The following is a 55,296-nucleotide window of genomic DNA, read 5'->3' as shown; positions in this document are numbered from 1 at the left end:
TACGCGCGAAACCCGGCCGTCGCGGCCACGACCAGCGGCAGCTACACCGACGTGAACGTCGTAAAGGTGGACGACCACACGGTGCGGGTGGAGTTCCAGAAGCCCACGCCGTTCTGGGCCGACGCCTTCGTTGCGAACACCGGCATGATCGTCCCGAAGCACCTGTTCAAGGACTACGCCGGGGGCAATGCGCGCGACGCGCCGACCAACCTGCGCCCCATCGGCACAAGTGCCTACAAGTTCGCGAGCTTCTCGCCGGGCGACCTGGTGCGCGCCGAGATCAACCCGAACTACCACCTGCCGAACCACCCCCATTTCGATACCATCGAGGTGAAGGGCGGTGGTGACGCCGTCTCCGCCGCGCGGGCGGTGCTGCAGACCGGCGACTACGACTATGCCTGGAACCTGCAGGTGGAGGACGAGATCCTGAAGCGGCTGGAAGCCGCCGGCAAGGGCCGCGTGGACATCGTCGAGGGCAGCGATATCGAGCAGATCCAGCTCAACGTCACCGATCCGAACCGCGAGGTGGATGGCGAGCGCTCTCACATCAGCACGCAGCATCCCGCCTTCCGCGACCCCGCGGTGCGCGAAGCGATGTCGCTGCTGCTGGACCGCAAGTCCATCGAGCAGTTCATCTACGGCCGCGGAGGGCCGGCGACGAGCAACTTCCTCAACAACCCGCCGCGCTTCCGCTCGCCCAACACGAGCTTCGAGTTCAACATCCAGAAGGCGAACGAGATCCTGGACCGTGCCGGTTGGGCACGCGGGCGCGACGGCATCCGCGCCAAGGACGGCGTGCGGCTGCGCTTCGTCTACCAGACCTCGGTCAACACGCCGCGCCAGCGCAGCCAGGCGGTCTACAAGCAGGCGGCGCAGCGCGCCGGCATCGAGCTCGAGCTGAAGTCGGTGACGGCCTCGGTGTTCTTTTCGTCCGACGTGGCCAATCCGGACACCTACACGAAGTTCTACGCCGACATGCAGATGTACACGACGACGATGCCGCAGGCGGATCCGCAGCGCTTCATGAACCAGTTCACCTCCTGGGAGGTCGCCACCAAGGCGAACAGCTGGCAGGGGCGCAATATCACACGTTGGCAGAACGAGGAATATGACCGCGCCTTCCGCGCCGCCGAAGGCGAACTGGATCCGGTGAAGCGCGCAGCGCTGTTCATCCGCATGAACGACCTGATCGTGGGCAGCAACCACATCATCCCCCTGGTAGGCCGGCCGCGGGTGCGCGCCAGCGTGAACAACCTGCGCCCTGTGCTGACCGCCTGGGACAACGACTTCTGGATGCTCAGCCACTGGTATCGCGAGAGCTGACTCCCGCAGCCCACGCCGCGTGACCCAGTATCTCATCCGTCGCCTGATCATCGCGATCCCGAGCCTGCTCGGGATCAGCGTGGTCCTCTTCACCGTTCTCGCGCTCGCCCCCGGCGACCCGTTCGAGGAACTGGCGACCAACCCGGCGATCCCGCCCGAGGTGCGCGCGAATCTCCGCGCCAGCCTCGGGATGGATGACCCGATCCACGAGCGCTACGTTGCCTGGCTGACCTCGATGCTGCGTGGCGAATGGGGGTTTTCCTTCGTCAGCCGCAGTCCCGTGGCGGACCTCATCCTGCAGCGCCTGCCGACCACGATCGCGGTGATCGGCGCCTCGCAGATCCTGGCGCTGGCCATCGCGCTGCCGGTCGGGATCTATGCCGCGACGCGGCCCTATTCGATCTTCGACCAGATCGCCAACACGCTGGCCTTCGTCGGCTTCTCGCTGCCCACCTTCTTCACCGGCCTGCTCTTCATCCTGCTGTTCTCGATCTACCTGGACTGGCTGCCCTTCGTGTACCGCACCGAGATCGAGGCGAGCGGCTGGCGATGGTGGTGGGAGCAGCTCCGCCAGTCCATCATGCCGGTGATGGTGCTGGGCCTGTTCCAGGGCGCGGCCTGGACACGCTTCGTCCGCTCCGCGGTGCTGGACGTGATCCGGCTCGACCACGTCACCACCGCCCGCGCCAAGGGCATCCGCGAAAGCGCGGTCACCATGCGCCATGTCGTGCGCAACGCGATGATCCCGGTGGTCACGCTGGTCGCACTGCAGATGCCGGTGGTGTTCGGCGGCGCGATCGTGACCGAGCAGATCTTCCGCGTCCCCGGCATCGGCTCGCTGCTGATCAGCGCGGTGCTGGCCAACGACACGCCGGTGATCATGGCGGTGACCTTCGTCTTCGCCTGCCTCGTCGTCTTCTTCAACCTCCTGGCTGATGTGCTGTATGGCTGGCTCGACCCTCGCATCAGCTACCGCTAGGCCGGCGCCCCTCGCCGCGCGCCCGCGTGTCGGGCCATGGAAGGAGGCCTGGCGGCGCTTCCGCAAGCATCGGCTTGCGGTGGCGAGCGCGGTCATCCTGGCCTTCCTGGTCATCGCCGTGCTGTTCGGGCCGCTCGTCTGGGGTCTGCCGATCGACGAGATCGACTTCATGGCGCGGCTCGAGGGGCCATCGCTGGCGCATCCGCTCGGCACCGACGATCTCGGCCAGGACCTGCTGGCGCGCATCCTCTATGGCGGACGCATCTCGCTGGCCGTCGGCTTCGCGGCGATGGCGGTGGCGGTCACCTTCGGCGTGCTGGTCGGCGCCGTGGCGGGGATGAGCGGGGGCAAGCTCGATGCCGCGCTGATGTGGGTGACGGACCTGTTCCTCTCCCTGCCGCAGCTGCCGCTGCTGCTGCTGATCATCTACCTGTTCCGCGACGCGCTGACCGGCGTGGTCGGCCCGGAGCTCGGCGTGTTCATCCTCATCGTCGCCGTGATCGGCGGCTTCAACTGGATGCAGGTGGCGCGGCTGGTGCGGGCACAGTTCTTCTCCCTGCGGGAGAAGGAATTCGTGGAGGCGGCGCGCGCGCTCGGCGCCTCCCGCGCGCGGCTCGTGCTGCGCCACATCCTGCCGAACGCGCTCGGCCCGGTGATCGTCGCGGCGACCATCGATGTGGCGGCGGCGATCATCGCGGAGAGCACGCTCTCCTTCCTCGGCCTCGGCTTCCCGCCGGACATCCCGACCTGGGGGCGGCTGCTGTTCGACGCGAAGGACAACCTCGATTTCGCGCCGCACTGGGCGATCTTCCCGGGGCTCGCGATCTTCCTGACGGTGCTGAGCATCAACTTCGTCGGCGACGGCCTGCGGGATGCGCTCGACCCGCGGCGGGTCAAGTGATGGAGCCCCGCATCCTCGACATCCAGGGGCTGAAGGTCCACTTCGCCACCGACGACGGCATGGTCCGCGCGGTGGATGGCGTGGACATCGGCGTGGAGCGCGGCGAGACGGTCTCCATTGTCGGCGAATCCGGCTGCGGCAAGACCGTCACCGCGATGACGATCCTGAAGCTGATCGCCATGCCGCCGGGCCGCATCATGGCCGGGCGGATCCTCTGGCAGGGTCGCGATCTCGTCCCCCTCGGTTCCGACCAGATGCGCGCCATCCGCGCGAAGGAGATCGGCTTCGTCTTCCAGGAACCGATGACCTCGCTCAACCCGGTCTACACCGTCGGCCAGCAGATCGCGGAGGCGGTGCGCGAGCATGAGGGCTTGTCGAAGCGTGCCGCGCTCGACCGCGCGGCGGAGATGCTGCGGCTGGTGAACATCCCGAACCCGCAGGGCCGCGTGCACGACTACCCGCACCAGTTCTCCGGCGGCATGCGCCAGCGCGTGATGATCGCCATGGCGCTCTCCTGCAACCCGAAGCTGCTGATCGCGGACGAGCCGACCACCGCGCTCGACGTGACGATCCAGGCGCAGATCCTCGACCTGCTGAACGAGATGAAGGAGCGGCTCGGCATGGCCGTGCTGCTCATCACCCACGCCATGGGCGTGGTGGCGGAGACGGCGCAGCGCGTGGTCGTGATGTATGCCGGCAAGGTGGTGGAGGAAGCGCCGGTGGAAGCGCTGTTCGAGGCGCCGCGGCACCCCTACACGCAGGGCCTCATCCGCTCGATTCCAAGACTCGACCTCGCCGCCACGCAGCATCGCCGGCTGGAGGCGATTCCCGGCACCGTGCCGAGCCTGCTGCACCCGCCGGCCGGCTGTCGCTTCGCCGCGCGCTGCCGTTTTGCAACCGGCGCCTGCGAGGCGGAGGAGCCGGCGCTGCGCGAGATCACGCCCGGCCACAAGGTCGCCTGCATCCGCGCGGAGGAGATCGCGTGACGCAGCCGCTTCTGCAAGTTGACAACCTGGTCAAGCGCTTCGCGGTGAAGGGCGGCATCCTGCGCCGCACGGTGAGCGAGGTGCATGCCGTCTCCGGCGTCTCCTTCGACCTGGCACCGGGCGAGACGTTGGGCCTCGTCGGCGAATCCGGCTGCGGCAAGTCCACCACAGGGCGGCTGATCCTGCGACTGATCGAGCCGACCTCGGGCCAGGTCTGGTTCGAGGGGCAGGACGTCACCGCGCTCGACGAGCAGCAGATGATCGCGCTCAGGCGCGACATGCAGATCATCTTCCAGGACCCCTTCGCCTCGCTGAACCCGCGCATGACCGTCGGCGCCATCATCGGCGAGGCGCTGATCATCCACGGGCTGGCGAAGACCGCGCGCGAGCGCGAGGCGCGTGTGGCGGAGCTGCTGGAGACGGTCGGCCTGAACGCCGACCAGATGCGGCGCTTCCCGCACGAGTTCAGCGGCGGCCAACGCCAGCGCATCGGCATTGCGCGCGCGCTGGCGGTCTCGCCCAAGCTGATCATCTGCGACGAGCCGGTCAGCGCGCTGGACGTCTCCATCCAGGCCCAGGTCGTGAACCTGCTGGAGGACCTGCAGGAGAAGTTCGGCCTCACCTATCTCTTCATCGCGCACGATCTCTCGGTGGTGGAGCACATCAGTGACCGGGTTGCGGTGATGTATCTCGGCCGCATCGTGGAGATCGCCTCGGCGCGCGAGCTCTACACCACCCCGCTGCATCCCTACACAGAGGCGCTGCTTTCTGCCGTGCCGATCCCGGATCCCAAGGTGAAGCGCCAGCGCATCCGGCTGGAGGGCGACGTGCCCAATCCGCTCAACCCGCCGAGCGGCTGCCATTTCCACACGCGCTGCCCGATCGCGGATACGGGACGCTGCCGGACCGAGGTGCCGGAACTGCGCGAGGCGCGGCCCGGCCATCGTGTGGCGTGCCACCACCGGGGCTGACCGCCGATCAGGCCACCCTGCGCGGCCCGCCCCCCGCCTTGCTCGGGAGGGAGCGGGTCGCTCAGTCCGCGAATTGCCCCGCCGCCTGGATCAGCGGCCGCCACTTCGCGATGTCGTCCTGCCAGAACTGACGATGGATCTCCGGCGTCGCGCGTGCCACCGGCACCGGCGCGGTGCCGAGATCGGCGAAGCGGCGCGCCACATTCTGATCCTGCAGCGCCGCGACCAGGGCGCGGTTCAGCTGCGCAACGATTGGCTGCGGCGTGCCCTTCGGCGCATAGAGGCCGTGCCAGACGCTGACCTCGAAGTTCGGCAGCCCGGCCTCGGCCGCGGTCGGCACCTCAGGCAGGGAGGCGACGCGCTCCCGCGTCGTGACCGCATAGGCCTTCACGGTGCCGGCGCGGATCTGCTCGGTGGTGTTGGTGGTCTGGTCGCACAGCACATCCACGGTCCCGGCCAGCAGGTCGTTCATCGCCGGCGCCGTGCCGCGGTAGGGCACCGTCGTCATTGCCGTGTCCATGGACTTCATGAACAGCAGGCCGCAGAGATGACTCGCCGCGCCGATGCCGGCATTGGCGTAGTTCAGCTTCGTCCCCTCGCGGCGGATCACCTGCACCATCTCCTCCAGGTTGGCGGCCGGGAAGTCGCGGCGTGCGATCAGCGTCATCGGCACCTCGGTCACCAGGCCGAGCGGCTCGAAGCCGTTGATGGGGTCGTAGGCCAGGCGGCGGTAGAGCGTTGGGATCGTCGCCATGCCGATATGATGCAGCAGGATGGTGTAGCCGTCCGGACGGGCACGGGCGACGCGCTGCGCCCCAAGCGTGCCGCCGGCACCGGCGACATTCTCCACCACAATGGTCTGGCCGAGCTCGGCGCCCATCGCCTGCGCCACCAGGCGCGCGACGGTGTCGGTGGGACCGCCGGCGGCAAAGGGAACGACCATGGTAACCGGCCGCGTGGGGTAGCTGCGCTGGGCGCGGGCGGGGGCGGCAAGGACCGCCGCCGCGGCGCCGAGCAGGGCGCGCTTGCCTATGGGGACCATGGGGTGGGACTCCTTGGATGCGTGTGATTCCGGCCGCGGTTCTGTTGCCGCTGAACCCGGCATCTAGGTAGGCGCTGCCCGTCGCGCCAGTTCCCTCAGCGCTTCGTCCCCGCGGTCGAGTCGGCCGGGCTGCCGAGCGGCACCTGCAGGCGGCAGACCAGGCCCTCCGGTGCCCAGTCCAGCATCACGCGACCCCCTGCTTGGCGCAGCACGCCCTCGAGCACTCGGGAGCCGAAGCCGCGGCGCTGCGGCGGCGTGACTGGCGGCCCGCCGGCCTCGGCCCAGCGCAGCGCGAGCACGGGCTGGTCCGAGTCAGCCTGCTCGAGCGCCCAGGTGACCGTCACACTGCCTTCGGCGCTGGAGAGCGCACCATGCTTCACCGCATTGGTCGCCAGCTCATGCGCCGCCATGGCCAGAGGCTGGGCGGTTCGGGCCGGCAACATCACCGGCGGACCGGCCAGCTCCACCCGCTGGGTGGCGAGGAAGGCCGACAACTCCCCGGTCAGCAGCGCCCCCAGCTCCGAGCCCTGCCAGCGCGCATCGGCGAGCATCGCGTGCGCGCGGGCGAGGGCGGCGATGCGGCCCTCCACGGCGCGGGCATATTGCTCGGCATCCCCCCGCGGCGTCAGCCGGAGCGCCGATTGCACCACGGCCAGCACGTTGCGCGCGCGGTGGTCCACCTCCAGCATCAGCAGCGCCTGGCGCTCCTCCGCGGCCTTCCGCTCGGTGATGTCGAGGCCGATTCCACGCAGGCGCACCGCCATGCCGGTCGCCGCGTCGCGGACCACCCGCCCGCGCCCCACCAGCCAGCGGGTCGCGCCGTCATCGAAGCGCGTGAAGCGGAACTCGGTGTCCCAGGTGTCGAGCCTGCCCTCGATCGCTTCCCGGATCGCCGCCGCCATCGCGCCACGGTCGAGGGGGTGGATGCCCGACATCCAGGCCTCCTGGCTCGGCGGAACCGACGGATCGGTGCCGTGCAGGGCGTGGCAGCTATCCGACCAGTGCAGCACGCCTGTCTCGACATCCCATTCCCAGGAGCAGATTCCACCTGCTTCCTGTGCGAGCCTGAGGCGCGCCTCGCTCTCCCGCAGCGCAGCCTCGGCGGGCCCACCGGCAGCTTCGAGCGCCCGTGCCAGGCGGGCATTCTCGGCCTCGAGTTCCGCCAGGCGCCGGCGCAGCGCGTCGGCCGCCGGCAATCCGCCGCCGTCTGGCAGGTCGTCGCGACTCTCGGGCATCACGGCGAATGTCAGACCACGGGCGGGCCTTCGGTTCAACCGTAGGATGCCGGGAGGATCCGATCAGGCGTCCATCTTCAGCGCGGCGATGAAGGCGCTCTGCGGGATCTCGACCTTGCCGAACTGGCGCATGCGCTTCTTGCCCTCCTTCTGCTTCTCGAGGAGCTTGCGCTTGCGGGTGATGTCGCCGCCGTAGCACTTGGCGGTGACGTCCTTCGACATGGCGGAGATGGTCTCGCGCGCGATCACCCGGCCGCCGATCGCGGCCTGGATCGGGATCTTGAACAGCTGGCGGGGGATCAGCTCCTTCAGCTTCTCGCAGATCTGCCGGCCGCGCCGGTCCGCCTGGCTGCGGTGCGCCATGAAGGACAGCGCATCCACCGGCTCGCTGTTCACCAGGATCGAGATCTTCACCAGATCGCCGGCCTGGTAGCCATCCACCACGTAGTCGAAGCTGGCATAGCCGCGGCTGATCGACTTCAGCCGGTCGTAGAAGTCGAACACCACCTCGTTCAGTGGCAGGCGGTACACCGCCATGGCGCGATTGCCGACATAGGTGAGCTCCACCTGCTGGCCGCGCCGCTCGTTGCACAGCGTCAGCACCGGGCCGAGGTAGTCGTCCGGCACCATGATGGTGGCCTTGATCCAAGGCTCCTCGATCTCCGCGATCACCGAGGGATCGGGCATGTCGGCCGGGTTGTGCAACTCCATGGTTTCGCCGTTGGTCTTGCGGATCTTGTAGACCACGGAAGGCGCCGTCGCGATCAGGTCGAGGTCGAACTCGCGGGAGAGGCGCTCCTGCACGATCTCCAGGTGCAGCAGCCCAAGGAAGCCGCAACGATAGCCGAGGCCCAGCGCCGCGCTGTTCTCCGCCTCGTAGTGGAAGCTGCTGTCGTTCAGCCGCAGCTTGCCCACGGATTCGCGCAGCTTCTCGAAATCGTCCGCATCGACCGGATAGAGGCCACACCAGACGACCGGCACGGACGGCTTGAAGCCCGGCAGCGCCTCGCTGGCGGGGTTGCGGTCCTCGGTCAGGGTGTCGCCGACATTGGTGTCGGCCACCGTTTTGATCGCGGCGGTGACGAAGCCCATCTCGCCGGGCGAGAGGTAGTCCACCGGCACCATCTTCGGCGTGAAGACGCCGACCTGCTCGACCGTGTGGGTGGAACCGTTCGACATCATGCGGATCTTCTGGCCCTTCCGCAGCGTGCCGTCCTTCACCCGCACCAGCACCACCACGCCGAGGTAGCTGTCGTACCAGCTGTCCACCAGCAGCGCCTTGAGCGGGGCGTCGGCCTTGCCGGTCGGCGGCGGCAGGCGGGTGACGATCGCCTCCAGCACGCCTTCGATGTTCAGCCCGGTCTTGGCGCTGATCATCACCGCATCGGACGCATCGAGCCCGATCACGTCCTCGATCTGCTGCTTCACCCGGTCCGGCTCGGCGGCCGGCAGGTCGATCTTGTTGAGGACGGGCACGATCTCGTGATTGGCGTCGAGCGCCTGGTAGACGTTCGCCAGCGTCTGCGCCTCGACCCCCTGCGAGGCGTCCACCACCAGCAGGCTGCCCTCGCAGGCGGCCAGCGACCGGGAGACCTCATAGGCGAAGTCCACATGGCCGGGCGTGTCCATGAGGTTCAGCGTGTAGGTCTTGCCGTCCTTCGCCGGGTAGGTCAGCCGGACGGTCTGCGCCTTGATGGTGATGCCGCGCTCGCGCTCCAGCTCCATGTTGTCGAGGAGCTGTTCCTTCATCTCGCGCGCCGCCACGGCGCCGGTGGTCTGGATCAACCGGTCGGCAAGCGTGGACTTGCCGTGGTCGATATGCGCGATGATCGAGAAGTTGCGGATGCGGTCGAGGGGAACGTCGGTCATTGCGGGGATCTGGGGACCCTGGGGGTTCCCGCCCCACATAGGGGCTGTGCGGCGCGGTGGAAAGCTTTGGCTGTCAGCCTGCCCGCGGCAGCAGCGGCCGCAGCCGCCACATCGCCCAGGCGCCAAGGAAGGGGCCGGGTGCCAGCACCGCGAAGGCCCAGTCCCAGCCGAGCCAGCCCACCGCCATCGGCACCACCCCGATTGTCACCGCGGTGAGCAGGAAGCCGAGGCTCGTCTGCACCGTCAGCATGGTGCCCACGTAGTCGGGCGGCGAGAGGCTGACGATGCAGGCCGAGAACTGCGCCGAATCGGCCACCACCGTGAAGCCCCAGAGCAGCGCGATGGCCAGCACCACCAGGGGCCCGAGCGCCGCCGCCGGCCCGATCAGCACCGCGCAGGCCCCCGAGGCCAGCATGCACAGCGAAGCCACCGCCGCACGATCCCAGCGGTCGGCCAGCACGCCGGCCAGCACGCAGCCAACCGCACCGGCACCCAGCACCGCGAACACCCAAGGCCCGGCCTGGCCCGGCGCCCCGCCGAGCACACCCGCCAGGAACAGCCCGATCCAGGCCCACATGGCGTAGAGCTCCCACATGTGGCCGAGATAGCCGAGGTTGGCGAGCCTCAGCCCCTTGTTCCGCCATGCTTCCAGCGCCTGGGAAGGCCTGAATGGCGGCCGCGCGCCGAGCAGCGGTCCCGGCCGGAACGCCAGGATCGCGACACCTCCCGCCGCCGCCAGCACCCCTGCACCGAGATAGGCCGCCTGCCACCCGATCCCCCCCAGCAGGGTCGGGGCCAGATGCGGCAGGGCGGAGCCGAGCGTGACCGCCCCCACCAGCAGTCCGATCAGCAGGCCGAGGTCGCCCTCCGCCCAGCTCGCGGCGAGCTTCATCCCCACCGGATAGACCCCCGCCATCGCCGCCCCCGCCACGAAACGCAGCAGCAGCGCCGCCACGCCGGAGGGAGCCACCAGCGTCTGGGCCAGTGTCGCCGCCGAGGCCAGCAGCCCGCAGGCGAGGAAGAGAAGCCGCGGATCCCGCCGGTCCGCGAGCGACAGCACCGCCGACACCAGTGTGCCGACGACGAAGCCGAGCTGCACCGCCATCGTCAGCCAGCCCGCGCGGCCCGATGTCACCAGCCCCTCGGCCAGCAGGTCCGGAACGGCCGCGGTGCCGGCGAACCATACCGACAGGCTCAGCACCACGGCGAGGCAGAGCACCGCCAGATGCCGCGCCTTGCCGCCTTCCCGTACCGTGCCCATGCCGCCGACCGACTCCTGCCCCGAGACAGCCTGCCGCAGTTCCGCGCCGCGGTCAGGGTGGCGCCGCGATCCGAAGCATCGGCCACGACACCGCGAGCCGGCCAACCCGACCCACGATCCGATTGATGAGAACGCCGGCCTGTGTCTAAACTTAACCCATGGGTTTACCGTCCACTCGCAAGGAGCGCCCTCATGCAGATCGAGCCCTACCTGTTCTTCGATGGCCGTTGCGAGGAGGCGCTGGCCTTCTACCGCAAGGCGCTCGGCGCCGAGGTGGGCGAGGTGATGCGCTTCCGCGACAACCCCGACGGCATGCACGGACCCCCGGGCAGCGAGGACAAGGTGATGCACGCGGTGATGCGGGTCGGCGGCGCCAGCATCATGGCCTCGGACGGGCATTGCGCCGGCCAGCCCAGCTTCCAGGGCTTCGGCCTGGCGCTGAGCGTGCCGGATGAAGCGACCGCCGACCGCTTCTTCGCCGCGCTGGAGGATGGCGGGCAGATCCGCATGCCGCTCGGCAAGACCTTCTTCTCGCCGCGGTTCGGCATGGTGCAGGATCGCTTCGGCGTGCTCTGGATGATCATCGTGCAATGATCGCCGAGCACACGCAGGGGGTGATGCGTTGAAAGTCGTATCGCGCGCGGCGCGAAACATCTAGCCTTGCGCGCGCGCGGCCGGCACCGCGCCAGGGCAGGATGGAGACAGACACGATGGCCGTTCTCACCGTCACGTCGGCGCAACTCGACAGGATCGGGTTCTACAAGGTGATGCGGAACTTCATCATGTTCCCGCGCAAGGGCTGGCATATCAGGCTGGACCAGAAGCCGCATGGGCGGAACGGCCCCCTGTCGCTGGCGATCCTGGACGGCAAGAACGCGCCGACCGGCGACTACAGCTACCTGATCAGCAGTTTCCACGTGAAGCGCGACGAGAACCACTCCTTCAACAGCACCACAGAGGGGCCGCTGCTCGGCGCCAAGATCGTGCAGGAGGAGTCGGACTACGTTTATTTCAAATATGTGGATGGCGGCGTCTGGCAGCCGATCTGGGGCTACAACAAGCTCGAACAGAAGCACAAGGGCCAGAGCATCTGGAAGCGCGACAGCGCCGACGTGGACCGTGACGACTGGGGCTTCGCCTGCGAGAACGCACGCTGGTTCCTCAAGCAGCTCTCGAAGGCGGTGGGCAGCGACCAGGGGCTGGCCATGGGCCCGATCCAGGGCGCCGAGGCGCACCTGTTCGGCCAACTCTGACGCGGTGGCGCCGCGGCCGACCGGATCGCCCGATCCGGTCGGCTGCGGCATTCAGCCGCGCAGCACCGCGCCGGTGGCCTTCGTCACGGCGGCAACCACCTTCTGCCCGGCGGCCTCGATCTCGGCATCCGTGAGCGTCCGCTCGCGCGGCTGCAGCGTGACCTGGATGGCGAGCGAGACCTTGCCCTCCGGCAGCTTGTCCCCGGCATAGCGGTCGAACAGCGTCACGTCGGCGACCAGCGCCTTGTCCGCCCCGCGGGCGGCGCGCAGCAGCGCCTCGGCAGGCACGGTCGCGTCCACCAGGAAGGCGAAGTCGCGACGCAGCGGCTGGAAGGCGGGCAGGTCGGGCACGCCCTTCCTGCGCTTCTTCGGCTCGGCGATGGCGTCCAGGAACACCTCGAAGGCCACCGCGGCGCCCGGGATGTCGAGCGTGCCGCGCACCTTCGGGTGCAACTCGCCGAAGGTCGCCAGCACCACCTTGGGCCCCTGGCGCAGCACGCCGGACCGGCCGGGGTGGTAGAAGCCCGGCGCATCGGCCGTCACCTGCACCGCCGCCATGGGCACGCCGAGTGCCATCAGCACCGCCAGCGCATCGCCCTTCGCGTCGAGCCAGTCCACCGCGCGCGCCGGTGCCGCCCAGCTCGGCGCGGTCATGCCCGCCCGCAGGCCGGCCGCGACCGCGAGCTGGCTCGTCGGGCCGGAGGGATCGCGATAGGCGCCGCCGATCTCGGCCAGCGCGACATCGCCGAAGCCGCGCGCCGAGTTGCGCGCCGCCGCCATCGCCAGCGAGGCCACCGGCGTCGGGCGCATCTGGTCGAGGTCCGACGCGATCGGGTTCTCCAGCCGCAGGCTGTCAGGCGTGTCCCCGAACAGCGCCGCCGTCTCGCGCGCGAGGAAGCCGTAGGTCACGCAATCCTGCATCCCGCGCGACGCCAGCACACGCCGGGCCAGCGCCGCGCGCGCCTGCTTCGGCGTCAGCGCCGGCCGCGGCACCGGCGAGGCGACCGGCAGCGAGACGGGCGGCACCGCATCCAGCCCGCCGAGACGCAGCACCTCCTCCACCAGGTCGCATTCCGCCTCGATCGCCGCGCAGCCTTCCGCCGCGACGCGGGCGCGATCGGCAGGCAGCGAGGGATCCTGCGAAAGCGCGCCATGCGCGGCGATGTCGTTGCGCCAGGGCGGCACGGCGACGGTGATGCGCTCCGCATCGCGGCTCACGGTGCAGAGGCCGAGCCGCGTCAGCCGCTGCTCCGCCTCCTGCGCCGCCAGGTCCAGTCCGCCGAGGTCGCGAACGCGGTCGAAGCGCAAGGTGGCCTCGCGCGCCCAGGCCGGTTCCGCGCCGGCTTCCGAGACCTCGGAGGCTTCGCCGCCGCAGAGCTCGATGATCATCCGCGTCGCCGCCTCGAGCGCCTTGGGCAGCAGCGCGGGATCGATGCCGCGCTCGAAGCGCGAGCGCGCATCGGTGCGCACATCGTGCCGGCGACCCGACTGCGCGATACGCACGGGGTCGAACAGCGCGCATTCGATGAAGCATTCTGTGGTGGTCTCGTCGCAGCCGGAATGCTCGCCGCCGATCACGCCGCCCAATGCTTCGACGCGCTCGGCGTCCGCGATGACGCCGTCCTCCTCGGTGAGCGTATAGGTCTTGCCGTTCAGTGCCGGCAATTCCTCGCCGGGACGGGCCATGCGCATCGCCAGCGTGTCGCCCGCGACCTTCGCCACGTCGAAGACATGCAGCGGGCGGCCGAAGGCGAAGGTGAAGAAGTTGGTCACGTCCACCAGCGCGTTGATCGGCCGCAGCCCGATGGCAGTGAGACGGTCCTGCAGCCACTTGGGCGAGGGTCCGTTCGTCACGCCCCGCACCGCGCGGCCCAGCACCCAGGTGCAGGCACGCCGGTCCTCGATGGTCCAGCGCAGCGGCGTCGGATAGGCAGGCGCGACCGGCTGAACCTCCCACGGCTTCAGCGTGCCGAGCCCGGCGGCGGCGAGATCACGCGCGATGCCGCGCACGCTGAGTGCGTCGCCGCGGTTCGGCGTGACCTTGATCTCGACCACCGGATCGTCGAGGCCGGCGTAATCCACGTAGCGTGCGCCGAGCGGCGCGTCCTCCGGCAGGTCCACGATGCCGGAATGGTCGTCGCCGAGGCCCATCTCGCGGGCGGACAGCATCATTGCTTCCGACTTCACGCCGCGGATCTCGCCCTGCTTCAGCGTGATTCCGGTGCCGGGGATGAAGGCGCCGGGCAGCGCGAGCACGCCCTTCATGCCGGTGCGCGCGTTGGGCGCACCGCAGACGACCGAGTATTCCCGGCCGTCGCCGGCATCGACGCGCAGCGCGCGCAGGCGATCGGCGTTGGGGTGCTGCGCCGCCTCGATCACGCGGGCGATCCGAAACTGCCCGAGTTCCGCGGCGGGATTGTGAACCCCTTCGACCTCGATGCCGATGGCCGAGAGCGTCGTGGTGATGCGGTCGAGCGTCGCGTCGGTGTCGAGATGCTCGCGCAGCCAGGAGAGGGTGAACTTCATCGCGTCACACTCCCTCGTGCAGCGAAGCCGGCGCGAGAGGATCGCTCGCGTAGTGCCGCAGCCAGCGCAGGTCGCATTCGTAGAAGGGGCGCAGATCGGGCATGCCGTGCTTCAGCATGGTGATGCGCTCGATCCCCATGCCGAAGGCGAAGCCCTGCCATTCGCGCGGGTCGATGCCGCAATTCGCCAGCACCTTCGGATGCACCATCCCGCTTCCCAGGATCTCCAGCCAGTCGCCGCCGCCGCCGAGTTCACCCGTCTTCCGGTTCCAGCCGATGTCCACCTCCATCGAGGGCTCGGTGAAGGGGAAGTACGAGGACCTGAACCGCACGGGAAGATCACTGATGCCGAAGAAAGCCCGGAGAAAGTCTATCAGGCAGCCCTTGAGGTGGCCGAGCGTGATGCCGCGGTCGATCACCAGCCCCTCGACCTGGTGGAACATCGGCGAATGCGTCGCGTCGTGGTCGGCGCGATAGGTGCGGCCGGGCGCGATGATGCGGATCGGCGGCGGCTCGGCCAGCATGGTGCGGATCTGCAGCGGGCTGGTCTGCGTGCGCAACACGGTGCGGTGGCCGTTCGGCATGGTGCCGGGCAGGTAGAAGGTGTCGTGGTCCTGCCGCGCCGGATGGTGGTCCGGGATGTTGAGCGCGCCGAAATTGTGCCAGTCGCTCTCGATGTCCGGGCCGTCCACCACGCGGAAGCCCATGGCGCCGAAGATCGCCGTCAGCTCCTCGATGGTCCGGCTGATCGGGTGGATGCCGCCATCGGCCGCGGTGCCCGGTGCGAAGGGGCGGGGGGGCAGGGAGACATCCACGCGCTCCGTCCGCAGCCGTGCCTCCAGCGCCTCCGCCTCCAGCGCGGTGCGGCGGGCTTCGAGCAGCGCCTCGACCTCAGCCTTGAGGCGGTTCAGCGCGGCGCCGCGCTCCTTGCGCTGCTCGGCCGGCACCGCGCCCAGCCCCTTGAGCAGGGCCGAGAGGCTGCCGGACTTGCCCATCACGCCGACGCGCACCGCGTCCAGCGCACGGAGGTCGGCAGCGGCGGCCAGGGCCGCTTCGGTCTCGGCGCGGAGCGCCTGAAGATCGTCGCTCATGGTCTGTCCCGGATATGCAAAGGGCCGCCCCCAATCCGGGGACGGCCCTCAAGCTGTTCGATGAAGCCGATCCCGGAAAGGGATCAGGCCTGCGCGGGGAGGGCGCCCTTCGCCTTCTCGACGATGGCGGCAAAGCCCGCCGGCTCGTCATAGGCGAGGGCCGCCAGCACCTTGCGGTCCATCTCCACGCCCGCGGCCTTCAGGCCGGCGATGAAGCGGGAATAGGTCAGCCCGTGCTCGCGCACCGCTGCGTTGATGCGCTGGATCCACAGCCCGCGGAAGTCGCGCTTCTTGTTGCGGCGGTCGCGATAGGCGTATTGCAGCGCCTTCTCGACCCGCTCCAGCGCGGGGCGGTAGGCGGTGGAGGACCGGCCGACATAGCCCTTGGCGAGCTTGAGGACCTTCTTGTGACGGGCGTGCTTGGTGACGCCCCGCTTGACGCGTGCCATCTCTCAGACCCTCCCGCTCAGCGATCCAGCCCGTAGGGCAGCCACTGCTTCACCGTGTCGCCGTCCTGCTTGTCCAGCACGAACATGCCGCGGTTCTGGCGCTTCATGGTGGTGGTCTTTGCGGTCAGCATATGGCGCTTGTTGCCGGCACCGGCCTTGACCTTGCCGGTCGCGGTGAGTCGGAAGCGCTTCTTCACGCTCGACTTGGTCTTCATCTTGGACATTTGGCCCTCCTTGGGGTCGTGGCCCCCCACCTTGCACCCCGGCGGAGACCGGGGGCCGCACCATGCGGCGGGGGGGCTGGGCCGGCCGGGCATGTCCAGAGGCCACGGCGCGGGCAGGGCGGCGTATAGTCCGGGCCCGCCGCCGGCGCAAGCGCGCTACACCCCCAGCAGCATCCGGAGCGCGAAGCCCGCCGCGGCGGTCACCGCCAGGGTGCGCAGCAGCCCGAGCTTCAGCCCGAACAGGCAGAGCGCCGCGAGCAAGGTCAGCGCCACCGCCTCCGGCACCAGCGAGGCCGGGTCGGGCAGGCCCAGCGAGAGCGGCCCGAAGCCGACCGTCTCCACCCGCGCGAAGGCCACGCGAAGCCCGAACCAGACGGCCAGGTTGGCGACCACGCCGACCACCGCCGCCGTCACGCCGGCCAGCGCGCCCTTCAGCCGCGGCTGGTCATGCAGCCGCTCCACGAAGGGGGCGCCGAGGAAGATCCAGGCGAAGCAGGGCGCAAAGGTGACCCACACCGTCAGCAGCCCGCCCGCGATGCCCCCGGCCACGCCGCCATCCCGGTACCCCGCCAGGAAGCCCACGAATTGCAGCACCAGGATCAGCGGCCCCGGCGTGGTCTCCGCCAGGCCGAGCCCGGCCAGCATCTCGGAGGCAGTCAGCCAGCCATACCCCTCCACCGCCTCCTGTGCGACATAGGCGAGCACGGCATAGGCGCCGCCGAAGGTCACCACCGCCATCTTGGAGAAGAACCAGGCGATGTCGCCGAACACACCGCCGCCCATCAGCAGCGCCACCGGCCAGAGCCACAGCACCAGCGCCGCCAACCCCGCGCGCCGGGCCACCGGCGCCATCCGCGCCGCGCGCCCGGGATCCGCGGCCAGCATCGCGTCGAGCAGCGCCGGCGGCCCCGGCCGTGCCGCACCATGCCCGCCGGCTGCGAAGGTCTGCGGAATCGCATAGCCGATCAGCGCCGCACCCAGCACCACGACGGGGAAGGGCACCGCGAAGGCGAACAGGGCGAGGAAGGCGGCCGCCGCCAGCAGCCACGGCGCCGCCCCCTTGAGGGCGCGCTTCGCCACCCGCAGCAATGCCTCGATCACCACCACCAGCACGGCGCATTTGAGGCCGAAGAACAGCGCCGCGACCAGCGGCACCTCGCCGAGCGTCGCATAGACCAGGGCCAGAGCCATCATCACCGCGACGCCGGGCAGCAGGAATAGCACGCCCGCCGCCACGCCGCCCTTCACGCCGTGCAGCAGCCAGCCGAGATAGGTGGCGAGCTGCGTCGCTTCCGGTCCCGGCAGCAGCATGCAGAAGTTGAGCGCGTGCAGGAAACGCGCATCGCTGATCCAGTGGCGTTCCTCCACCACCTCGCGGTGCATCAGCGCGATCTGCGCGGCGGGCCCGCCGAAGGAGAGCAGGCCGATCCGCAGCCAGACGCGCAGCGCCTCGCGGAAGGTCGGGAAGGCAGGGGCCTCTCGTGAGCCGTCCATCATCGCGCGCCCGGGCCCGGCCAGTTGTGCGTCTCCTCGATAGCGTCGCGGCACCAGAGGTGGAAAGCGTCGTAGAGTGCCATCCCGGCCTCCAGCTGCGCCAGGTCATCCCGGTGCAGCCGCGACAGGCCGAGGGAGGCCGCCAGAAGCCCGGCGCATTGCGGCGCGAGATCGAGCCGCGCCGTGTCGGCCCCGCGCACGATCATCGCCAGCCGCGCCAGTGCCGGGGACGAAAGCCCGAACTCGGCGAGCATGGTGTCGAAGGTGCAGGTCTCGCCGCGATGGCTCCAGAAGGTGCCGTCCATGTCGAAGGGGGTGGCCCCGAAACGCTCCGCCACCGCCTGCACCTCCGAGGCGGCGACGAAGAGGAACACCGCGTCGCGGTCCACGAAGCGGCGGATCAGCCAGGGGCAGGCGATCCTGTCCACCTTCGGCCGCGCCCGCGTCACCCACAACGTGCGGCCGGCGGCGTCGCGCGCCGGGATGTGGCGAGTGGCGATCAGCGGAAGTCCGGCCTCGGCCCAGGCGAGCAAGCCGCCTTCCAGCACCTCCGCCTGCGCGCCTTCGTGGCGCAGCCAGGCGGCCACGCCTTCGCTGAGCTTCAGGCCCTTCTGGCAGATCGCGACCACGCTGCGCCCCGCGAAGCCGGGTGCCCAGCTCGCGACGTCGCGATGGTCGCGCCGGAGCGAGGCAGGCAGCAGGCGTTGATCGGCGGCCGCATCCTCCGCGGTGCGGAGGTCGACGAGGACCGGCGTGTCGGGCAACCCGAGCCGGCGGGCAAGCTGTTGGGGCGTGATGGAGGAAGGCATGAGCGTCCATCCATGAGGGCGGTTGGACGCGATGCTTGGGCCGAAGCCTCACGGGGCGATCGCGGGAGCCCCTGCCAGGAAGGCTAGAAGGTGGCTCCCGCGAAAGTCAAGCGGTGGTCAGGAAGCCTTGCGTCGGCCGCCACCGCGGCGGTTCTCGTTGGCGCCTTCCATCTCCTCCGCCTCGCTGCGCGCCTCCTCGATCCAGGCCATGTTCACCTCGGATTCGGCGAGCTTCGTCAGCTCGGCATCCATCCGCTTCTCCTCGTCGAGCGTCTGGCCGAGGAGTTCGCCGAGTTCCTGCATGCCGGCGGACTTGGCGAGCGTCGCCATCGTGCCGTAGGCGGCGATCTCGTAGTGCTCGACGCGCTGCGCGGCGGCGATCAGCACCACGTCCATCATCGTGCCCTTGTCGTGGTCGCTCATCTCGTGGTTGGCCTCCTCGATCAGGCCGCGCATCGCCTCGCAGACCTTGCGGCCGGGCTTGCCGCCGAGCTGTTCCAGCGCCTGCTCGACCCGCTCGATCTGCGCCTCGGTCTGCTCGATGTGCATCTGGAAGCCCTGGCGGAGCTTCTCGTTCGTTGCGGCCTTCATCATCTTCTGCATGCCGCGCAGCGCCTGCTTCTCGGCGCTGTAGGCATCGCGCAGCTGCTCGATCATCAGCTTGGTGATCTCGTCCATCGTCCCGCGTCTCCGGTGCTGCCGCCGCGCGCATCGCGGCGCCTTGCGGGAACGGGGCGGTGCGGGAGAGGGTTGCCGCGCGCCCGGGACTATTCCGCCGCCGCAGGCCGCAACAGGCTCTCCCCGGGCCGGATGCGGGTGTAGGCGACCGGCTGCCAGCCCAGCGCGATCCGCCCCTCGGCGTCGAGGGTCGTGACGGTGGCGGAAAGTCCGGCAGCCTCCGCATCGGTCTGCGGGAAATCCTCGCGCCAATGCGCGCCCCGGCTTTCCTCCCGCGCCGCGGCGGCGGCGACGATGGCGCGGCTGACCAGCAGGAGGGAGCGCAGGTTCAGCCAATCGTGCCAAGCCAGGTTGAACGCCCGTGACCCGCCGTCCACGCCCACGCCATCGAGCTCGGCTTCCAGCTGGTCCAGCCCGCGTGCCGCATCCTCCAGCCCGGCGGCATCGCGCAGGATGCCGGCCTTTTCCCACATCAGCGCGTGCAGCGCATCGCGGATCGGGGAGAGCGAGGTGGCAGGCTTCGCAAAGGGCGCGTGGACCAGCGCCAGCGCGGCGTCCAGCGCCGCCTGGTCCGGCTCCTCGATCGCGCCTTCGCGCGGCACCCAGGCGGCCATGCTGTCGCCGGCGATGCCGCCGAACACCGTGGAATTCGCCACGCCATTGCCGCCGAGCCGGTTCGCGCCGTGCACCCCGCCGGTGTCCTCGCCGGCGGCGAAGAGGCCGGGCAGCGCCGTGCTGCCATCGGCGCGGAACACCACGCCGCCCATCATGTAGTGCGCGGTCGGAACGACAGGGACGCGACCGCCGGCCAGGTCGAAGCCCATATCGGCGCAGCGCTCGACCATGCCCTTGAACTGCCGGCGCACATTCTCGGGCCCGAGATGCCCCATCTCGATGTAGAGGCCGCCGTGCTGGTTCACGCGACCGGCCAGCATCTCGCGGTACATGGCGCGGCTGACGATGTCGCGCGTCGCGCGTTCGCCGCGCGTGTCGTAGTCGTGCATGAAGCGCTGGCCCGCACCGTCAAGAAGGTAGCCTCCGGCGCCGCGGAGCCCTTCCTCGATGATGGTGCCGGTCATGCGCGTGCCGGGGCCGGCGAGCACGCCGGTCGGATGGAACTGCACCATCTCCATGTCGCGCAGCGCCAGCCCCGCGCGCAGCGCCATCGCCATGCCGTCGCAGGATTTGTCGCCGGAGGGCGTGTGGTAGGTGTACATCGTCGGCCCGCCGCCGGTGCCGAGCAGCACGGCCTTCGCCTGCACCAGCACCAGCGCGCCGCTGCGCACATCCACCAGCAGCACGCCGGCCAACCGCGATCCATCGCGCGAGGACAGCAGCGCGACCGCGCGGTGTTCCTCCATCCGCTCGATGCCGCGCGCCCAGCTCTGCTCGGCGAGGCGGTTGATGATCTCGATGCCGGTCAGGTCGCCCTTGTGGACGGTGCGGTCGAAGGTCTGCCCGGCGAAGGCCTTCTGGTGGATGGTGCCGTCCGGGTTGCGGTCGAAGAAGCAGCCCCAGCGGTTCTCGAGCTCGCGGATGCGGCGCTGCGCGACGGTGACGAGCGTCCAGGCCAGGTCCTGGTCGTTGAGCCACTTGCCGCCATCGAGCGTGTCCATGAAATGGCGTTCGGCGCTGTCGCCGGCGGCGAGCGCCACGTTGTAGCCGCCCTGCACCATGCGCGTGCAGCCCGACTTGCCGAGCAGTCCCTTCACCGCGATGGTGACGCGGAGGTCGGGCGCGGCGGCCTTCGCATGCAGCGCGCCGAGCAGCCCGGCGCCGCCGGAGCCGAGGACGAGGATGTCGGTGCTGCGCCGCTCCAGTTGCATCAGCGCGGCCCGCGCGGGCTGCTCGGCACGCCGCAGCCGCAATCCGGCTGCTGCGTGGTGGTTTCCTGCTGCGTCGGCACGGGCTGCGGCCGCGCCTCCTGCGAGTTGAGCACCAGCACGCCGGCCAGCACGGCGATGGCGATGACTGCGACGATACCCATCATGTCACTCCCAGCTTCGCCAGCGCCGCGGCGCGGCGGTCCTGCACCTTCTGCTGCACCTCGGCGTAGAGGCTGCCGCCATGCGCATCCATCGCCACCAGCAGCGGGCCGAAATCGCGGATCCTGAACTTCCACAGGCTCTCCGGGTTCAGGTCGTCGAGGTCCACATCCTCGATCGCCTCGATCCAGGTGGTCTCCAGCGCCGCGGTGCCGCCGATGATGGCGAGATAGACGCCGCCCAGCTCCTGGAACGCCTTCAGGCTCTCCTCGCGCAGGCCGCCCTTGCCGATGATGATGCGCACGCCCTCGCGTTCCATCAACGGACGGGTGAAGCGCTCCATGCGGTCGGAGGTGGTGGTGCCGACGCAGATCGCCTCGTAGCCGCTGTCATTGGTGCCGCGCTTGTCCACCTTGCGCACGTTGGGCGCGGTGTGGATCACGGCATGGCCGTTCAGGTCGAAGCGGGTGCGGCGGCCATGGTCGAACATGTGGATCTGCGTCGCATCGCGGATGCCGAACAGCGTGTCCTGCAGCGTGACGTGGTCGCCGGCGCGCAGCTTGCGGATCTCGGCTTCGGTGCAGGGCATGTGCAGCGTGTGGTGGGTCATTGGCGGGGCTTGCCTGCGCAGGGGGAGGTTGAGGGCTGGCGAGGGATTTTTCGTTCTGGCAAGGAAGGCGGCGCCGCCGATGCTGGTTGCATCGGCAAGCCGGCTGACGCAGCCGGGGCGGAAAAGACCCGCCAGACCGACCCGATCCCCTGCGCAGGCATGCCCTAGAACCCGATCGCCACGCCGTCCGGCGTGAAGGTGGCGGAAGCGCGCCTTGCACTGTGGCACTGGATGTTCACCGCGACCGGATTCATCGTGATGTGCGTCGCCGCGACCTCGACATGCACGGCGAAGGCGGTGGAATCCCCGCCCAGCCCCTGCGGTCCGATGCCGAGGCTGTTCACCGCCTCCGACAGCGCCGCCTCCAGCTTCGCACCCTCCTCGTCGGCGCAGCGCGAGCCCAGCGGCCGCGTCGCCGCCACCTTCGCCAGGTGCATGCAGAGATCGGATGTGCCGCCAACGCCGACGCCCATGATGACCGGCGGGCAGACCTTGCCGCCGGCCTTCATCGCCGCATCCACCACGAAGCGCTTCACGCCGGCCACGCCATCGGCCGGGATCAGCATCTGCAGGAAGCTGCCATTCTCACTGCCCGAGCCCTTCGGGATCATCTCCAGCTTCACCACGCGCTCCGCCTCGACGAAGTCGAGGTTGATCACCGGCACATGGGCGCCGCACGACGTATGATCGTTCTTCCGGGTTACCGGGTGCACGACGGAGCTGCGCAGCGGGTGCTCGCGCGTCGCGCGTTCGGTCCCCCGCCGGATCGCCTGCTTCAACGCCCAGCCGTCGAGTTCGACGTTGCGGCCGATCTCGACGTTGAAGATCGGGATGCCGGTGTCCTGGCAGAGCAGGTTGTCGGTGCGTTCGGCCACGCCGATGTTCTCGATCATCGTCGCCAGGATTGCCTTCGCGGTGCCGTCGGTCTCGCCGGCATCCAGGCGCGTGAAGCCCTGCTTGATGTCGTCTGGCAGGATCTTCAACGCGCGGATGTAGAGCAGCTTCGCCGCTTCCTCGATCGCGTCGGGGGAGACCCGCAGCGGCTCGGTTCCGGCCTTCGTCATCAGGGTCATGGATATGCTCCTCAGATCACCAGCGACACGCCCGAGACCAGCAGCAGCCCCAGCAATACCACCCGGAAACCCTGGGCGGGAATCACCTTGTAGGCGCGCACGCCGAGCCAGGTGCCGGCCAGCATGGCGGGCACGGCGGAGGCGGTCATCAACAGCGCCTCCTCGGTGAAGAACCCGGCGAGCGCCAGGCCCGGGGTAGTGATGGCCTGCATGAAGACGATGAAGGGCTGCATCAGCGCGCGCGCGTCGCGCTTGTCCATGCCCTGGATGTCGGCCCACATTGCCGGCAGCGCGCCGACATAACCGCCGATGCCTCCCAGCACACCGCTGGCGAAGCCCACCGCGGCGTCGGCCGGCCGGCTCGGCGTGAAGCGCCCGGGGGCGTGGCGCAGCGCCATCCGCGACAGCGCATAGCCCGAATAGACAACGAGCAGCACGCCAACGCCCATGACGATGGCGCGCGCCGGGCCGAACGCCAGCACCAGCAGCCCGACTGGCACGCCGAGCGTCGCCGCCGACACATAGAGCCGCATCCGCGGCCAGGTGATGTCGCGCCAGACGGTGGGCATGGCCAGCGACTGCACGAGAAGGCTGCCCAGCACCAGCACCGGGGCGGTGGTGGTCGGCGGGATGAAGTGCAGCAGGATGCCCGCCGCCACCAGCACGAAGGCGAAGCCTGCCATGCCGGCGCAGACCGCCGCGACGAAGCAGCCGAGCGAGAGAATCAGCACATCGGCCGGCATCAGAGGTTCAGCAGGAACAGCAGGCCGGCCGCGAACGACACGCCGGCCGAGGCCGCCACCATGGTCTTCTGCGACGACCGCCAGCCGAGGAACTCCAGCGCCAGCACGCGCAGCCCGCCGGCGAGATGCGCGGCGAGCAGGATCACCAGCGCCGTCTCGGATGCCTTGACCAGCCCGTTGTCGGTCCAGCGGAGGAAGCCTTCGAGCGTGGCCTCGCCGGCGATCGCGTTCGACAGCGCCCAGAAGTGCAGCGGCAGGAACAGCGCCAGCAGCAGGCCTGAGAGGCGATGCACGAGGAAGGCGATGTAGGTCGGGTGCGACCGCGGGCGCGGATCCGGCCTCATGCGGCGTAGAGCCCGACGGCGGCGCGGATGCCGAAGATCGCCGTGACCAGCCCGATCCCCAGCCACGCCAGGTCGAAGCCGCGCCCGCGCCAGCCGAGCCATTCCGCCGCGATGCCGCGCAGCCCGATGGCGCCGTGCAGCCCGGCGGCCAGCGCGAAGACGCCGTAGAAGACCAGCCAGGCTTCGTTGCCGCGGGTGCGCCCGATGATCTCGGCGGCCGACAGCCCGCCGCGCACCGCAACGAGGATCGTCACGAGATGCACTACCACCGCGACGGCGAGGATCATCGCGGTGACGCGCTGCGCCACCCATAGATGCGTCCCGCCCATCACCGATCCAGCCCGAACACGTTCCAGAACAGCGTGCGCTTCAGCCCGGCAATCGCGCCGGAGGGGTCGATGCCGTTCGGGCAGCGCTCGGTGCAGGATTGCGTGGAGTGGCAGGCATGGCAGCCGGCATCGCCGGCCACCGCCGCCAGCCTTTCCTTGCGCGCGCCGTCGCGCACGTCGTTCACCAGCGTCCAGGCGCGATTCAACGCCGCGGGACCGAGGTAATCGCCGTTCCACGCGACGATGTCGCAGCTTGCGTAGCAGACGCCGCAGCCGATGCACTCGATCCCGGCATCCGCCGCCTGGCGTTGCCTCGAGTCCGGCGGCACGACGTGGAACTCGGCCGGCACCGCGCCATCCGGCGCATCCTTCGGCTGGAAGGTCCCCTTGGCGCGCGCCCATTTGTCGAAGAAGGGCGCCATGTCGGTGGCGAGGTCGCGGATCACCGGCAGGTTCGCCAGCGGCCGCAATTCCAGCGCGCCGTCCTGCGCGACCTTCTTCACATGCGTCCGGCAGGTCCAGCGCGCGCGGCCGTTCACCACCATCGCGCAGGATCCGCACATGCCGACGCGGCAGGCGAAGCGATAGGCGAGCGTCGGGTCGAGTTCTCGCTGGATATGCGTCACCACGTCCAGCACGGTCTGGTTCTCGCGGGCCGGCACCTCGTAGCGCTGCAGCGCGCCGCCTTCGGCATCGCCCCGCCAGACCGAGACTTTCAGCGTGCCACTTTCCAACCGGCCAGCCTCCTCTTGCGCGATCAAGAGGTTGCATGGTCTTGTATAAGACACAAGACCCGAGGATGTGCAAAAAATGAAACAGCGCGGCGCCGACCTGTTGGTGCGTGGCCTCAAGGCGGCGGGGGTGAGCCGGATCTTCACCCTCTCCGGCAATCACATCATGGAGGTGTTCGACGCCCTGATCGGCTCGGGCATCGAACTGGTGCACACGCGGCACGAGGCGGCGGCGGTGCACATGGCGGACGCCTATGCGCGGCTCTCGGGCCAATTGGGCGTGGCGATGGTTACGGGCGGGCAGGGGCACGCGAACGCCTGCGCCGCGCTGCCCACCGCGCTGGCCGGCGAGGTGCCGGTGCTGCTGCTCTCGGGCCATGCGCCGCTCGCCGAGCTCGGCAACGGCGCCTTCCAGGAACTGCCCCAGGCGGCGATGGCCGCGCCCGTCACCAAGGCTTCCGGGACGGCACAGAGCGCCGCGGGCTTGGCTGCCGACGTGGCGCGCGCTGTCTCCGTAGCGCTCTCCGGCCGCCCCGGCCCGGTGCACCTCAGCCTGCCGACCGACGTGATCGAGGCCGAGATTGCCGAGGTCGCGCTGCCGGCCCCCGCAGCCTTCGCCCCCGTGCCGATGCAGCTGCCGGCGCAGACCGCGCGCCTAGTCGCCGAGGCCATCGCGCAGGCCGCGCGGCCGCTGCTGCTTGCGCCGCCCTCGCTGATCACGCCGGCCGGCACCGCGGCGATGGACGCGCTGGAAGCCGCCTGCGGCATCCAGCCCGTGGCGATGAACTCGCCGCGCGGCCTCGCCGACCCGACGCTCGGCGCGCTCGCCGAACTGCTCGCCGAGGCGGACCTCGTCGTGCTGCTCGGAAAGGCGCTGGACTTCACCTCCCGCTTCGGCCGGCCTGCACCGCAGGCGCGCTTCATCGCGCTGGAGCCGGAAGGCGCGCTGATCGCGCGTGCACAACGACTCCTCGGCGAGCGCTTCCTGTTCGGCGCCGTGGCCGATCCGATGGCGTCCGTCACCGCGCTTACGGCGGTTGCCAGCCGCGGTGCTGCGCAGGATTCCTGGGCGGCGCGCGTGCGCGAGACGATCGCCTGGCGCCCCGCCGCCTGGGCCGCCTTCGCCGGCGCGCCGGACGGCCCGATCCATCCCGCGACGCTCGCACATGCCGTCAGTGCCGCGCTGGAGGCGCACGGCGACGCCACCTTCGTCTGCGATGGCGGCGAGGTCGGGCAATGGGCGCAGGCGATCGTGAAGGCGCCGCGACGCATCACCAACGGTGTCGCCGGCGCGATCGGCGCGGGCACGCCCTTCGCCATCGGCGCGCGTGCCGCGATGCCGAAGCCGACGCTCGCGCTGATGGGCGACGGGTCCTTCGGCTTCCACATGGCGGAGCTCGACACCGCCGCGCGGCACGGCACGCCCTTCGTCTGCGTCGTCGGCAACGACAGCCGCTGGAATGCCGAGCACCAGATCCAGATCCGCGACTACGGCGCGAACCGGGCGCATGGCTGCGAGCTGGCCCCCGGCACGCGCTATGACCTGATCGCCACCGCGCTCGGCGGTCATGGCGAATTCGTCGAGCGCGCGGCCGACCTGGCCCCCGCCCTGGCGCGCGCCTTCGCGAGCAACAGGCCGGCCGTGGTCAACGTCATCATCGAGGGCCAGCCGGCGCCTGCCCTGAAGCGGTGACATGAACCCGGCCCGCCGCCCGCTCTACGCCCAGACCGAGGAAATCCTGACGCGCCGCATCGCGGAGGGCACCTGGCCCCCCGGCGCGCTGATCCCGGCCGAGGCGGAGCTGGCGGTGGAGCTCGGCGTTTCGCCGGGCACGCTGCGCAAGGCACTCGCAGCACTGGAGCGCCGCCGCCTGATCGAGCGCCACCAGGGCCGCGGCACCTATGTCGCGGCCCATACGTCCGAGCGCGCGCTGTTCCACTTCTTCCGCGTCTTCGACGTCGAGGGCCGGAAGCACACGCCGACCAGCTTCGTGCTGGACTGCCGCACCGGCCCCGCCACACCCGAGGAGGCCGCCGCGCTGGCCCTCGACCAGGGCGACGCGGTGCACCGCGTCGAGCGCATCCGCGCGCTGGCCGGCGAGCCGGTGATCCTGGAACGCATCCTGCTGCCCGCCATGCGCTTTCCCGGCTTTGCCCTGCCGCTGCTGCGGGAGATGGAAGACGAGCTCTACGTGCTCTACCAGCGCGACTATGGCGTCACGATCGGTCGCGCCGAGGAATGGCTCGCTGCCATCGGCGCGAGCGAGACGCAGGCGGCGAAGCTGCGGGTCTGGCCTGGCGCACCGCTGCTCGAGATCTCCCGGGTTGCCTACGACCTTGCCGACCGCCCCGTGGAGCGCCGCCTCACGCTGCTCGACAGCCGCCTGCACCGCTATCACGCCACGCTGGACTGACGAGCCGGAAACCCTTCGCCGCGCGCCGGGGTTCTGGCCCGCGAGGAGGACCCGGCATGGCGAAGAACAGCGAAGCCGCGCGGCGCAACCGCTTGATCAACCCGGCGCGGGACGGCGCCACCATCAAGGACCCGCCCGACCTGCACACGGCGCAGGAGGCGATGACCGCCGACCAGGCGAACTACCTGAAGACCCTCAGCCACGAGGCCGGCGAGCCCTTCGACCCGGACCTTACCAAGGCGCTCGCCGCGCGCCGTATCCGCGAACTGGAGGCCCGCACCGGCCGGAAGGGTTGATCCCCACTTTGGCACCTTGGCACTTCACGCACGGGCTGCTCCCGACAGGCCAAGCGTGCCTCGATGACGAGGCAAACATAAAGGGAACATCGGCGCGGCGCCAGCGTTGTCGCCACAAGCCCCGCCAGACGTTGGCGCGGGCCGGCACGCTCCAGGATGAGGACAGATGGCGAAGGCGAAACAGCAGCACGCGGAGAACCCGAAGGCCGATCCCGATCCGGGCTCCAACACCGTCAAGGACCCCGAGGACTGGACCACCGGCGAGGAACGGATGACCGGCGCGCAGGCCTCCTACCTCAAGACCTTGAGCGAGGAGGCCGGCGAGCCCTTCGACCCGGACCTCACCAAGGCCGAGGCGTCGAAGCGCATCGACGCCCTGCAGGAGAAGACGGGCAGGGGCCGCTGACCCTGCCCGGTTCAGACGATCATGATGTCGTTCGCGGTCAGCGCCGGTGCGCCATCAAGGTTCACCAGTCGGAGCGCGCCGGCGCCACCGGCCCCGTCGGCGTCGTAGAACAGGGCGCCGATAGCGGTGTTGTAGATGATCTGCGGCGTGCCGAAGACTGAGGTCGCCGCGCTGGAGGCATGCGCCACGAAATTCGCGGGATCGAGCGCGCCGAGCGCCAGCCCACCGAAACCTGCCTGCGACAAGCCGATGATGTCCAGGCCGGGTGCGAAATCGAAGATGCGGTCAACCCCGTCGCCGGCTGCAGCGAACAGGAACAGGTCGGCCTCGGCGCCGCCGGTCAGCAGATCGCGCCCGCCGCCGCCGAACAGCGTATCGGCGCCGCCCTGTCCCAGCAGCTGGTCGTTGCCGCCTTCGCCCTGCAGCCAGTTGTCGCCGCCATTGCCGCTAATCCGGTTGTTCAGCGCGTTGCCGATGCCGATGAAGTCGCCGCTGCCGGTGAAGCTGAGCCGCTCGATGTTGTCGCCGAGCGTCCAGTCGAGCGCGGCGGCGACGCTGTCATCGCCCTCGCCGGCGAGTTCCAGGATGGCATCTCCGGGATCGTTGACGATGTAGCGGTCGGCGCCGGTCCCGCCGGCCAGGCTGTCCGCGCCGTTGCCGCCGTTCATCTGGTCGGCGCCGCCCTGGCCGACCAGCGTGTCGTTGCCATTGGCGCCCAGCATGGTGTTGGACAGGCCGTTGCCGAAGATCACATTGGCCAGGCCATTGCCGTTGGCACCGACTGCGACGGTGCCGAACAGCGTCAGGTTCTCGAGATTGGCGCCGAGCGTGTAGCTGATGAAGGAGCGCACCACATCCGTGCCGCCGCCGGCGAGTTCGGTCACCACGTCGGCCAGGTTGTCCACCACCAGCGCGTCGTTGCCGAGGCCGCCCCGCAGCGTGTCGGCACCGTCGCCGCCATCCAGCGTATCGTCGCCGTCCAGGCCGAGGAGCAGATTCGGCGCGGCGTTGCCGGCGATGACGTTGCCGTGCGCGTTGCCGGTGCCATCGGTTGCCGCTGCGCCGACCAGCGTCAGCTGCTCGACGAAATCGCCGAGGGTGAAGGTGACGAAGCTGCGCACCGCATCTGTGCCGCCATCATCGCCGCCGGAGCTGCTCTCGGTCACCACGTCGCCGAGGTGGTCCACGAGGTAGGTGTCGTTGCCGCCGCCGCCGGCCATGCTGTCGCCGCCGGCGCCGCCGTTCAGGCTATCGTCGCCAAGATCGCCGAACAGCGTATCGGCGCCGTTCGCGCCGACCAGCGTGTTGTCCAGCGCATTGCCGGTGATGTGGTTGTCGGCCCCGTTGCCGGCGCCGGTGACGGCGCTGCCGGTCAGCAGCAGATCTTCGAAGCCGGAGCCGAGTGTCCAGTTCACCTCGGCGACGATGGTGTCGGCGCCGCTGCCGCCGGCTTCGCTCACTGCGTCGCCGCCGCCGACGAAGTAGAGGTCGTTGCCGGTGCCGCCGTTCAGCGTATCGGCGTCGCTGGCGCCGTCCAGCGTGTCGTCGCCGGCCTCGCCGAGCAGGTTGTCGTTGCCGGCGCCGCCGTTGATCGAGTCGTTGCCGTCTACCGCGCCGGGAAGGGTGAAGTCGCTGAAGCCGCGCAGCAGGTCGTCGCCGTCGATGCCGTTGATGGAATCGTTGCCGCTGCCGCCATTGATGGTGTCGTTGCCGCCGCCGCCATCGATCTGGTCGATGTCCTGGGCGCCTTCGATGCTGTCGTCGCCGCCCTGACCGAAGAGGATGTCGAAGTTGAACTCGCCGGCGTTGTCGCCGTCGTCGAAATTGTCGCCGAAGATCGTGTCGGCGCCCTCGCCGCCGAGAACGCTGTCGAAGTCGCCTTCGCCATAGAGCAGGTCGTTGCCGTCGCCGCCGACCAGCGTGTCGATGCCGCCCGCGCCGCGGAGGCTGTCGTTGCCGAGCCCGCCCAGCATGTGGTTGCCGGCGGCATTGCCGGTGAGCGTGTCGTTGCCGACGCCCGAGATGATCGCCTCCATCTCGGTGAAGCTCTCGCCGAAGAAGTTGGTGGCGCCGGTGGCGAGGTCCACGACGTAGTCGCCGCCGAAGCTGGTGGTGTCCAGCGTGTCCGCGCCGGCACCGCCGACGATGGTCTCGGGCGTGCCCAGGACGGCGTAGATGTAATCGTCGCCGCCATCCCCGAGGGCCGTGTCGGAGCCGCCGCCGCCGTTGAGCGTATCCGCGCCCTCGCCGCCGGACAGGCTGTCGGACAAGTCGCCGCCGTGCAGGCTGTCGGCGCCGTCGCCGCCATCGAGCGTGTCGTTGCCCGCGCCGCCATCCAGCGTGTCGGCATGCAGGCCGCCGAACAGCACGTCGCTGCCATGATGGCCGGCCAGGCTGTCATTGCCGTCGCCGCCTTCGAACTGGTCGTTCTGCGCACCGCCGATCAGCAGGTCGTCGCCGCCCTCGCCCAGCACGGAGTGGGTATTGCCGCCGATCGTCTCGCCGCTGGCGGTCACCGTGTCATTGCCGCCGCCGGCCTGCAGTTGCAGGAATCCCGGCGCGGCGAAGCCGGGCAGGAAGAAGGTGATGCCGGTGAAATCGTAGTTGTCGGCGCCGCCAGTGCCGAGGAAGGTGGTGAGGAAGGTGTCGAGCGTCTCGACATTCACGAAGGGCAGCGTGGTGCCGAGCTGGACGAAGCCTTCGAGGAAGTCGATGCTATCGTAATCCGTGCCACCGTCGATGGTCATGCCAGCGAGGTCGGTGACGGCGTTCAGGTCGAAGCCGTCATTGCCCGCGCCGCCGAGCATCGTCTCCGCGCCGCTGGCGTTGCCCGGGTTGAGCACGTCCATGCCGTCGCCGCCGCGCAGGATGTCGGCGCCGTCGCCTCCAGACAGGACGTCGTTCTCGGTGCCGCCGTCGAGGCTGTCATTCTCCGAGCCGCCGTAGAGCGTATCGTCCCCCGCCTCGCCGAGCAGCGTGTCGGCGCCCGCCTCGCCGCGCAGGGTGTCGGCGCCGGCATTGCCGCGGATCAGGTTGGCGGCGGCGCTGCCGAGCAGCGTGTCGTTGCCGATGCCGGAGAACAGCGCTTCGAAGTTGGTGAAGCTCTCGCCGCCGAAATTGCTCGTACCGGTGACCAGGTTCACTAGGTAGGCGCCGGTGTAGGAGGTGGTGTCGAGCGTGTCGTTGCCGGTGCCGCCATCGGCGTTATCGGAGCCGTTCACCGCGAAGATGAAGTCATCGCCGCCCTCGCCCATCGCGGTGTAGCCGCCGCCGCCGGGGTTGATCGTGTCGGCGCCCTCGCCGCCCATCAGGCTGTCGGCGAAGCCGCCGCCGAGCAGGCTGTCATTGCCGTTGCCGCCTTCGAGCGTGTCGGCCTCGGTGCCGCCGTCGAGCGTGTCGTTGCCGTCGCCGCCGATCAGGCGGTCGGCGCCCTGGCCGCCGAGCAGCGTATCGGCCTCGGTGCCGCCATCGAGTAAGTCGGCCTCGGTGCCGCCATCGAGGCGATCCCCGTCGGCGCCGCCGAGCAGGCTGTCCGCGCCCTGGTTGCCGAGCAGCGTGTCGGCGCCCGCCTGGCCCTCCAGCGTGTCGGCGTCGTCGCCGCCGTCGAGGGAATCGGCGCCGTCGCCGCCGAGCAGGCGGTCGAGGCCGATGCCGCCCGCCAGCCGGTCGTCCTCGGTGCCGCCATCGAGCGTGTCGTTGCCGCCATTGCCGATCAGCGTGTCGGTGCCGGCCGCGCCGGCAATCGTGTCGTTGCCGAGGTTGCCGTCCATCCGGTTCGCGGCCGTGGTGCCGGTGAGCGTGTCGTTACCGGTGCCGGAGACGATCGCCTCCATGCCCAGGAAGGTCTCGCCGCCGAAGTTGGACAGCCCTGTCGCCAGGTTGACGGCGTAGTCGCCGGTGTAGGAGGTGGTATCGAGCGTGTCGTTGCCGGCGCCGCCATCCACGCTGTCGCCGCCGAGGACGGCGAAGATGTAGTCGTCGCCATTGCCGCCGAGCTGCGTGTCGGAGCCGCCGCCGCCGCCGTCCAGCGTGTCCGCGCCCTCTCCGCCGGACAGGCTGTCGGAGCCGCTGCCGCCGTACAGGCTATCCGCCGCGCCGCCGCCGTCCAGCGTGTCGTTGTCGAGGCCGCCATCCATGTGGTCGAAGCTGGCGCCGCCGATCAGCAGGTCGTTGCCGGCTTCACCCAGGATCTTGTTGTAGAACTGGTCCGGAGGGTTCTGGAACTGCAGGATCGAGAGGTCGGTGTCGCCGGCATAGACGGTGTCGGCACCGGCACCGGCGCTCAGCAGGCGGATCTCGGCGGGCAGGTTGAAGAAGGGGGAGAAGCGGACGAACGGGCGGAAGTCATAGAAGTCATCGCCGCCGGTGCCCACGAACTGGGTGAGGAAGGTGTCGAGCACCTCGATACCCACGAAAGGCAGCGCACTGCCGAGCTGCAGCACGCCCTGGATGAGGTCGGCCGAGTCGTTGCCGCTGCCCCCCTGGATGACCAGATTGGCGATGTTCGAGACCGCGTTGAGATCGAAGGTGTCGTTCCCACCCTCGCCGTAGAGGCTGTCGGCGCCAGGGCCGCCGATGATGAGGTCGTCGCCGTCCCAGCCATAGACCTGGTCATTGCCGATGCCGCCGCGCAGCGTATCGGCGCCGCCCCGGCCATCGATCGTGTCGTTGCCGTCGCCGCCATCAAGCGAGTCGTTGCCGGGGCTGTTGAAATCCGGGTCGCCGATGATGGTGTCGGCACCGGCGGTTGCGACAGGGCCACCGTCGCTGTTCGTTACGGTATTGATGGTGTCATTGCCGACGGTGCCCGCGATGTTCGCCATGGCGTCCTGCTTCTCTCGCTAACGAAATGATAACATATCGTCCCGAGCATGCAAGAAAGACGACTATGCGCAGAAAAGAGGCAAACAACGGCCGCGCACTGCCGGCGGGAGCGGCTTGCCGGCCGCTGAAAGACCGGCAATCACTGCGCTTCTGTGACATGCCTGCGGTTCGTCGGCCCCCCGCCGTCGCCAGGCGGCAGCATCTGGCGGAACGACGCGCGGCATGCGGAAGCCTGGCGACCTCCTCTATGGCCTGGACGACCGGCCGCCAGCCGGCGTCGTCCTTTCCATCGCGGTGCAGCAGGCGACCATCGTGCTGGTTTGGCTGCTGCCGGCCTTTGTCCTGGCACGCGAGATGGCCGCCACCCCGTCGCAGGCGGCCGCGCTGTTCAGCATGACCTTTGCCGCCTGCGGTATCGGCACGATCCTCCAGGCGACGCGCCGATGGGGGCTCGGCAGCGGCTTCCTGGCGCCGGTCACGCCGTCCAGCGCGCATCTGGTGCCCTCCATCCTGGCGGCGCAGGCGGGCGGGCTGCCGCTGGTGGCCGGGATGACGCTGTTCGCCGGGCTGCTGACGGTGTTGCTGGCGCGCGCCCTGCACCGGATCCGCACGCTGATGCCGCCCGAGGTCGCGGGCGCGGTGGTGTTCATCATCGCCATCGGCGTCAGCCTGACGGGCGCCAGGCTGCTGCTGGCGGGCGGGATTGGCGCGCCACCGGCGCCCGCCGCGCTGCTTGTCGCGCTGACCACGCTGGCGGTGGCGATCGGCCTCGGCATCTGGGGGCAAGGGCCGCTGCGCCTGGGCGGCGTGCTGATCGCCATGGGCTGCGGCAGCCTGCTGGCCGCCTCGCTCGGGCTGCTGCAACCGCCAGACCTGGCCGAACTGGGGAGCCTGCCGTTGCTCGGGCTGCCGGATCTGAGCGGGCGAAGCCTGGCCTTCGACCTCGCCCTGGTGCCGGCCTTTGTCATCGCGTCGGTCGCCAGCGCGCTCAAGACTGTCGGGATGATCACCGCGCTGCAGAAGCTCAACGACGCCGACTGGGTGCGGCCGGAGCCGCGCAGCATCGCCGGCGGCGTGACCGGCGACGGGCTGGCCACCGCGGTCGCGGGCCTGCTCGGCGCGCCGGGGGTGAACGTCAGCCCGAGCAATGTGGCGATCCAGATGGCCTCCGGCGTCACCAGCCGTTCGGTGGCCTTCGCCACCGGCGCGCTCTGCCTGCTGATGGCCTGCTTCCCGCGTGCCGCGGCGCTGCTGCATCACATCCCGGCGCCGGTGATCGCCGCGATGCTGATCTATGCCGGTGGGCTCATGCTGGCGAACGGCATGCAGCTGGCCGCCACGCGGCTGCTCGATGCGCGGCGGAGCCTGTCGGTCGGGCTTGGGGTGGCGGCGGCACTGACGGCGGAGGCGGTGCCGCAGCTCGCCTTCTGGGTGCCGGCGGGGCTGCGACCGCTGGTCGCCTCGACCGCGCTCGGCACGCTGGTCGCGCTGCTGCTCAATGCCGCCTTCCGGATGGGCGTGCGGCGGCGGGTGACACTGACGATCCCGGCGGAGGGCCTGCCGGGCGCGGAGGTGGACGCCTTCATCACCGGTGCCGGCGCATCCTGGGGCGCGCGGCGGGAGGTGGTCTCGCGCGCCGCGCACCTGGCCGCGTCCTGCCTCGATGCCATCGCCGTTTCGGGTTGCGCGCGGGGGGCGCTGACGCTGGAACTCGGCTTCGACGAGACGCGGATCGACATGCGCATCGCCTGGCCCGGCGCGCCGATCATCCTGGCCGATCGGCCGCCGAGTGCCGACGAACTGCTGGACGAGCCGGAGGCGCCGGCGCGGCTGGCCGGCTACATGGTGCGCCGCCTGTCGGACCGGCTGCGGCTGCGCCACCGCGACGGCACCAGCGAGCTGACGCTGGCGCTGGACCACTAGACCCGAGTTGCCCGGACTGTGTTCGGGCAGCTCGGGTCCAGCCCTTTCGAGCCAGCGATTCACGCCCTGGCGTGCCCGCCTGCGGCGTGCACACCCAGGGCGATCGCGGGCTAAGGGTGGTCAGGCCGGCGCGTCGTGCCGCAGCGCGCGGATCTCCGCCTCGAGCTTCGCCGGATCGGGGTTGTCGGGCCAGGGGATGGCTTCCTCGATCGCCTCCGACAGCAGGCGCTTGTATTGCGCGCGCGGCACCTCGCGGCAGCCGAACTGCGCCAGGTGGGCGGTCTGGAACTGCGCATCGAGCAGGCGGAAGCCGGCCAGGCGCAGCCGCGCGACGAGATGCACCAACGCCACCTTGGAGGCGTCGCGGGCGCGGCTGAACATGCTCTCGCCGAAGAAGGCGCCGCCGAGCGAGACGCCATAGAGGCCGCCGGCCAGCTGCCCGTCTTCCGGCGGGCCGAGCCAGACCTCCACGGAATGCGCGTGGCCGATCCGGTGCAGCGCGGCGAAGAGGCGCTCGATCTCGGGGTTGATCCAGGTCTCCTCGCGCCCTTCGGCGGGCTCCGCGCAGCCGGCGATCACGCCCGGGAAGTCGCGGTTGGAGGTGACGGTATACGGGCCGGAGAGGGTGGTTCGCAGCAGGCGGCGCGGCAGGTGGAAGCCATCCAGCGGGATGACGCCGCGCATCTCCGGGTCGAGCCAGTACAACCGGTCGCCCCGCCGGCTTTCCGCCATCGGAAACAGCCCCGCGCGGTAGGCGCGGAGCAGAAGCTCGGGCGTGATCTCGAACTGGCGTCGGCTCACGCGGCGAGTATGCGCGTTCCTTTCGCGCAATGCCATGTTGGCGACCGGGTCGTTCCGCCGGACCGGTGCGAGCGCGGCGGCGCTACGTCCCGCGGGAGACGAAGCGCTCCAGCCAGTGGATGGTGTAGTCGCCGGCCTGGAACTCGGGGTCGGCGACGATGCGCTGGTGCAGCGGCAAGGTTGTGCGGATGCCGCTGACCACCATCTCCGCGAGCGCCCGGCGCAACCTTGCAATCGCCTCGGCGCGTGTCGCGCCGTGCACCACCAGCTTCGCCACCAGGCTGTCGTAGTGCGGCGGCACGACGTAGCCGGAATACAGCGCCGAATCGACACGCACGCCGAGGCCGCCCGGGGCGTGGTACATGTCCACCCGGCCCGGGCTCGGGGTGAAGCTCTCGGGGTCCTCGGCGGTGATGCGGCACTCGATCGCATGGCCGGAGAAGCGGATCTCCTCCTGCCGGTAGCCGAGCGGTTCGCCGGAGGCGATGCGCACCTGCTCCTTTACCAGGTCCACGCCGCAGAGCATCTCGGTGACGGGGTGCTCCACCTGCAGGCGGGTGTTCATCTCGATGAAGGCGAACTGGCCATCCTGCCAGAGGAACTCCAGCGTGCCTGCATTGCGGTAGCCGAGCTCCCGCAGTGCCTTGGTCACCTGCGCGCCGAGCGCATCGCGGTCGGCGGCCGAGAGCACCGGGCTGCCGGCTTCCTCCACCAGCTTCTGGTGGCGGCGCTGCAGCGAGCAGTCGCGCTCACCGAAGTGCACGACGTTGCCGTGGGTATCGGCCAGCACCTGCATCTCGATGTGGCGCGGGCGATCGAGGTATTTCTCCATGTAGACGGCGTCGTCGCCGAAGGCGGCCTTGGCCTCGGTGCGGGCGACGCGCCAGGCCTCCTCCAGCTCCTCCGGCGCGCGCGCCACCTTCATCCCGCGCCCGCCGCCGCCGGCGGCGGCCTTGATCAGCACGGGATACATGATCTCGTCGGCAACGGCGCGGGCTTCGTCCAGCGTCTCCAGCGCTCCGGGCGAGCCGGGAACCAGCGGCACGCCGAGGCGGCGCATCGCGTCCTTGGCGGCGATCTTGTCGCCCATCATGCGGATATGCTCGGGCGAGGGGCCGATGAAGGCCAGCCCATGCGCTTCCACCATCTCCGCGAAGGAGGCGTTCTCCGAGAGGAAACCGTAGCCGGGATGGATCGCATCCGCGCCGGTGATCGCCGCGGCCGAGAGGATCGCCGCCATGTTCAGGTAGCTCTCGCGCGCCGGCGGCGGCCCGATGCAGACGCTCTCGTCGGCCAGGCGCACATGCATCGCCGTGTTGTCGGCGGTCGAGTGCACCGCGACGGTCTGGATGCCCATCTCCTGGCAGGCGCGATGCACGCGCAGCGCGATCTCGCCGCGGTTGGCGATCAGCACCTTGCGGATGTTCATGTCAGTGCGCGCCGCTGCGCGGCGCCGCCGGCCGGTTCAGACCTTCGCACCTGGCGGCGCTGCGGTCCTCGGACGGCGTGCCCCGGTCTTGCTGAGGAAGCATCACTCGATCACCAGCAGCGGCTCGCCGTATTCCACCGGCGCGCCGCTCTCGATCAGGATGCGCGTGACGGTGCCGGCCTTCGGCGCGCGGATCTGGTTGAACGTCTTCATCGCCTCGATCAGCAGCAGCGTCTGGCCCTGCGCGACGCGGGAGCCGGTGGTGATGAAGGGCGCGGCACCGGGCTCCGGCGCCAGGTAGGCGACGCCGACCATCGGCGAGGTGATGGTGCCGGGGTGCGGGCCTTCGGCCTCCGGCGCGGCGACGGCGATGGCGGCCGATGCGGCGGGGGCGGCCGCGGGGGCGGCGGCGACCTGCGCCAGAGCCTGCACGGTGATCTGCCGCGCCACGCGGATGCGCGAATCGGATTCGACCAGCTCGATCTCGGTGAGATCGGTCTCGCGCAGGATCTTTGCCAGTTCGCGGATTGCCGCGGGGTCGAACGTCACGCCCGCCATCAGGGCTCTCCTTCCTGGTCCAGCAACTCCGCGACCGCGCGCAGCGCCAGCGCATAGCCCTGGATGCCGAGGCCCGCGATCACGCCGGTCGCGGCCTTCGATACGTAGCTCAGATGCCGGAATTCCTCCCGGCGGTGGATGTTCGAGATGTGCACCTCGACGACCGGCAGGTCCACCGCCTTCAGCGCGTCCATCAGCGCGACGGAAGTGTGGCTGTAGCCGGCCGGGTTGATGATGATCGCCGCCGCGCGGCCGCGGCATTCCTGCACCCAGGTGATCAGCTCGCCCTCGCCGTTGGTCTGGCGGAAATCGATGGCGAGCCCCAGCTCCTCGGCGGCTTCGGCGCAGAGCGCCTCCACGTCGTCGAGCGTCGCGCTGCCATAGACTTCGGGCTGGCGGGTCCCGAGCAGGTTCAGGTTCGGGCCGTTCAGGACGGCGATCAGCGGCGGAGTCAAGGGGATATCACCCGAAAGAGGGCACGGCGGGCCGCCTAGCACGCTCGCGCGAGCCGGGGCAAGCCGAGGCGGTCGCACAGCCCGGGCCGGCGCGCCGCCGTCTTGCCCGCAGGGCGCCCGCTCGCCATCTTCCGGCGCATGGACGTGACCGCAAGCGCCACCATCCGCATCGAGGTGAACGGCGAGCCGCGCGAGGTGCCGGGTGGCGCCAGCGTTGCCGATCTGCTGGGCCTGCTCGGCCTTGCCGCGCCGAAGGTGGCGGTGGAGCGGAATCTCGAGATCGTGCCGCGCTCCGCCTGGGGCGCGACCCGCCTTTCGGATGGTGACCGGCTGGAAGTCGTCCATTTCATCGGAGGGGGCTGACCATGCCCGACGACGGCCTGCCGCTCGCCGAAGACAGCTGGACGGTTGCCGGCAGGCGCTTCCACTCGCGCCTGATCGTCGGTACCGGCCGCTACAAGGACCTGGAGGAGACCGGCCGCGCGATCGAGGCGTCCGGGGCGGAGATCGTCACCGTCGCGGTGCGGCGGGTGAACCTTTCGGATCCGTCGGCGCCGATGCTGCAGGATCACGTGCCGCCGGACCGCTACACCTACCTGCCCAACACCGCCGGCTGCCACACCGCGCAGGATGCGGTGCGCACGCTGCGCCTGGCGCGGGAGGCCGGCGGGTGGAACCTCGTCAAGCTGGAGGTGCTGGGCCCGCCGCCCTTCCTCTACCCGGACATGCGGGCGACGCTGGAAGCCGCCGAGGCGCTGATCAAGGACGGCTTCGAGGTGATGGTCTACTGCGCCGATGACCCGGTGGCGGCGAAGCGGCTGGAGGAGATGGGCTGCGTCGCCATCATGCCGCTCGGCGCGCCGATCGGCAGCGGGCTCGGCGTGGCCAATCCCTTCATGATCCGCGCCATCATCGAGCAGTCGAAGGTTCCGGTGCTGGTGGATGCCGGGATCGGCACCGCCTCCGATGCGGCACTGGCGATGGAGCTGGGCTGCGATGCGGTATTGCTGAACTCCGCCATCGCCCATGCGCGCGACCCGGTGCGGATGGCGGTGGCGATGAAGCATGCGGTGATCGCCGGGCGGGCGGCCTTCCTGGCCGGGCGGATGCCGCGCAGCACGGCGGCGGATCCGTCCTCGCCGGTCTCGGGCCTGATCCGGTAAGGGATTCGCCGGTCCGCTCCGGCGGATTCGCCTGCCGGGGGCGCAAAGCGCCGGAGGAGGTGCCGGCCGGGGCAGGGGGAGCCGGGGGGCTTTTCCGGCAGCTTCTACAAACGGCAAGAAAAAAACTGGGTGCCGGGGGTGATTTCCCCTTGCCCCCCCCGGCCGCGGTGGCTAGATGCGCCCGCAGACGCAGTACGCACGTGCCTCTGGCCCCAGGCCCACGGAACCCAGATGCCCCGGACGGGGCGCCAATACCGGGTCACCGCGGCGCAAGGTTTACGCAACGACGTCAAGCGTTCCGGCACCCGACGGGGCAACCCCGAGGGCCACTTTCGCTGGTTCGTTGGACCGTTTCGTCAACTGTGGGGCCGTCGCCTGACTCGGGCGGTCTCCGACTATCGAAGGGGAGTGGGGCGCGATGAACCCGAAGATCGCTGCCTTCCTGCGCGCGCATGAGCCTGCAACGCCATGCCTGGTGCTGGATGTGGATACCGTCGAGCACAATTATCGCCGGCTGCTCGCCGCGATGCCGCACGCGCGCATCTACTACGCCGTGAAGGCCAACCCGGCCGCGCCGATCCTGGAGCGGCTTGTCGGGCTCGGCTCCTCCTTCGACGCCGCGTCGTACGAGGAAGTCGAGGCGTGCCTGGCGGCCGGCGCCGACCCGGCGCTGATCTCCTACGGCAATACCGTGAAGAAGGAGCGCGCGATCAAGGCCGCCTTCGACCACGGCGTCACCATGTTCGCCTTCGACAGCGAGCCGGAGCTGCGCAAGATCGCCCGTGCCGCACCGGGATCGCGGGTCTATTGCCGCATCTTCGTCGGCAATGACGGCGCCGAGTGGCCACTTTCGAAGAAGTTCGGCTGCGAGGTCGCGATGGCGAAGCGGCTGATGGTGCTGGCCGAGGAGCTCGGCCTCGACGCCTATGGCCTGTCGTTCCATGTCGGCTCGCAGCAGACCGCGACCAGCGCCTATGAGGCGGCGATCGCAAAGGTCGCCATGCTGTTCACGGATCTGCAGGCGGCCGGCGTGAAGGTGCGCATGGTGAACCTCGGCGGCGGCTATCCCGTGCGCTACCGCCAGGAGGTCCCGGGCATCGACGATTTCGGCGCCGCCATCATGGGCGCGATGGCCGAGCATTTCGGCAACGCCCTGCCCGAGATGGTGATCGAGCCCGGCCGCTTCATCGTCGGCGATGCCGGCGTGGTGGAGAGCGAGGTCGTGCTCGTCTCCCGCAAGGGCGAGGACGATCCGGTGCGCTGGGTCTATCTCGACATCGGCCGCTTCGGCGGTCTGGCCGAGACCGAGGGGGAGGCGATCCGCTATGCCTTCCGCACGCCGCATGACGGCGGCGCGGAAGGCCCGGTGACCATCGCCGGCCCGACCTGCGACAGCGTGGACACGCTGTACGAGAAGTCCAACTACCGCCTGCCGCTCGCGCTCGCCGATGGCGACCGGGTGCAGCTGCTGGCGACGGGGGCCTATGTGACCACCTATGCCAGCCAGGCCTTCAACGGCTTCAAGCCGCTGGCCGAGCACTACATCTGATCTCCCGGAACTGACCTGGGCCGGCGCGGATTGTCCCCGCGCCGGCCGTCCGCGTGTGCCGCCTGGCCCCACCGTGTCGCACCCGGTTCGTGGAACCCGGCGGAGCGCCGTCGGTTCTGCCATGCGTGGCGTCGGGGCACGGCTCCTGCCGGCCGGACGCTGCGCAGCGGCGCTCCGCAACAAGGGGCGCTCCGCAGCAAGGACAGGGCCATGAACTGCAATGTCGGCGGCACTGATCGCGTTCTCCGCACGGTCCTTGGGTTCGGCTTCCTCGCTGCCGGCCTGACGGCGCCCATGGATCGGACGCTGCGCGCGGCGCTGCTGGTGCTCGCGGGCATCGGGCTCACGACCGCCGCCACCCGCTATTGCCCCCTGAACGCCGCCCTCGGGTTCGACACCTGCAATCGTCGGCGGTTGGCCTGAGGGGTGCGCGCCGGCCTGGCGGGGCCTGCGCGATCACGCCCGCGGCACGCGGGCGGCGCACCGCCCGGCGATCGGCGTTCCCGCACGCGTCGGCTTCCAGGCTGGTTCAGTGCGGCCGTGGTGGTCGGTGCCTTCGTCACGCTGGTGGTGGCGGAAACGCGGCGTCCGCTCCGCCGGCCGATGGCGGAGCCGAAGGCCCGGCGCGACCTGCGCAACCTCGGCGTGGCCGCGCTGAGTGCGGCCACACTGCGCGTGCTGGAGAAGCCGGTGGTCGAGCCGCTCTCGCGCGAGGTGGAGCGACGCCGCTTCGGCCTGCTGCAATGGCTGGCACCCCCGCGCTGGCTCGAGGTGCCGCTCGCCATCGTGCTGATGGACTACACGCTCTACCTCTGGCACGTGCTGACGCATCGCGTGCCGCTCCTGTGGCGCCTGCACGCGGTCCACCATGTGGACCTCGATCTCTCCGCGACCACGGCGCTGCGCTTCCATTTCGGGGAGATGGCGCTCTCCGTCCCCTATCGCGCGGCACAGGTGGTGCTGCTCGGGGTGGGGCCGCGGGCGCTGTCCGTCTGGCAGGATTTCCTGTTCGCCTCGATCCTGTTCCACCATTCGAACCTAAGGCTGCCGCTGCCGCTGGAACGGCGGCTGGTGCCCTGGTTCGTCACGCCGCGGATGCATGGCATCCACCATTCGATCGTGGAGGCGGAGACGAACTCGAACTGGTCGAGCGGCCTGACGGTCTGGGACTGGCTGCATGGGACGCTGCGGCTCGACGTGCCGCAGGACCGCATCAGCATCGGGCTGCCCGCCTGGCGCGACCCGGCGGAGGTCACCCTGCCGAGGATCCTGGCAATGCCCTTCGCACGGCAGCGGCCGAGCTTCCGGCTGCCCGACGGCCGGACGCCGCGCCGGGCACCGTCGAGGGCGCTGCTTCCGGGTTGACAGGCCCGGCCGGTGCCGCGCCCGGCCGTTTTCCTGGGATGGGAGCTTTATTCCGTTCGTTTTTCGGCGCTATCCTGTCCGCATCATGGACGAGATAGACCGCAACCTCATCCTCGCCCTGCAGCAGGACAGTGCCGCAGGGCTTGCCGAACTGTCGAAGGCGGCCGGGCTCTCCGTCTCGGCCACCGCGGAGCGCGTCAAGCGGCTGGAGGAGCGCGGGGTCATCCGCGGCTGGCGGATCGAGCTGGACCCGCTCGCGGCCGGCTGCCCGCTTCTCGCCTTCGTCTTCGTCGCCATGCGCCCGGGGCGGGACGACGCGGCCTTCCTGAAATCGGTGAAGCGGCAGGAGGCGGTGCTGGAATGCCACACCGTCACCGGGGCCTGGTGCTACCTGCTGAAGCTGCGCCTGCCGGACATCGCGGCGCTCGAGAGCTTCGTCTCCGAGGAGGTGCGCGGCCTGCCGGGCGTCGAGCGGACCGAGACGATCCTGGCACTCGCCAGCCCGAAGGAGACCGCGATCCTGCCCGTCGCGCCAGCGGTGGAGGAATAGGCGACCGCTGGCGGGCGGACCGCCGCATCGCGGCGGTCAGGGCACGATGACGCTCACCCGCAGGAAGGTCGCCGGCAGCGATGTCGCGTCGCGGCTGGTGTTCTGGGCCTCGAACAGGGCGCGCAGCTCCGCATGGAGTTCGTCGGCGCGGCCGTTCCGCTCCGCCGCCTCGAAGGCGTTCATCGTCGGGCCGTAGTAGTGCCGGAACAGGTCGAGGAGGTCGGAGGGCGGCCGCGGGTACCGGAACACGTAGGTGTCCCGCTCGAAGGAGAGGTTGGTTTTCGGCACCCCGGCCTGTTCGAAGCGCTCGATGACCTGCGGCTCGACTCCCCAGGTCATCGGGCTGACGAAGCCCTCGGGCGGCGGCGGGGAATAGGCGGCGCTGATCCGAAGGATCTGGGCGACCAGCGTCGGATCGTTCGGGATCCAGTTGCCCATCACGATCCGGCCGCCGGGGCGCGTCACCCGCACCATCGCCTTCGCCACGTCGAACGGCCGCGGAGCGAACATCGCGCCGAAGATGCTGACCACGAGGTCGAAGCCGCGGTCCGGAACACCGGCCAGGTTGCAGGCGTCGCCTACCTCGAAGCGCAGGTTGGAAAGACCGGCTTCCCGCGCGCGCCGCTTGCCGGCCTCGACGAGGTTGCGTGCGATGTCCACGCCGAGCACCTCGGCGCCGCGCCGCGCCGCCGGCAGCGCCGTGGTCCCGTCGCCACAGCCGAGGTCGAGAACTTTCAGGCCGGGCGCGACGCCGATCCTCTCGACGAGCGCCTCGCCGCTCTCCCGCATGCTGGCGGCGATGCGCGTGAAGTCGCCCTTCTCCCAGAGCGCCTGGTTCGGATTGACGGGCGACGCGGCGGCATTCGCCGCGGCCGGCTGCATCTGTTCGGCGATCGGCATGATGTCTACTCCCCACGGATTTCTTCCGTGGGGGCATCATGCCGAGGGGGCGTGTCGCCGCGATGTCGCGGCGACCGGAATCGTGTTTCGTGCGTGACGCTGCGGCGCTGCCCGCCTGCACGCGGTCAGGGCGCCGGGCGGACGCCCATCGCCAGCGTGCGCTCATCCATCCGCGGCACATGGCTGATGCCCGGCTTGTGCGCCCAGACATTGGTCAGGTGCACCAGCGGGAACATCGGCACGTTCTGCGCCGACCAGCGCACCAGCTCATGGATCGCCGCCTCGCGCCGCTCGTCGTCCATGATCGTCTCGGCGCGCGCCAGCAGCGCGTCGAATTCCGGCGAGGAGAAGCGGCGATGGTTGGCCGAGCCGGTGCGGCGCTGCCGGTCGAAGGTGGTCAGCACGCTCTTGGCGAATGAAAGGCCCTCGCCGGTCGTGCTGCCCCAGCTGCCGAGCGACATGGAGAATTCCTGCCGCGCGGCGCGGCCGGAATAGCTCGCCCAGGGCAGCGCCTCCACAGCGGTCTGCACGCCGATCCGGCTCCACATCTGCGCCACCGCCTGGGAGAGGCGGGCGTCATTGGGGAAGCGGTCGTTCATGGTGTGCAGCGTGATGCGGAAGCCGTTGGGGAATCCGGCCTCGGCCAGCAGCCGCTTCGCACCCTCGGGGTCGAAGGCGGCGGGCCGGGTGTTCGGATCGTGCGAATAGGCGCCCTCCGGCAGCCACTGACCGGCCGGGACGGCGAGCCCATCCATGGCGCGCTCCGCCAGCGCCTGGCGGTTGATCGCCATGTTCAGCGCGCGTCGCACCCGCACGTCGAGGAAGGGATTGGCCGCCAGCGGCTGGCCCTGGTTGTCGGTCACGTGCGGCAGCGGGCCGGGGCGCGAGTAGTCCGGGCCGATATGCGCCAGGCGCAGCGACTGGATCTCGGAGAGGCGCACGCGCTGGTCGCGCCGCAGGCGCGGCAGGTCGGCGGGCGAGACCTGGTCGATCAGGTCCACATCGCCCGCCAGCAGCGCCGCGGTGCGGGCCGGGTCGGCGGCGACAAAGCGGTAGGAGACGCGCTGCCAGGGCTCCGCACCGGCGAAGTAGGTCTCGTTGCGCGCCAGCTCGGTGCGGTCGCCCGGGCGGTGGCCGGCCACGCGGTAGGGGCCGGTGCCGATCGCGGCGCGGCCGGCATTGTAGTCCTCGGTCGAGGCGCCCTGGCCGACATGGCGGGAGATGATGAAGACGCTGGCGAGTTCCGGCAGCAGCACCGGGTTGGGCCAATGGGTGACGATGCGCAGCGTGTGCGGATCGGGCGCGCTGGCCGATTTGACGCTGCGCAGGGTGGCGCCGAAGCCGCCCGGGCTGTTCGGCACGTTCGGCGCGCGCTGCAAGGTGAACAGCACGTCATCGGCGGTGAAGGGGCGCCCATCGTGCCAGGTCACGTCGCGGCGAAGCTTGAACTCCCACTCGGTGTCGGAGATCAGCCGCCAGCTCTCGGCGAGTTGCGGGCGGATGCGCGCCTGCCCGTCGCGGTCCACCAGGCGGCCGAAGATGTGCTCGGCGATGGCGTTGTTGGGCGCGGCGTTGAAGAAATGCGGATCGAGCGAGGTGATGGAGCCGCCGGTCGCGACCGTCAGGTTCTGCCCGAAGGCGGGCGCGGCGAGCAGGCTGATGGCGGCGGCGAGGCGGATGGCGTGCATGGCGGGTTTCCCTGGACTTGGCGCATGCTACCTGGGGGTGGCGCCGGCTGGTCAAGCGGCAAACTAGCCTCCCCCCGCGCATGCTGCTAAGACAAGTCGACGGGGATTACCTGGGACCGGAGGGAAAACAATGCGCAACAGCATCCGGGCGGCCGCGATGGCCGCTGTTTCGGCGTTCGCACTGAACGCCACCATGCAGCCCGCGGGCGCGCAGCAGCAGCCGACCACGCTGACCATGGGCGTCGGCTCGCCCGTGACTTCGCTCGACCCGCACTACCATCAGCTTTCGCCGAACAATGCCGTGGCTGACATGATCTTCAGCAAGCTGGTGGAGACCGACGCGCAGGCGCGGCGGATCCCGGGCCTTGCGCTCGAGTGGCGCGCGGTCGGCCCCACCGTGTGGGAATTCAAGCTGCGGCCGGGCGTGCGCTTCCATAACGGCAGCGAGTTCACGGCCGAGGACGTCGTGGCGACGCTGCAGCGACTGCCGAACGTGCCGAACTCGCCGTCCTCCTTCGGCGTCTACGCGCGGCCGATCGAGCGCATGGAAATCGTGGATCCGCTGACCATACGCTTCCACACCCGCGAGCCCTACCCGCTGCTGCCGCTCGACATGACCAATGTGCGGATCATCGACGCGCAGACGCACGCGAACGCGACGACGGAGGGCTTCAACTCCGGTGACCTGGCGGTCGGTACCGGCCCCTATCGCGTGGTGTCGCACCGCCAGGGCGACCGCATCGAGTTCGAGGCGAACCCCAACTATTTCGAGGGCGCCCCCGCCTTCCAGCGGGTGAGCTACCGGATGGTGACCAACGATGCCTCGCGCACCGCGGCGCTGCTGGCCGGCGACCTCGACTTCATCGACCAGGTGCCGACGACCGACCTCCAGCGGCTGCGCAACGACCAGCGGCTGACGACCTCGGAGACGGTGGGCCTGCGGCTGGTCTTCCTCGGCCTCGACCACCTGCGCGCCCCGGACGAGAACAGCCCCCACATCACCGACAATGACGGCCGGCCGCTCGGCAAGAACCCGCTGCGGGATGTGCGGGTGCGGCGCGCGCTCTCGATGGCAATCGACCGCGCGGCGATCGCGAGCCGCATCATGGAGGGGGCGGCGACGCCGTCCGGGCAGTTCCTGCCGCCCGGCACCTTCAGCCACGTCCCGGGCCTCGAGGCGCCTGCCTATGATCCCGACGGCGCGCGGCGGCTGCTGGCCGAGGCCGGCTACCCCAACGGCTTCCGCATCCAGCTGAACAGCCCGAACGACCGCTACATCAACGACTCGCGCATCGCGCAGGCGGTCGGCCAGATGTGGACGCGCGTGGGCGTGCGTACGGGAGTGGAGGCGCAGACCTGGGCGACCTTCGTCGGCCGCGCCAGCCGGCAGGAATACTCCACCTTCCTGATCGGCTGGGGCTCCAACCCCGATGGCAGCCATCCGATGCGCAACATCATCGGTTCCTTCTCGCGCGAGCGTGGCTGGGGCGCTTCCAACCGCGGCCGCTACTCGAACCCCGAGTTCGACAAGCTGCTCGCGGAGTCGCTGGTCGAGCTCGACGAGGAGAAGCGCGAGCAGATGCTGATCCGGCTGCAGCGCATGGCCGCCGAGGACGTGGCGGTGATCCCGCTGCACATCCAGACCAACATCTGGGCGATGCGGCGCGGCCTGCAGCACACCCCGCGGGTGGACGAGCTGACCCGGGCGCAGGACGTGCGCCCCGCGGCCAACCGCTGAGCTGAGGCGAGGCCGGGAGGATGAGCGTCTATCTGCTGCGGCGGCTGATCCAGGCGGTCGGCGTCGTCTTCGCGATGTCGATCATTGTCTTCATCGGGGTGTTCGCCATCGGCGACCCGGTGGAGATCCTGATCAGCCCCGACGCGGACCAGATCGAGCGCGAGCGCGCGGTGCGCGCGCTCGGCCTCGACCTGCCTCTGTGGCAGCAATACCTCGTCTTCCTCGGCAAGGCGCTGCAGGGCGACCTCGGCAATTCCTTCGTGTTCAACGAGCCGGCGCTGCAGATCATCCTGCAGCGCATGCCGGCGACGCTCGAACTCGCGATCGCGGCGACCTTCGGCGCGATCCTGATCGGCCTGCCGCTCGGCCTCTATGCCGGGCTCAAGCCGAACAGCGCGGGGTCCAAGGTGATCATGGCGGGGTCCATCCTCGGCTTCTCGCTGCCGACCTTCTGGGTCGGGCTGATGCTGATCATGGTGTTCGCCGTGCAACTCGGCTGGCTGCCCTCGACCGGCCGCGGCGAGACGGTGGAGATCCTAGGCACGCGCTGGTCCTTCCTGACGATGGACGGGCTTTCGCACCTGCTCATGCCGGCGCTGAACCTCGCCTTGTTCAAGATCAGCCTGGTGATACGCCTGACACGCGCCGGCGTGCGCGAGACGATGCTGATGGACTACGTCAAGTTCGCGCGCGCCAAGGGCCTCAGCCCGTTCCGCGTGACGTTCGTGCACGTGTTCAAGAACATCCTTATCCCGGTGGTGACCGTGACGGGCCTCGAATTCGGCTCCACCATCGCGTTCTCGGTGGTGACGGAGAGCATCTTCGCCTGGCCGGGCATGGGCAAGCTGATCATCGACAGCATCAACGTGCTCGACCGTCCGATCATCGTCGCCTACCTGATGATCATCGTGCTGATGTTCATCACCATCAACCTGATCGTGGACCTCACCTACTCGTTCCTGGATCCGCGGGTCCGGCTGGAAGGCAAGTGACATGAGCATCGCGCTTCAGGGCGGGGACGCGGCGGAGCGGGAACGCGTCGAGACGCCGTTCCAGCGTTTCGTCTCGGAATTCGCCGAGAGCAGGCTCGCGATGCTCGGGCTCATCGTGTTCAGCATCATCGCGGTGGTGGCGATCCTCGCGCCCTTCATCGCGCCGCAGAACCCCTACGACCTGGCGGTGCTGGACATCATGGACGGGCGGCTCGAGCCCGGCAGCGTCTCCGGCGATGGGGCGACGACATTCTGGCTCGGCACCGACGACCAAGGCCGCGACATGCTCTCGGGCATCATGTACGGCCTGCGCATCTCGTTGACGGTGGGCGCCGGCTCGGCGCTGCTGGCCTGCATCTTCGGCGCCTCGCTTGGGCTGCTGGCGGCGTACGTGGGCGGGCGGACGGACAGCGCGATCATGCGCGTGGTGGACCTGCAGCTCTCCTTCCCGGCGATCCTGGTCGCTCTGATGATCCTGGCCTTCCTCGGCAAGTCGGTGATGAACGTGGTCATCGCCATCGTCGTGGTCGAATGGGCCTACTACGCGCGCACCGTGCGCGGCACCGCGCTGGTGGAGCGCCGGCGCGAATACATCGAGGCGGCGCAGTGCCTGGCGCTTCCGACACGCCGCATCCTGTTCCGCCACCTGCTGCCGAACTGCCTGCCGCCGCTGATCGTCATCGGCACCATGCAGGTGGCGCGCGCGATCGCGCTGGAGGCGACGCTGTCCTTCCTCGGGCTCGGCGTGCCGATCACCGAGCCCTCGCTCGGCCTGCTGATCGCCAACGGCTACGAGTACATGCTCAGTGGAAAATACTGGATCAGCTTCTATCCCGGCATCGCGCTGTTGATCACGATCGTCTCGATCAACCTGGTCGGCGACCACCTGCGCGACGTGTTGAACCCCAGACTCAAGAAGTAGAGCGCGTGAGCGACATACCGAAGGTCGCGGCGCAAGCCGCGCCCCCCACCCTCGAGGTCCGCAACCTCTGCACCCACTTCTTCACCCGCGCCGGCGTGGTGAAGGCGGTGGACGACGTCTCCTTCAGCGTGTCGCGCGGCAAGGTGCTCGGCCTGGTCGGCGAGTCCGGCTCCGGCAAGTCGGTCACGGGCTTCTCGATCATGGGGCTGGTGGACCCGCCCGGTCGCATCGTCTCCGGCAGCATCTGGTTCCAGGGCAAGGATCTCGCGAAGCTCTCCGACGAGGAGATGCGCAGCCTGCGCGGCAACCGCATCGCGATGATCTTCCAGGACCCGATGATGACGCTCAATCCGGTCCTGCGCGTGGACACGCAGATGATCGAGACGGTGCTGGCCCACGAGAAGGTGCCGGAGGAGGAGGCCCGCCGCCGCGCGCGCGATGCGCTCGGCATGGTCGGCATCCCATCCCCGGATGAGCGGCTGAAATCCTATCCGCACCAGTTCTCGGGAGGCATGCGCCAGCGCGTCGCGATCGCCATCGCGCTGCTGCACCGGCCGGACCTGATCGTGGCCGACGAGCCGACCACCGCTCTCGACGTCACCATCCAGGGCCAGATCCTGGCCGAGGTGCAGAAGCTGGCGTTGAACACCGGCACCTCGCTGATCTGGATCACTCACGATCTCTCCGTCGTCGCCGGTCTCGCGGACGAGATTGCGGTGATGTACGCCGGCAAGATCGTCGAACAGGGCGATGTCGGCGAGGTGCTGGACAAGCCGCTGCATCCCTACACGCATGGCCTGATCGGCAGCGTGCCCTCGCGCAACCGACGCGGCGAGCCGCTGCGCCAGATCCCCGGCATGACGCCCTCGCTGCTCTCGCTGCAGCCTGGCTGCGCCTTCCGCGCCCGCTGCCCCCGCGCGCAGGATGACTGCGTCGTGATGCCCGAACTCCATCCCTGGCTGCCCGGGCGCCTGGCGCGGTGCCACCATCCGCACCTCGAAAGCCGGGAGGAAGCGGCATGAGCGCAGCCCTCGATCAGGCGCATGAGCCGCGCGTCTTCACCGAAACCGAGACGCCGATGGTGGAGCTGCGCGGGGTTTCGCGCCGCTTCTCCAAGAAGCTCGACATTGCCGCCAAGCTGGCCCGTCGCCTCGGCGCCGATGTGAAGGAGGAGATCGTCCACGCCGTGGACCGCGTGGACCTTCGCGTCCGCAAGGGCGAGGTGGTCGGCCTGGTCGGCGAGAGCGGCTGCGGCAAGTCCACGCTCGGGCGCATCGTCGCGGGCATCCTGCCACAATCGGAAGGCGAGGTGTTCTGGAATGGCCAGAACGTGGACAGCCTCACCGGCGATGCCGCACGCATCGCCAAGCTGCGACGGCAGATGATCTTCCAGGACCCCTACGCCTCGCTCAACCCGCGCATGAAGGTGGCCGACATCGTCGGCGAGGCGCCGCAGGTGCACGGCCTCATCAAGCGCGGCGGCTTCGACGACTATGTGGACGAGCAGATGCGCCGCGCCGGCCTCGACCCGAACTTCAAGCGCCGCTACCCGCACCAGTTCTCCGGCGGCCAGCGCCAGCGCATCGGCATCGCCCGCGCGCTGGCGGTGCAGCCCGAATTCATCGTCTGCGACGAGGCGGTGGCGGCGCTCGACGTGTCGATCCAGGCGCAGATCCTCAACCTGTTCATGCGCCTGCGGCGGGAACTCGACCTCACCTACCTGTTCATCAGCCACGACCTCGGCGTGGTGGAGCACCTCTCGGACCGCGTCGTGATCATGTATCTCGGCCGCGTGGTCGAGGAAGCGCCGACCGAGAACATCTTCCGCGGCGCGAACCACCCCTACACGCGGTCGCTGCTGGACAGCGTGCCGCGGATCGAGAATCGCAAGCGCGCCTTCACGGTGGTGAAGGGCGAGATCCCCTCGCCGATCAACCCGCCATCGGGGTGCCATTTCCACCCGCGTTGCCCGCTCGCCTTCGATCGCTGCAGGGTGGAGGCGCCGAAGCTGAAGGACGTCGCTTCGGGCCATCGCAGCGCGTGCCACCTGAACGACCGGGCCTGATCCCGCGCTACCGGGCGCAGTGGGAGACCGCTGCGCTCGTCGCCGACTTCCTCGCCGGGCGCGACGCCGCGACCGATCCGCTGTGGCGTGATTCGGGCGCGGCCGACCCTTCCGAATACGCGCGCTGGGCCGACCATCTCTGCGGCTGCGCCTGCCTGCAGATGGCGCTCGATGCGCGGGGCCGGCCGGTGCCGCCGATCCATGAGGTGCGTCGCGGCGTGCAGGCGCTGGGCGGCTATGTCGAGCAGCCGGACGGGGCCATCCGCGGCCTGATCTATGCCGGCGCGGTCGCCTGGCTGGCGGAGCAGGGGATCGCGGCGCGGGTCGTGCTGGACCTCGAGGCCGCGGACATGCCGGCGCTGGTGGCCACGGGCGGTCTGTTCATCGCCTCGGTGCATCCGGGCATCCGTCAGCCGGAGGAGGCGCCAGCGGCGCGCGGCGGCCATCTCGTGCTGGTATTCGCTGCGACGGAGCGGGGCGCGCTGCGCTTCCACAACCCGTCCGGCGACACCCCGGCGACCCGTGCCGATGCGCGGCTACCACCCGAGGTCTTCGCGCGGTTCTTCGCCGGGCGTGGGATCCTGCTGCCCTGAACGGGGGGCGGGGCGCGGCAGGCCGCACCCCGCCGGTCGTCTCAGGTCGATTTCAGCTCCGGCCCGCGACCGCGTCCGCGGCCCGGCGGGTCCGAGGGGTCGTTGTCACTGGGGCCGGTCGGCGCCGGGCGGTTCCCGCCGCGTCCGCGGCCCGGCGGATCGGAAGGATCATTGTCGCTCGGGCCGGCCGGCACCCGGCTGCCGCCACGGCCCTGACCCGGCGGGTCCGAGGGATCGGAGTCGTTGAGGCCGGTGCGTGGCCCGCGATTGCCGCCGCGGCCCTGGCCGGGCGGGTCCGACGGGTCATTGTCGCTGACACCGCCCTGCCCGCCGCGACTGCCGCCACGGCCCTGGCCGGGTGGGTCGGACGGATCGTTGTCGCTGATGCCGCCCTGCCTGCCGCGACTGCCGCCGCGGCCCTGGCCGGGGGGGTCGGAGGGGTCGTTGTCGTTGAGCCCGGTGCGTGGTCCGCCACTGCCGCCGCGGCCCTGGCCAGGCGGGTCCGACGGGTCGTTGTCGCTGATGCCGCTCTGCCCGCCGCGATTGCCGCCGCGTCCCTGGCCGGGTGGGTCGGACGGGTCGTTGTCGCTGATGCCACCCTGCTGCGGCCGGCTGCCGCCGCGGCCGTTGCCGGGCTCGTCGGACGGGTCGCTGTCGTTGAGGCCGGAGCGGGGCGGGGCGGGCACGCCGCCCCCGCCGGACTTCGCCCCCTGCGCGGCGGCGATCCCCGGCACGGCCGCGGCCCCGCCCAGCGCCGCCAGGCGCAGCACCAACAAGCGACGTCGCAGCGGGGATCGGGCGGGATCGTCGGCCATATGGGTCTCCTCTTCCCGGCCATGTTCTTGCGCAACCGACCCGGCGTCCAGTGGGAAGGTGGCTGGACCCTGCCGCAGGCGATTCCCTCTTGCGTCGTAGTTCTTGATTTGTTCTTATTTGTCGCATGAGCCACGCCCTGACCGCCGACGGCCTGAGTGCCGAGGCCCGCCACGTGCCCGATGATCTCCGCATCCCGCGCCCGCCCCGCGCGCTCCGCCTTGCACTGCGGCGGCCGGAGCCGCTGTGGCGGGAGGCGATGCGTTGGTCGCTGATCGGCCTGTCTGCGAGTTGGGCCGCCGGTGAGGTTACGCTCCGCCTGTTCGGCCCCTGAGCCCGCCGGGTGGTCGCGCGCCGGCTGTCATCGCCGGAGCCGCCCACGGCCGGTGGTCGCCGGCACCGTCGAACAGCGTGCCCGCCCGGCCGGTTGCGGCTGGCGGTGTATCCGTGGCGTCGCCAGCCGGTGCAGCCCTCAGGCGAGGGCGCGCTCTACGAGCGGACCGGGCGGCGGGGCGGCGGCGATCTCCCTGATGATCTTGCGTTTGACCGCGGTTTCGAAGGCATCGAAGCCCTCGGCGACCATCAGGAAGCTGCCGGGGCCGCCGATCACCTGCTCGCGGTAGTAGTCATCGAGCGGCGGCAGGCCGGCTGACCAGGGCTGCGGCGTGCGGTCGAGCACCGCCAAGCCGTTCAGCACGACGCCCTTGCCGAGTGCTTCCGCGCGGGCTTCGGCCAGGGGGCGGCCGGAGTTGTTCACGCCGTCGCCGGAAATGTCCACCACCCGGCGGGTGCCCTCGTACTCCCGGCCGAACAGGTCGGCGGCGAAGTCGATGGCGCCGGAGATCGACGTGTAGAGCCAGGCGCGGCGCGGCGCAGCATCGATGGCCGCGGCGACCCGTTCGGCGGCGGCGGCGCTGTCGATCTTTGCCCAGGGCACCAGCAACTCCTGGATGTGCCAGTCGGACCAGGTGAAGAGGCTGACGGCGATCTGGCCGAGCGGACCGCTGGCGATGCCCTCGATCAGCTTGCGGTCGCGGAAGGCGGCGGCATAGCCGCGGAGTTGCATCTCCTGCTCTTCCTGGTCCACCGAGCGGCTGACATCCACGGCCAGCACGAGCTCGACATCCACCGGTTCCTTGTCAGCCGCGCGGGCGCGGTCAGCGAGCAGCGCCGGGGCGGCGAGTGCGCCGAGCAGCAGGCCACGGCGGCCGGGGCGAAAATGCCGAGGGATTCGGTGCGTCATCGAGCAAGCGCCTTTCAGGTCCACTGTGGACCGCGACTGTCAGGCCGCCTTGGCGTCTTGCTCCTCACGGTGGACGTATACGGATGGCGGGGGGACTTGCAACCGAGGCGTGCGTCGAAAACTGTTCGCCCGCGCGCTGATTGCCCAGGAACGCAGCGGCCGCTGACTTTCCCGCTTGGCGCGGCGGCAAAGCTTTACGGCCGGCAAGGGTGTTGAGGCGTCCATCTCCCGGCCCGGCGGAAGGCGCAACGAAAAAGGGGCGCCTTTCGGCGCCCCTTCCATCGAGTCGCGCTGTGGCAGGCTCAGCGCAGGACGATCTCGACGCGGCGGTTCTGCGGCTCGCGCACGCCGTCGGCGGTCGGCACCAGCGGGCGGCTCTCGCCGAAGGCCTGGATGACCATGGCGGTGCGGGGCACGCCACGGCGCTCGAGCTCGGCGGCGACCGCCTGGGCGCGGCGCTCGGAGAGGCGCTGGTTGTACTGCGGCGTGCCGGAGCGGTCGGCGTGGCCGGAGACCTCGATCCGCGTGGTCTGCACGCGGGTGGAGTTCTGCGCGGCCTCGGCGATGATCTGGCGGGCGCGGTCGGTCAGGTCGGCGCGATCCCAGTCGAAGAAGACCAGGAAGGTGCGGGCCGGGGCCGGCGCGGCGGCCGGGGCAGGGGCCACCACCGGCGGCGGAGCCACGCCGAAATTGTAGCGCAGGCCGAGCATGATGGAGTGGTTGTAGTTCTCGGTCTCTGCGGTCCCGCGCAGCTGCGTGGGTCCGCTTTGCGCCACGGCCGTCAGATCGGGGTTCAGCGAGCCCATGAAGCGGTATTCGGCCGTCAGAGACAGGCCAGGATATTCGCTGATCGGCAGGGCTGCGCCGAGGATCGCCTGATATGCGAAGACCCAGTCGCTGCCCGGGATTGCGACGTTGCTGCCGATCGCCTGCTGGCGGACCTGCTTGTAGTCATGCAGCACGACGCCGGCACCGATGCCGGCATAGGGAACCACCGGCAGGCCGAGGTCGAGATCGTAGAGCGCGTTCAGCATGAACCCGACCGAGCGCACGTCGCCGCTGCTCGCGCTGGCAGCCGGCAGGCCGAAGCCGCTCACCTGGTCAACATTGCTCTCGCGGTAGCTGAGCTCCAGCTCTGCGCGCAGGCCGTTGCCATAGCCGTAGCCGAGGCTGAGCGCGCCGACGAAGCCGGGATCGGCCTCGACCGTGCCGTTGCTCCGCCCTGGGGCGAGGCCGGGGACCGAGAGCGAGACATCGCTGTCCATGAACAGGTTCACGCCGGCGCCGGCGCCGACATAGAGACCGTTGACCGCCTGGGCCTGGGCCGCTAGCGGCGCCAGCAAGGCGACACCGGAGAGTAGGGCGCTCCGCAGGGGCTTCATGCTTCTTCCTCCAAGCAACGTGGCAACTGCAACCGCGTCAGACCCCTGCAAGTCGCTGGCCTGGAAGCCTGCGAGGCGGTGCCCCCGGCTTCATGCGAGAGTTGATACAATACAGGCGAACCGTTTGGACGTAAGAGCGATTCGCTGCCAAGCGCAAGATCCGGCAACACTGTGTCCAAAAAGACAGAAGGGGCGCCTTCCGGCGCCCCTTCCATCGAGTCGGGCTGTGGCAGGCTCAGCGCAGGACGATCTCGACGCGGCGGTTCTGCGGCTCGCGCACGCCGTCGGCGGTCGGCACCAGCGGGCGGCTCTCGCCGAAGGC

Annotated in this window: 54 protein-coding genes (1 of these 54 running past the window's edge); 25 read left to right on the top strand and 29 right to left on the bottom strand. The window is 70.1% G+C overall.

The annotated features are described in order from the left end of the window. The 5 genes in view from ACESM1_RS10920 to ACESM1_RS10900 are tightly spaced (at most 19 nt apart) and all read left to right on the top strand, a layout consistent with a single transcriptional unit that may run on beyond the window. A protein-coding gene (locus ACESM1_RS10920; protein WP_372619991.1) for a peptide ABC transporter substrate-binding protein crosses the window boundary here: on the top strand, positions 1–1,323 show its 3' portion. Its footprint begins 474 nt before the window's first position; only the last 1,323 of its 1,797 coding nucleotides appear in the window; its start codon lies beyond the left edge, outside the window; its stop codon occupies positions 1,321–1,323. A 19-nt stretch (positions 1,324–1,342) separates the two neighbouring features. Next, positions 1,343–2,302, top strand: a complete 960-nt coding sequence (locus ACESM1_RS10915) for an ABC transporter permease (protein WP_372619990.1) — start codon at positions 1,343–1,345, stop codon at positions 2,300–2,302. Continuing rightward, on the top strand, positions 2,259–3,203 hold the full coding sequence (locus ACESM1_RS10910) for an ABC transporter permease (RefSeq protein WP_372619988.1): 945 nt from the start codon (positions 2,259–2,261) through the stop codon (positions 3,201–3,203). The genes ACESM1_RS10915 and ACESM1_RS10910 overlap by 44 nt, the downstream gene beginning before the upstream one ends. Beyond that, complete coding sequence (locus ACESM1_RS10905) at positions 3,203–4,189, top strand: ABC transporter ATP-binding protein (RefSeq protein WP_372619986.1); 987 nt, start codon at positions 3,203–3,205, stop codon at positions 4,187–4,189. Before ACESM1_RS10910 ends, ACESM1_RS10905 begins: the two co-directional genes overlap by 1 nt. Continuing rightward, complete coding sequence (locus ACESM1_RS10900; RefSeq protein WP_372619984.1) at positions 4,186–5,160, top strand: ABC transporter ATP-binding protein; 975 nt, start codon at positions 4,186–4,188, stop codon at positions 5,158–5,160. The genes ACESM1_RS10905 and ACESM1_RS10900 overlap by 4 nt, the downstream gene beginning before the upstream one ends. Positions 5,161–5,221: 61 nt before the next feature. Here the strand turns inward: ACESM1_RS10900 and ACESM1_RS10895 are convergent, their stop codons facing one another. The 4 genes from ACESM1_RS10895 to ACESM1_RS10880 form a co-directional block, all read right to left on the bottom strand. After that, entirely contained in the window at positions 5,222–6,202 is a 981-nt protein-coding gene (locus ACESM1_RS10895) for a tripartite tricarboxylate transporter substrate binding protein BugD (RefSeq protein ID WP_372619982.1), read from the bottom strand. Between the two features lie 95 nt (positions 6,203–6,297). Further along, a complete protein-coding gene (locus ACESM1_RS10890) occupies positions 6,298–7,437 on the bottom strand; it encodes an HWE histidine kinase domain-containing protein (protein ID WP_372619981.1) in 1,140 nt (379 codons plus the stop codon). A 63-nt stretch (positions 7,438–7,500) separates the two neighbouring features. Beyond that, positions 7,501–9,306, bottom strand: coding sequence for a translation elongation factor 4 (lepA, locus tag ACESM1_RS10885; protein ID WP_372619979.1), 1,806 nt, complete (start codon positions 9,304–9,306; stop codon positions 7,501–7,503). 73 nt (positions 9,307–9,379) lie between these two features. After that, a complete protein-coding gene (locus ACESM1_RS10880; RefSeq protein ID WP_372619977.1) occupies positions 9,380–10,567 on the bottom strand; it encodes an MFS transporter in 1,188 nt (395 codons plus the stop codon). Positions 10,568–10,759: 192 nt separating this feature from the next. Between ACESM1_RS10880 and ACESM1_RS10875 the strand changes: the two genes are divergently transcribed. Together ACESM1_RS10875 and ACESM1_RS10870 are read left to right on the top strand one after the other, a co-directional pair. Further along, complete coding sequence (locus ACESM1_RS10875) at positions 10,760–11,161, top strand: VOC family protein (protein ID WP_372619975.1); 402 nt, start codon at positions 10,760–10,762, stop codon at positions 11,159–11,161. A gap of 116 nt (positions 11,162–11,277) precedes the next feature. Continuing rightward, positions 11,278–11,820 carry a hypothetical protein gene (locus tag ACESM1_RS10870; RefSeq protein WP_372619974.1) on the top strand — a complete coding sequence of 181 codons (543 nt, stop codon included), beginning with the start codon at positions 11,278–11,280 and terminating at the stop codon, positions 11,818–11,820. Between the two features lie 51 nt (positions 11,821–11,871). On the opposite strand, the gene pheT is transcribed toward ACESM1_RS10870, so the two are convergent. The 15 genes from pheT to ACESM1_RS10795 form a co-directional block, all read right to left on the bottom strand. Beyond that, entirely contained in the window at positions 11,872–14,346 is a 2,475-nt protein-coding gene (gene pheT / locus ACESM1_RS10865) for a phenylalanine--tRNA ligase subunit beta (protein ID WP_372619972.1), read from the bottom strand. A gap of 4 nt (positions 14,347–14,350) precedes the next feature. After that, complete coding sequence (pheS, locus tag ACESM1_RS10860) at positions 14,351–15,436, bottom strand: phenylalanine--tRNA ligase subunit alpha (RefSeq protein WP_372619970.1); 1,086 nt, start codon at positions 15,434–15,436, stop codon at positions 14,351–14,353. Between the two features lie 83 nt (positions 15,437–15,519). Further along, positions 15,520–15,885 (bottom strand): 50S ribosomal protein L20, encoded by a 366-nt coding sequence (gene rplT / locus ACESM1_RS10855; protein ID WP_372619969.1) that lies wholly within the window; start codon positions 15,883–15,885, stop codon positions 15,520–15,522. A 17-nt stretch (positions 15,886–15,902) separates the two neighbouring features. Then, a complete protein-coding gene (gene rpmI, locus ACESM1_RS10850) occupies positions 15,903–16,109 on the bottom strand; it encodes a 50S ribosomal protein L35 (RefSeq protein WP_219765424.1) in 207 nt (68 codons plus the stop codon). A gap of 156 nt (positions 16,110–16,265) precedes the next feature. Next, positions 16,266–17,603 carry a chromate efflux transporter gene (gene chrA, locus ACESM1_RS10845; RefSeq protein ID WP_372619967.1) on the bottom strand — a complete coding sequence of 446 codons (1,338 nt, stop codon included), beginning with the start codon at positions 17,601–17,603 and terminating at the stop codon, positions 16,266–16,268. Next, complete coding sequence (locus tag ACESM1_RS10840) at positions 17,603–18,412, bottom strand: chromate resistance protein ChrB domain-containing protein (protein ID WP_372619966.1); 810 nt, start codon at positions 18,410–18,412, stop codon at positions 17,603–17,605. Before ACESM1_RS10840 ends, chrA begins: the two co-directional genes overlap by 1 nt. A 117-nt stretch (positions 18,413–18,529) precedes the next feature. Next, positions 18,530–19,090: a ferritin-like domain-containing protein gene (locus ACESM1_RS10835; protein WP_372619965.1), complete on the bottom strand. Its 561-nt coding sequence runs from the start codon at positions 19,088–19,090 to the stop codon at positions 18,530–18,532. An 89-nt stretch (positions 19,091–19,179) separates the two neighbouring features. Continuing rightward, on the bottom strand, positions 19,180–20,916 hold the full coding sequence (locus ACESM1_RS10830; RefSeq protein WP_372619963.1) for an L-aspartate oxidase: 1,737 nt from the start codon (positions 20,914–20,916) through the stop codon (positions 19,180–19,182). Beyond that, positions 20,916–21,077, bottom strand: a complete 162-nt coding sequence (locus tag ACESM1_RS10825) for a hypothetical protein (RefSeq protein WP_372619961.1) — start codon at positions 21,075–21,077, stop codon at positions 20,916–20,918. The genes ACESM1_RS10830 and ACESM1_RS10825 overlap by 1 nt, the downstream gene beginning before the upstream one ends. Continuing rightward, positions 21,077–21,685, bottom strand: coding sequence for a fumarate hydratase C-terminal domain-containing protein (locus tag ACESM1_RS10820; protein ID WP_372619960.1), 609 nt, complete (start codon positions 21,683–21,685; stop codon positions 21,077–21,079). The genes ACESM1_RS10825 and ACESM1_RS10820 overlap by 1 nt, the downstream gene beginning before the upstream one ends. A 164-nt stretch (positions 21,686–21,849) precedes the next feature. Beyond that, positions 21,850–22,758, bottom strand: coding sequence for a fumarate hydratase (locus tag ACESM1_RS10815; protein ID WP_372619958.1), 909 nt, complete (start codon positions 22,756–22,758; stop codon positions 21,850–21,852). 11 nt (positions 22,759–22,769) lie between these two features. Beyond that, positions 22,770–23,501: a sulfite exporter TauE/SafE family protein gene (locus ACESM1_RS10810; protein ID WP_372619957.1), complete on the bottom strand. Its 732-nt coding sequence runs from the start codon at positions 23,499–23,501 to the stop codon at positions 22,770–22,772. Continuing rightward, a complete protein-coding gene (locus ACESM1_RS10805; RefSeq protein ID WP_372619955.1) occupies positions 23,501–23,845 on the bottom strand; it encodes a succinate dehydrogenase in 345 nt (114 codons plus the stop codon). Before ACESM1_RS10805 ends, ACESM1_RS10810 begins: the two co-directional genes overlap by 1 nt. Next, the gene (locus ACESM1_RS10800; protein ID WP_372619953.1) at positions 23,842–24,174 is read right to left on the bottom strand and encodes a succinate dehydrogenase; all 333 of its coding nucleotides are present in this window, start codon (positions 24,172–24,174) and stop codon (positions 23,842–23,844) included. Before ACESM1_RS10800 ends, ACESM1_RS10805 begins: the two co-directional genes overlap by 4 nt. Continuing rightward, a complete protein-coding gene (locus ACESM1_RS10795) occupies positions 24,174–24,908 on the bottom strand; it encodes a succinate dehydrogenase/fumarate reductase iron-sulfur subunit (protein ID WP_372619952.1) in 735 nt (244 codons plus the stop codon). The genes ACESM1_RS10800 and ACESM1_RS10795 overlap by 1 nt, the downstream gene beginning before the upstream one ends. Before the next feature lie 76 nt (positions 24,909–24,984). On the opposite strand from ACESM1_RS10795, the gene ACESM1_RS10790 reads away from it, so the two are divergent. The 4 genes from ACESM1_RS10790 (at position 24,985) to ACESM1_RS10775 (ending at position 28,021) form a co-directional block, all read left to right on the top strand. Then, complete coding sequence (locus ACESM1_RS10790; protein WP_372619951.1) at positions 24,985–26,598, top strand: thiamine pyrophosphate-binding protein; 1,614 nt, start codon at positions 24,985–24,987, stop codon at positions 26,596–26,598. Between the two features lies 1 nt (position 26,599). Then, positions 26,600–27,319 carry a GntR family transcriptional regulator gene (locus ACESM1_RS10785; protein ID WP_372619949.1) on the top strand — a complete coding sequence of 240 codons (720 nt, stop codon included), beginning with the start codon at positions 26,600–26,602 and terminating at the stop codon, positions 27,317–27,319. Between the two features lie 56 nt (positions 27,320–27,375). Further along, the gene (locus tag ACESM1_RS10780) at positions 27,376–27,615 is read left to right on the top strand and encodes a DUF3072 domain-containing protein (protein WP_372619947.1); all 240 of its coding nucleotides are present in this window, start codon (positions 27,376–27,378) and stop codon (positions 27,613–27,615) included. Positions 27,616–27,781: 166 nt separating this feature from the next. After that, entirely contained in the window at positions 27,782–28,021 is a 240-nt protein-coding gene (locus tag ACESM1_RS10775) for a DUF3072 domain-containing protein (RefSeq protein WP_372619945.1), read from the top strand. Positions 28,022–28,032: 11 nt separating this feature from the next. Here ACESM1_RS10775 and ACESM1_RS10770 read toward each other — a convergent pair whose 3' ends face one another. Beyond that, complete coding sequence (locus tag ACESM1_RS10770) at positions 28,033–32,844, bottom strand: beta strand repeat-containing protein (RefSeq protein ID WP_372619943.1); 4,812 nt, start codon at positions 32,842–32,844, stop codon at positions 28,033–28,035. A 223-nt stretch (positions 32,845–33,067) separates the two neighbouring features. Here ACESM1_RS10770 and ACESM1_RS10765 point away from each other — a divergent pair, with 223 nt between their 5' ends. Beyond that, positions 33,068–34,768, top strand: coding sequence for a uracil-xanthine permease family protein (locus ACESM1_RS10765; protein ID WP_372619941.1), 1,701 nt, complete (start codon positions 33,068–33,070; stop codon positions 34,766–34,768). 120 nt (positions 34,769–34,888) lie between these two features. On the opposite strand, the gene aat is transcribed toward ACESM1_RS10765, so the two are convergent. From aat to aroQ, 4 genes are all read right to left on the bottom strand, one after another. Next, positions 34,889–35,605: a leucyl/phenylalanyl-tRNA--protein transferase gene (gene aat, locus ACESM1_RS10760; protein ID WP_372619939.1), complete on the bottom strand. Its 717-nt coding sequence runs from the start codon at positions 35,603–35,605 to the stop codon at positions 34,889–34,891. A 46-nt stretch (positions 35,606–35,651) separates the two neighbouring features. Next, complete coding sequence (gene accC, locus ACESM1_RS10755; protein ID WP_372619938.1) at positions 35,652–36,998, bottom strand: acetyl-CoA carboxylase biotin carboxylase subunit; 1,347 nt, start codon at positions 36,996–36,998, stop codon at positions 35,652–35,654. 102 nt (positions 36,999–37,100) lie between these two features. Next, the gene (gene accB / locus ACESM1_RS10750; protein WP_372619937.1) at positions 37,101–37,556 is read right to left on the bottom strand and encodes an acetyl-CoA carboxylase biotin carboxyl carrier protein; all 456 of its coding nucleotides are present in this window, start codon (positions 37,554–37,556) and stop codon (positions 37,101–37,103) included. After that, entirely contained in the window at positions 37,556–38,011 is a 456-nt protein-coding gene (gene aroQ / locus ACESM1_RS10745) for a type II 3-dehydroquinate dehydratase (RefSeq protein WP_372619935.1), read from the bottom strand. The genes accB and aroQ overlap by 1 nt, the downstream gene beginning before the upstream one ends. A 138-nt stretch (positions 38,012–38,149) precedes the next feature. Between aroQ and thiS the strand changes: the two genes are divergently transcribed. The 6 genes from thiS to ACESM1_RS10720 all read left to right on the top strand — a co-directional run bounded on the left by thiS (position 38,150) and on the right by ACESM1_RS10720 (position 42,638). Next, on the top strand, positions 38,150–38,374 hold the full coding sequence (gene thiS / locus ACESM1_RS30390; protein ID WP_411278366.1) for a sulfur carrier protein ThiS: 225 nt from the start codon (positions 38,150–38,152) through the stop codon (positions 38,372–38,374). Positions 38,375–38,376: 2 nt separating this feature from the next. Next, positions 38,377–39,174: a thiazole synthase gene (locus ACESM1_RS10740; RefSeq protein WP_411278365.1), complete on the top strand. Its 798-nt coding sequence runs from the start codon at positions 38,377–38,379 to the stop codon at positions 39,172–39,174. A 418-nt stretch (positions 39,175–39,592) separates the two neighbouring features. After that, positions 39,593–40,723, top strand: coding sequence for a type III PLP-dependent enzyme (locus ACESM1_RS10735; protein WP_372619933.1), 1,131 nt, complete (start codon positions 39,593–39,595; stop codon positions 40,721–40,723). A 210-nt stretch (positions 40,724–40,933) separates the two neighbouring features. Continuing rightward, positions 40,934–41,146 (top strand): DUF2892 domain-containing protein, encoded by a 213-nt coding sequence (locus ACESM1_RS10730; RefSeq protein WP_372619931.1) that lies wholly within the window; start codon positions 40,934–40,936, stop codon positions 41,144–41,146. A gap of 117 nt (positions 41,147–41,263) precedes the next feature. After that, the gene (locus tag ACESM1_RS10725; RefSeq protein ID WP_372619929.1) at positions 41,264–42,088 is read left to right on the top strand and encodes a sterol desaturase family protein; all 825 of its coding nucleotides are present in this window, start codon (positions 41,264–41,266) and stop codon (positions 42,086–42,088) included. 85 nt (positions 42,089–42,173) lie between these two features. Next, positions 42,174–42,638 (top strand): Lrp/AsnC family transcriptional regulator, encoded by a 465-nt coding sequence (locus ACESM1_RS10720; RefSeq protein ID WP_372619927.1) that lies wholly within the window; start codon positions 42,174–42,176, stop codon positions 42,636–42,638. A gap of 36 nt (positions 42,639–42,674) precedes the next feature. Here ACESM1_RS10720 and ACESM1_RS10715 read toward each other — a convergent pair whose 3' ends face one another. Continuing rightward, on the bottom strand, positions 42,675–43,538 hold the full coding sequence (locus ACESM1_RS10715; protein ID WP_372619925.1) for a class I SAM-dependent methyltransferase: 864 nt from the start codon (positions 43,536–43,538) through the stop codon (positions 42,675–42,677). Between the two features lie 125 nt (positions 43,539–43,663). Further along, the gene (locus tag ACESM1_RS10710) at positions 43,664–45,226 is read right to left on the bottom strand and encodes an ABC transporter substrate-binding protein (RefSeq protein WP_372619923.1); all 1,563 of its coding nucleotides are present in this window, start codon (positions 45,224–45,226) and stop codon (positions 43,664–43,666) included. Positions 45,227–45,356: 130 nt separating this feature from the next. Between ACESM1_RS10710 and ACESM1_RS10705 the strand changes: the two genes are divergently transcribed. Genes ACESM1_RS10705 through ACESM1_RS10680 form a run of 6 tightly spaced genes read left to right on the top strand, consistent with a single transcriptional unit; the run spans position 45,357 to position 51,536 of the window. Next, positions 45,357–46,964 carry an ABC transporter substrate-binding protein gene (locus tag ACESM1_RS10705; RefSeq protein ID WP_372619921.1) on the top strand — a complete coding sequence of 536 codons (1,608 nt, stop codon included), beginning with the start codon at positions 45,357–45,359 and terminating at the stop codon, positions 46,962–46,964. 20 nt (positions 46,965–46,984) lie between these two features. Then, on the top strand, positions 46,985–47,956 hold the full coding sequence (locus ACESM1_RS10700) for an ABC transporter permease (protein ID WP_372619920.1): 972 nt from the start codon (positions 46,985–46,987) through the stop codon (positions 47,954–47,956). 1 nt (position 47,957) lies between these two features. Further along, the gene (locus ACESM1_RS10695) at positions 47,958–48,878 is read left to right on the top strand and encodes an ABC transporter permease (RefSeq protein WP_372619918.1); all 921 of its coding nucleotides are present in this window, start codon (positions 47,958–47,960) and stop codon (positions 48,876–48,878) included. A gap of 5 nt (positions 48,879–48,883) precedes the next feature. Continuing rightward, positions 48,884–49,900 carry an ABC transporter ATP-binding protein gene (locus tag ACESM1_RS10690; protein ID WP_372619916.1) on the top strand — a complete coding sequence of 339 codons (1,017 nt, stop codon included), beginning with the start codon at positions 48,884–48,886 and terminating at the stop codon, positions 49,898–49,900. Then, complete coding sequence (locus ACESM1_RS10685) at positions 49,897–50,943, top strand: ABC transporter ATP-binding protein (RefSeq protein WP_372619914.1); 1,047 nt, start codon at positions 49,897–49,899, stop codon at positions 50,941–50,943. The genes ACESM1_RS10690 and ACESM1_RS10685 overlap by 4 nt, the downstream gene beginning before the upstream one ends. Next, complete coding sequence (locus ACESM1_RS10680) at positions 50,919–51,536, top strand: hypothetical protein (protein WP_372619912.1); 618 nt, start codon at positions 50,919–50,921, stop codon at positions 51,534–51,536. The genes ACESM1_RS10685 and ACESM1_RS10680 overlap by 25 nt, the downstream gene beginning before the upstream one ends. 41 nt (positions 51,537–51,577) lie before the next feature. On the opposite strand, the gene ACESM1_RS10675 is transcribed toward ACESM1_RS10680, so the two are convergent. After that, positions 51,578–52,351: a hypothetical protein gene (locus ACESM1_RS10675; protein ID WP_372619911.1), complete on the bottom strand. Its 774-nt coding sequence runs from the start codon at positions 52,349–52,351 to the stop codon at positions 51,578–51,580. Between the two features lie 125 nt (positions 52,352–52,476). Between ACESM1_RS10675 and ACESM1_RS10670 the strand changes: the two genes are divergently transcribed. Next, on the top strand, positions 52,477–52,683 hold the full coding sequence (locus ACESM1_RS10670) for a hypothetical protein (RefSeq protein WP_372619910.1): 207 nt from the start codon (positions 52,477–52,479) through the stop codon (positions 52,681–52,683). Positions 52,684–52,821: 138 nt separating this feature from the next. Here ACESM1_RS10670 and ACESM1_RS10665 read toward each other — a convergent pair whose 3' ends face one another. Further along, entirely contained in the window at positions 52,822–53,592 is a 771-nt protein-coding gene (locus tag ACESM1_RS10665) for a DUF1194 domain-containing protein (protein WP_372619909.1), read from the bottom strand. Positions 53,593–53,894: 302 nt separating this feature from the next. Then, complete coding sequence (locus tag ACESM1_RS10660; RefSeq protein ID WP_372619907.1) at positions 53,895–54,974, bottom strand: OmpA family protein; 1,080 nt, start codon at positions 54,972–54,974, stop codon at positions 53,895–53,897. Positions 54,975–55,296: the final 322 nt, after the last annotated feature.

The organism is Falsiroseomonas sp. (assembly GCF_041690465.1).
In the GTDB taxonomy this organism is placed as follows: domain Bacteria; phylum Pseudomonadota; class Alphaproteobacteria; order Acetobacterales; family Acetobacteraceae; genus Falsiroseomonas.
The sequence above is the reverse complement of the archived record's forward strand: the minus strand, read 5'-3'. Positions and strand labels throughout refer to the sequence as shown.

What these genes read in the sequence shown, in the direction of transcription:
- ACESM1_RS10670 (WP_372619910.1), top strand. Translation starts at nt 52,477, where the DNA reads ATGAGCCACGCCCTGACCGCCGACGGCCTGAGTGCCGAGGCCCGCCAC.
- ACESM1_RS10890 (WP_372619981.1), bottom strand. Translation starts at nt 7,437, where the DNA reads ATGCCCGAGAGTCGCGACGACCTGCCAGACGGCGGCGGATTGCCGGCG.
- ACESM1_RS10715 (WP_372619925.1), bottom strand. Translation starts at nt 43,538, where the DNA reads ATGCCGATCGCCGAACAGATGCAGCCGGCCGCGGCGAATGCCGCCGCG.
- ACESM1_RS10790 (WP_372619951.1), top strand. Translation starts at nt 24,985, where the DNA reads ATGAAACAGCGCGGCGCCGACCTGTTGGTGCGTGGCCTCAAGGCGGCG.
- chrA (WP_372619967.1), bottom strand. Translation starts at nt 17,603, where the DNA reads ATGGACGGCTCACGAGAGGCCCCTGCCTTCCCGACCTTCCGCGAGGCG.
- ACESM1_RS10895 (WP_372619982.1), bottom strand. Translation starts at nt 6,202, where the DNA reads ATGGTCCCCATAGGCAAGCGCGCCCTGCTCGGCGCCGCGGCGGCGGTC.
- ACESM1_RS10780 (WP_372619947.1), top strand. Translation starts at nt 27,376, where the DNA reads ATGGCGAAGAACAGCGAAGCCGCGCGGCGCAACCGCTTGATCAACCCG.
- aat (WP_372619939.1), bottom strand. Translation starts at nt 35,605, where the DNA reads ATGGCATTGCGCGAAAGGAACGCGCATACTCGCCGCGTGAGCCGACGC.
- ACESM1_RS10870 (WP_372619974.1), top strand. Translation starts at nt 11,278, where the DNA reads ATGGCCGTTCTCACCGTCACGTCGGCGCAACTCGACAGGATCGGGTTC.
- ACESM1_RS10730 (WP_372619931.1), top strand. Translation starts at nt 40,934, where the DNA reads ATGAACTGCAATGTCGGCGGCACTGATCGCGTTCTCCGCACGGTCCTT.
- ACESM1_RS10675 (WP_372619911.1), bottom strand. Translation starts at nt 52,351, where the DNA reads ATGGCCGACGATCCCGCCCGATCCCCGCTGCGACGTCGCTTGTTGGTG.
- ACESM1_RS10820 (WP_372619960.1), bottom strand. Translation starts at nt 21,685, where the DNA reads ATGACCCACCACACGCTGCACATGCCCTGCACCGAAGCCGAGATCCGC.
- ACESM1_RS10840 (WP_372619966.1), bottom strand. Translation starts at nt 18,412, where the DNA reads ATGCCTTCCTCCATCACGCCCCAACAGCTTGCCCGCCGGCTCGGGTTG.
- ACESM1_RS10875 (WP_372619975.1), top strand. Translation starts at nt 10,760, where the DNA reads ATGCAGATCGAGCCCTACCTGTTCTTCGATGGCCGTTGCGAGGAGGCG.
- ACESM1_RS10710 (WP_372619923.1), bottom strand. Translation starts at nt 45,226, where the DNA reads ATGCACGCCATCCGCCTCGCCGCCGCCATCAGCCTGCTCGCCGCGCCC.
- ACESM1_RS10700 (WP_372619920.1), top strand. Translation starts at nt 46,985, where the DNA reads ATGAGCGTCTATCTGCTGCGGCGGCTGATCCAGGCGGTCGGCGTCGTC.
- ACESM1_RS10775 (WP_372619945.1), top strand. Translation starts at nt 27,782, where the DNA reads ATGGCGAAGGCGAAACAGCAGCACGCGGAGAACCCGAAGGCCGATCCC.
- pheS (WP_372619970.1), bottom strand. Translation starts at nt 15,436, where the DNA reads ATGAGCGACGATCTTCAGGCGCTCCGCGCCGAGACCGAAGCGGCCCTG.
- ACESM1_RS10810 (WP_372619957.1), bottom strand. Translation starts at nt 23,501, where the DNA reads ATGCCGGCCGATGTGCTGATTCTCTCGCTCGGCTGCTTCGTCGCGGCG.
- ACESM1_RS10720 (WP_372619927.1), top strand. Translation starts at nt 42,174, where the DNA reads ATGGACGAGATAGACCGCAACCTCATCCTCGCCCTGCAGCAGGACAGT.
- ACESM1_RS10770 (WP_372619943.1), bottom strand. Translation starts at nt 32,844, where the DNA reads ATGGCGAACATCGCGGGCACCGTCGGCAATGACACCATCAATACCGTA.
- ACESM1_RS10665 (WP_372619909.1), bottom strand. Translation starts at nt 53,592, where the DNA reads ATGACGCACCGAATCCCTCGGCATTTTCGCCCCGGCCGCCGTGGCCTG.
- ACESM1_RS10805 (WP_372619955.1), bottom strand. Translation starts at nt 23,845, where the DNA reads ATGAGGCCGGATCCGCGCCCGCGGTCGCACCCGACCTACATCGCCTTC.
- accC (WP_372619938.1), bottom strand. Translation starts at nt 36,998, where the DNA reads ATGAACATCCGCAAGGTGCTGATCGCCAACCGCGGCGAGATCGCGCTG.
- pheT (WP_372619972.1), bottom strand. Translation starts at nt 14,346, where the DNA reads ATGAAGTTCACCCTCTCCTGGCTGCGCGAGCATCTCGACACCGACGCG.
- ACESM1_RS10910 (WP_372619988.1), top strand. Translation starts at nt 2,259, where the DNA reads ATGTGCTGTATGGCTGGCTCGACCCTCGCATCAGCTACCGCTAGGCCG.
- thiS (WP_411278366.1), top strand. Translation starts at nt 38,150, where the DNA reads ATGGACGTGACCGCAAGCGCCACCATCCGCATCGAGGTGAACGGCGAG.
- rplT (WP_372619969.1), bottom strand. Translation starts at nt 15,885, where the DNA reads ATGGCACGCGTCAAGCGGGGCGTCACCAAGCACGCCCGTCACAAGAAG.
- ACESM1_RS10825 (WP_372619961.1), bottom strand. Translation starts at nt 21,077, where the DNA reads ATGGGTATCGTCGCAGTCATCGCCATCGCCGTGCTGGCCGGCGTGCTG.
- lepA (WP_372619979.1), bottom strand. Translation starts at nt 9,306, where the DNA reads ATGACCGACGTTCCCCTCGACCGCATCCGCAACTTCTCGATCATCGCG.
- rpmI (WP_219765424.1), bottom strand. Translation starts at nt 16,109, where the DNA reads ATGTCCAAGATGAAGACCAAGTCGAGCGTGAAGAAGCGCTTCCGACTC.
- ACESM1_RS10835 (WP_372619965.1), bottom strand. Translation starts at nt 19,090, where the DNA reads ATGGACGAGATCACCAAGCTGATGATCGAGCAGCTGCGCGATGCCTAC.
- ACESM1_RS10660 (WP_372619907.1), bottom strand. Translation starts at nt 54,974, where the DNA reads ATGAAGCCCCTGCGGAGCGCCCTACTCTCCGGTGTCGCCTTGCTGGCG.
- ACESM1_RS10815 (WP_372619958.1), bottom strand. Translation starts at nt 22,758, where the DNA reads ATGACCCTGATGACGAAGGCCGGAACCGAGCCGCTGCGGGTCTCCCCC.
- accB (WP_372619937.1), bottom strand. Translation starts at nt 37,556, where the DNA reads ATGGCGGGCGTGACGTTCGACCCCGCGGCAATCCGCGAACTGGCAAAG.
- ACESM1_RS10740 (WP_411278365.1), top strand. Translation starts at nt 38,377, where the DNA reads ATGCCCGACGACGGCCTGCCGCTCGCCGAAGACAGCTGGACGGTTGCC.
- ACESM1_RS10880 (WP_372619977.1), bottom strand. Translation starts at nt 10,567, where the DNA reads ATGGGCACGGTACGGGAAGGCGGCAAGGCGCGGCATCTGGCGGTGCTC.
- ACESM1_RS10695 (WP_372619918.1), top strand. Translation starts at nt 47,958, where the DNA reads ATGAGCATCGCGCTTCAGGGCGGGGACGCGGCGGAGCGGGAACGCGTC.
- ACESM1_RS10785 (WP_372619949.1), top strand. Translation starts at nt 26,600, where the DNA reads ATGAACCCGGCCCGCCGCCCGCTCTACGCCCAGACCGAGGAAATCCTG.
- ACESM1_RS10685 (WP_372619914.1), top strand. Translation starts at nt 49,897, where the DNA reads ATGAGCGCAGCCCTCGATCAGGCGCATGAGCCGCGCGTCTTCACCGAA.
- ACESM1_RS10705 (WP_372619921.1), top strand. Translation starts at nt 45,357, where the DNA reads ATGCGCAACAGCATCCGGGCGGCCGCGATGGCCGCTGTTTCGGCGTTC.
- ACESM1_RS10765 (WP_372619941.1), top strand. Translation starts at nt 33,068, where the DNA reads ATGCGGAAGCCTGGCGACCTCCTCTATGGCCTGGACGACCGGCCGCCA.
- ACESM1_RS10830 (WP_372619963.1), bottom strand. Translation starts at nt 20,916, where the DNA reads ATGCAACTGGAGCGGCGCAGCACCGACATCCTCGTCCTCGGCTCCGGC.
- ACESM1_RS10735 (WP_372619933.1), top strand. Translation starts at nt 39,593, where the DNA reads ATGAACCCGAAGATCGCTGCCTTCCTGCGCGCGCATGAGCCTGCAACG.
- ACESM1_RS10905 (WP_372619986.1), top strand. Translation starts at nt 3,203, where the DNA reads ATGGAGCCCCGCATCCTCGACATCCAGGGGCTGAAGGTCCACTTCGCC.
- ACESM1_RS10800 (WP_372619953.1), bottom strand. Translation starts at nt 24,174, where the DNA reads ATGGGCGGGACGCATCTATGGGTGGCGCAGCGCGTCACCGCGATGATC.